Source organism: Streptomyces sp. NPDC047061 (assembly GCF_040643955.1).
GTDB lineage: Bacteria > Actinomycetota > Actinomycetes > Streptomycetales > Streptomycetaceae > Streptomyces.
In genome coordinates, this window is record NZ_JBEYVI010000007.1 from 169973 (window position 1) to 226799 (window position 56827).

General features: G+C 72.1%; 50 protein-coding genes, 2 pseudogenes and 1 riboswitch (2 of these 53 cut by a window edge). Of the genes and pseudogenes, 10 read left to right on the forward strand and 42 right to left on the reverse strand.

The window, feature by feature from the left end; genetic code table 11:
• Both ABZ887_RS14180 and ABZ887_RS14185 read left to right on the forward strand, forming a co-directional pair.
• Positions 1-33 carry the 3' portion of a transglycosylase domain-containing protein gene (locus tag ABZ887_RS14180; protein ID WP_361287793.1) on the forward strand. The gene continues 2448 nt to the left of window position 1, outside the view, so only the last 33 of its 2481 coding nucleotides appear in the window; its start codon lies beyond the left edge, outside the window; its stop codon occupies positions 31-33.
• Positions 34-240: 207 nt separating this feature from the next.
• Positions 241-1098, forward strand: coding sequence for a hypothetical protein (locus ABZ887_RS14185; protein WP_361287796.1), 858 nt, complete (start codon positions 241-243; stop codon positions 1096-1098).
• A 17-nt stretch (positions 1099-1115) separates the two neighbouring features.
• Here the strand turns inward: ABZ887_RS14185 and ABZ887_RS14190 are convergent, their stop codons facing one another.
• The 5 genes from ABZ887_RS14190 to ABZ887_RS14210 are packed head-to-tail and all read right to left on the reverse strand — an operon-like array spanning position 1116 to position 5058.
• On the reverse strand, positions 1116-1826 hold the full coding sequence (locus tag ABZ887_RS14190; RefSeq protein WP_361287799.1) for a hypothetical protein: 711 nt from the start codon (positions 1824-1826) through the stop codon (positions 1116-1118).
• A complete protein-coding gene (locus ABZ887_RS14195) occupies positions 1823-2701 on the reverse strand; it encodes a hypothetical protein (RefSeq protein WP_361287802.1) in 879 nt (292 codons plus the stop codon). The genes ABZ887_RS14190 and ABZ887_RS14195 overlap by 4 nt, the downstream gene beginning before the upstream one ends.
• Positions 2698-3582 carry a hypothetical protein gene (locus tag ABZ887_RS14200; RefSeq protein ID WP_361287805.1) on the reverse strand — a complete coding sequence of 295 codons (885 nt, stop codon included), beginning with the start codon at positions 3580-3582 and terminating at the stop codon, positions 2698-2700. Before ABZ887_RS14200 ends, ABZ887_RS14195 begins: the two co-directional genes overlap by 4 nt.
• The gene (locus tag ABZ887_RS14205; RefSeq protein ID WP_361287808.1) at positions 3569-4120 is read right to left on the reverse strand and encodes a hypothetical protein; all 552 of its coding nucleotides are present in this window, start codon (positions 4118-4120) and stop codon (positions 3569-3571) included. Before ABZ887_RS14205 ends, ABZ887_RS14200 begins: the two co-directional genes overlap by 14 nt.
• Positions 4117-5058 (reverse strand): LLM class flavin-dependent oxidoreductase, encoded by a 942-nt coding sequence (locus ABZ887_RS14210; protein WP_361287811.1) that lies wholly within the window; start codon positions 5056-5058, stop codon positions 4117-4119. Before ABZ887_RS14210 ends, ABZ887_RS14205 begins: the two co-directional genes overlap by 4 nt.
• Before the next feature lie 333 nt (positions 5059-5391).
• On the opposite strand from ABZ887_RS14210, the gene ABZ887_RS14215 reads away from it, so the two are divergent.
• On the forward strand, positions 5392-6102 hold the full coding sequence (locus ABZ887_RS14215; protein ID WP_361287814.1) for a hypothetical protein: 711 nt from the start codon (positions 5392-5394) through the stop codon (positions 6100-6102).
• Between the two features lie 245 nt (positions 6103-6347).
• Here ABZ887_RS14215 and ABZ887_RS14220 read toward each other — a convergent pair whose 3' ends face one another.
• Both ABZ887_RS14220 and ABZ887_RS14225 read right to left on the reverse strand, forming a co-directional pair.
• A complete protein-coding gene (locus tag ABZ887_RS14220) occupies positions 6348-7673 on the reverse strand; it encodes a lipase family protein (protein ID WP_361287817.1) in 1326 nt (441 codons plus the stop codon).
• 274 nt (positions 7674-7947) lie between these two features.
• On the reverse strand, positions 7948-8994 hold the full coding sequence (locus tag ABZ887_RS14225; RefSeq protein WP_361287820.1) for a LacI family DNA-binding transcriptional regulator: 1047 nt from the start codon (positions 8992-8994) through the stop codon (positions 7948-7950).
• A gap of 108 nt (positions 8995-9102) precedes the next feature.
• Between ABZ887_RS14225 and ABZ887_RS14230 the strand changes: the two genes are divergently transcribed.
• Positions 9103-10281, forward strand: a complete 1179-nt coding sequence (locus ABZ887_RS14230) for a phytanoyl-CoA dioxygenase family protein (RefSeq protein ID WP_361287823.1) — start codon at positions 9103-9105, stop codon at positions 10279-10281.
• Positions 10282-10298: 17 nt separating this feature from the next.
• Positions 10299-11060 (forward strand): SDR family oxidoreductase, encoded by a 762-nt coding sequence (locus ABZ887_RS14235; RefSeq protein WP_361287826.1) that lies wholly within the window; start codon positions 10299-10301, stop codon positions 11058-11060.
• A gap of 39 nt (positions 11061-11099) precedes the next feature.
• Here the strand turns inward: ABZ887_RS14235 and ABZ887_RS14240 are convergent, their stop codons facing one another.
• Together ABZ887_RS14240 and ABZ887_RS14245 are read right to left on the reverse strand one after the other, a co-directional pair.
• Positions 11100-12197: a MerR family transcriptional regulator gene (locus ABZ887_RS14240; protein WP_361288045.1), complete on the reverse strand. Its 1098-nt coding sequence runs from the start codon at positions 12195-12197 to the stop codon at positions 11100-11102.
• A gap of 303 nt (positions 12198-12500) precedes the next feature.
• Entirely contained in the window at positions 12501-12938 is a 438-nt protein-coding gene (locus tag ABZ887_RS14245) for a hypothetical protein (protein WP_361287829.1), read from the reverse strand.
• Here ABZ887_RS14245 and ABZ887_RS14250 point away from each other — a divergent pair.
• Positions 12930-13088, forward strand: a complete 159-nt coding sequence (locus tag ABZ887_RS14250; protein WP_361287832.1) for a hypothetical protein — start codon at positions 12930-12932, stop codon at positions 13086-13088. The genes ABZ887_RS14245 and ABZ887_RS14250 overlap by 9 nt on opposite strands.
• Before the next feature lie 282 nt (positions 13089-13370).
• On the opposite strand, the gene ABZ887_RS14255 is transcribed toward ABZ887_RS14250, so the two are convergent.
• The 3 genes from ABZ887_RS14255 to ABZ887_RS14265 form a co-directional block, all read right to left on the reverse strand.
• Complete coding sequence (locus ABZ887_RS14255) at positions 13371-13883, reverse strand: dihydrofolate reductase family protein (protein ID WP_361287835.1); 513 nt, start codon at positions 13881-13883, stop codon at positions 13371-13373.
• Between the two features lie 175 nt (positions 13884-14058).
• The gene (locus ABZ887_RS14260) at positions 14059-14568 is read right to left on the reverse strand and encodes an SRPBCC family protein (RefSeq protein WP_361287838.1); all 510 of its coding nucleotides are present in this window, start codon (positions 14566-14568) and stop codon (positions 14059-14061) included.
• A 3-nt stretch (positions 14569-14571) separates the two neighbouring features.
• Complete coding sequence (locus ABZ887_RS14265; RefSeq protein WP_361287841.1) at positions 14572-14913, reverse strand: metalloregulator ArsR/SmtB family transcription factor; 342 nt, start codon at positions 14911-14913, stop codon at positions 14572-14574.
• 248 nt (positions 14914-15161) lie between these two features.
• On the opposite strand from ABZ887_RS14265, the gene ABZ887_RS14270 reads away from it, so the two are divergent.
• A complete protein-coding gene (locus ABZ887_RS14270) occupies positions 15162-15860 on the forward strand; it encodes a helix-turn-helix domain-containing protein (protein ID WP_361287844.1) in 699 nt (232 codons plus the stop codon).
• Between the two features lie 110 nt (positions 15861-15970).
• Here the strand turns inward: ABZ887_RS14270 and ABZ887_RS14275 are convergent, their stop codons facing one another.
• From ABZ887_RS14275 to ABZ887_RS14285, 3 genes are all read right to left on the reverse strand, one after another.
• Positions 15971-16393: an SsgA family sporulation/cell division regulator gene (locus ABZ887_RS14275; RefSeq protein WP_361287847.1), complete on the reverse strand. Its 423-nt coding sequence runs from the start codon at positions 16391-16393 to the stop codon at positions 15971-15973.
• Between the two features lie 169 nt (positions 16394-16562).
• On the reverse strand, positions 16563-16940 hold the full coding sequence (locus tag ABZ887_RS14280; protein WP_361287850.1) for a hypothetical protein: 378 nt from the start codon (positions 16938-16940) through the stop codon (positions 16563-16565).
• A gap of 329 nt (positions 16941-17269) precedes the next feature.
• The gene (locus tag ABZ887_RS14285; protein ID WP_361287853.1) at positions 17270-17713 is read right to left on the reverse strand and encodes a nuclear transport factor 2 family protein; all 444 of its coding nucleotides are present in this window, start codon (positions 17711-17713) and stop codon (positions 17270-17272) included.
• A gap of 168 nt (positions 17714-17881) precedes the next feature.
• On the opposite strand from ABZ887_RS14285, the gene ABZ887_RS14290 reads away from it, so the two are divergent.
• On the forward strand, positions 17882-18550 hold the full coding sequence (locus tag ABZ887_RS14290; RefSeq protein WP_361288048.1) for an FCD domain-containing protein: 669 nt from the start codon (positions 17882-17884) through the stop codon (positions 18548-18550).
• Between the two features lie 55 nt (positions 18551-18605).
• On the opposite strand, the gene ABZ887_RS14295 is transcribed toward ABZ887_RS14290, so the two are convergent.
• From ABZ887_RS14295 to ABZ887_RS14420, 26 genes and pseudogenes are all read right to left on the reverse strand, one after another.
• On the reverse strand, positions 18606-25133 hold the full coding sequence (locus ABZ887_RS14295; protein ID WP_361287855.1) for a type I polyketide synthase: 6528 nt from the start codon (positions 25131-25133) through the stop codon (positions 18606-18608).
• Between the two features lie 89 nt (positions 25134-25222).
• Entirely contained in the window at positions 25223-26266 is a 1044-nt protein-coding gene (locus tag ABZ887_RS14300; RefSeq protein WP_361287858.1) for a ketoacyl-ACP synthase III family protein, read from the reverse strand.
• A 64-nt stretch (positions 26267-26330) separates the two neighbouring features.
• Positions 26331-26996, reverse strand: coding sequence for an HAD family phosphatase (locus tag ABZ887_RS14305; RefSeq protein ID WP_361287861.1), 666 nt, complete (start codon positions 26994-26996; stop codon positions 26331-26333).
• 14 nt (positions 26997-27010) lie between these two features.
• Complete coding sequence (locus ABZ887_RS14310) at positions 27011-28360, reverse strand: NAD(P)/FAD-dependent oxidoreductase (protein ID WP_361287865.1); 1350 nt, start codon at positions 28358-28360, stop codon at positions 27011-27013.
• Between the two features lie 11 nt (positions 28361-28371).
• Positions 28372-28650 (reverse strand): acyl carrier protein, encoded by a 279-nt coding sequence (locus ABZ887_RS14315; RefSeq protein ID WP_361287868.1) that lies wholly within the window; start codon positions 28648-28650, stop codon positions 28372-28374.
• Positions 28647-29420, reverse strand: a complete 774-nt coding sequence (locus ABZ887_RS14320) for a class I SAM-dependent methyltransferase (RefSeq protein ID WP_361287870.1) — start codon at positions 29418-29420, stop codon at positions 28647-28649. The genes ABZ887_RS14315 and ABZ887_RS14320 overlap by 4 nt, the downstream gene beginning before the upstream one ends.
• Positions 29417-30907 carry an AMP-binding protein gene (locus ABZ887_RS14325; RefSeq protein ID WP_361287873.1) on the reverse strand — a complete coding sequence of 497 codons (1491 nt, stop codon included), beginning with the start codon at positions 30905-30907 and terminating at the stop codon, positions 29417-29419. Before ABZ887_RS14325 ends, ABZ887_RS14320 begins: the two co-directional genes overlap by 4 nt.
• Positions 30904-32004, reverse strand: coding sequence for an acyl-CoA dehydrogenase family protein (locus tag ABZ887_RS14330; protein WP_361287876.1), 1101 nt, complete (start codon positions 32002-32004; stop codon positions 30904-30906). The genes ABZ887_RS14325 and ABZ887_RS14330 overlap by 4 nt, the downstream gene beginning before the upstream one ends.
• Before the next feature lie 55 nt (positions 32005-32059).
• Positions 32060-33115, reverse strand: coding sequence for a ketoacyl-ACP synthase III family protein (locus ABZ887_RS14335; protein WP_361287879.1), 1056 nt, complete (start codon positions 33113-33115; stop codon positions 32060-32062).
• A gap of 642 nt (positions 33116-33757) precedes the next feature.
• Positions 33758-34675: a TIGR03619 family F420-dependent LLM class oxidoreductase gene (locus tag ABZ887_RS14340; protein WP_361287882.1), complete on the reverse strand. Its 918-nt coding sequence runs from the start codon at positions 34673-34675 to the stop codon at positions 33758-33760.
• A 137-nt stretch (positions 34676-34812) separates the two neighbouring features.
• Positions 34813-35916 carry a hypothetical protein gene (locus ABZ887_RS14345; RefSeq protein ID WP_361287885.1) on the reverse strand — a complete coding sequence of 368 codons (1104 nt, stop codon included), beginning with the start codon at positions 35914-35916 and terminating at the stop codon, positions 34813-34815.
• Positions 35917-36109: 193 nt separating this feature from the next.
• A pseudogene (locus tag ABZ887_RS14350) lies at positions 36110-36796 on the reverse strand (BTAD domain-containing putative transcriptional regulator); the annotation flags it as partial.
• 62 nt (positions 36797-36858) lie between these two features.
• Entirely contained in the window at positions 36859-37938 is a 1080-nt protein-coding gene (locus tag ABZ887_RS14355) for an MSMEG_0565 family glycosyltransferase (RefSeq protein ID WP_361287888.1), read from the reverse strand.
• On the reverse strand, positions 37935-38771 hold the full coding sequence (locus tag ABZ887_RS14360; protein WP_361287891.1) for a carbon-nitrogen hydrolase family protein: 837 nt from the start codon (positions 38769-38771) through the stop codon (positions 37935-37937). Before ABZ887_RS14360 ends, ABZ887_RS14355 begins: the two co-directional genes overlap by 4 nt.
• Positions 38768-39619: a carbon-nitrogen hydrolase family protein gene (locus tag ABZ887_RS14365; protein WP_361287894.1), complete on the reverse strand. Its 852-nt coding sequence runs from the start codon at positions 39617-39619 to the stop codon at positions 38768-38770. The genes ABZ887_RS14360 and ABZ887_RS14365 overlap by 4 nt, the downstream gene beginning before the upstream one ends.
• Positions 39616-41124 (reverse strand): MSMEG_0567/sll0787 family protein, encoded by a 1509-nt coding sequence (locus ABZ887_RS14370; protein ID WP_361287897.1) that lies wholly within the window; start codon positions 41122-41124, stop codon positions 39616-39618. Before ABZ887_RS14370 ends, ABZ887_RS14365 begins: the two co-directional genes overlap by 4 nt.
• A gap of 1 nt (position 41125) precedes the next feature.
• Positions 41126-42211, reverse strand: a complete 1086-nt coding sequence (locus ABZ887_RS14375) for an MSMEG_0568 family radical SAM protein (RefSeq protein WP_361287900.1) — start codon at positions 42209-42211, stop codon at positions 41126-41128.
• Positions 42212-42221: 10 nt separating this feature from the next.
• Positions 42222-42743: an MSMEG_0572/Sll0783 family nitrogen starvation response protein gene (locus tag ABZ887_RS14380; protein WP_361287903.1), complete on the reverse strand. Its 522-nt coding sequence runs from the start codon at positions 42741-42743 to the stop codon at positions 42222-42224.
• A 41-nt stretch (positions 42744-42784) separates the two neighbouring features.
• Positions 42785-43600 (reverse strand): amidohydrolase family protein, encoded by an 816-nt coding sequence (locus tag ABZ887_RS14385; protein ID WP_361287906.1) that lies wholly within the window; start codon positions 43598-43600, stop codon positions 42785-42787.
• Between the two features lie 5 nt (positions 43601-43605).
• Positions 43606-44934, reverse strand: a complete 1329-nt coding sequence (locus ABZ887_RS14390) for an MSMEG_0569 family flavin-dependent oxidoreductase (RefSeq protein WP_361287909.1) — start codon at positions 44932-44934, stop codon at positions 43606-43608.
• Positions 44935-45159: 225 nt separating this feature from the next.
• Positions 45160-46248, reverse strand: coding sequence for an LLM class flavin-dependent oxidoreductase (locus tag ABZ887_RS14395; protein ID WP_361287912.1), 1089 nt, complete (start codon positions 46246-46248; stop codon positions 45160-45162).
• Positions 46245-48011, reverse strand: a complete 1767-nt coding sequence (locus ABZ887_RS14400) for an ABC transporter ATP-binding protein (protein ID WP_361287915.1) — start codon at positions 48009-48011, stop codon at positions 46245-46247. Before ABZ887_RS14400 ends, ABZ887_RS14395 begins: the two co-directional genes overlap by 4 nt.
• Positions 48008-48931 carry an ABC transporter permease gene (locus tag ABZ887_RS14405; protein ID WP_361287918.1) on the reverse strand — a complete coding sequence of 308 codons (924 nt, stop codon included), beginning with the start codon at positions 48929-48931 and terminating at the stop codon, positions 48008-48010. Before ABZ887_RS14405 ends, ABZ887_RS14400 begins: the two co-directional genes overlap by 4 nt.
• Positions 48928-49887: an ABC transporter permease gene (locus tag ABZ887_RS14410; RefSeq protein WP_361287921.1), complete on the reverse strand. Its 960-nt coding sequence runs from the start codon at positions 49885-49887 to the stop codon at positions 48928-48930. The genes ABZ887_RS14405 and ABZ887_RS14410 overlap by 4 nt, the downstream gene beginning before the upstream one ends.
• A gap of 3 nt (positions 49888-49890) precedes the next feature.
• Entirely contained in the window at positions 49891-51510 is a 1620-nt protein-coding gene (locus ABZ887_RS14415) for an ABC transporter substrate-binding protein (RefSeq protein ID WP_361287924.1), read from the reverse strand.
• 240 nt (positions 51511-51750) lie between these two features.
• Positions 51751-51867 (reverse strand): putative leader peptide, encoded by a 117-nt coding sequence (locus ABZ887_RS14420; RefSeq protein ID WP_361287927.1) that lies wholly within the window; start codon positions 51865-51867, stop codon positions 51751-51753.
• A 33-nt stretch (positions 51868-51900) separates the two neighbouring features.
• A riboswitch (SAM riboswitch) is annotated at positions 51901-52014 on the reverse strand.
• A gap of 350 nt (positions 52015-52364) precedes the next feature.
• Between ABZ887_RS14420 and egtA the strand changes: the two genes are divergently transcribed.
• Positions 52365-53657 carry an ergothioneine biosynthesis glutamate--cysteine ligase EgtA gene (egtA, locus tag ABZ887_RS14425; RefSeq protein ID WP_361287930.1) on the forward strand — a complete coding sequence of 431 codons (1293 nt, stop codon included), beginning with the start codon at positions 52365-52367 and terminating at the stop codon, positions 53655-53657.
• A 91-nt stretch (positions 53658-53748) separates the two neighbouring features.
• Here the strand turns inward: egtA and ABZ887_RS14430 are convergent.
• Positions 53749-55000, reverse strand: a pseudogene (locus tag ABZ887_RS14430) (NtaA/DmoA family FMN-dependent monooxygenase); the annotation flags it as partial.
• Between the two features lie 500 nt (positions 55001-55500).
• Between ABZ887_RS14430 and ABZ887_RS14435 the strand changes: the two are divergent.
• A protein-coding gene (locus ABZ887_RS14435; protein WP_361287933.1) for a beta-galactosidase crosses the window boundary here: on the forward strand, positions 55501-56827 show its beginning. It continues 2849 nt past the right edge of the window; the window shows 1327 of its 4176 coding nt (coding positions 1-1327); its start codon is at positions 55501-55503; its stop codon lies beyond the right edge, outside the window.

A 56827-nucleotide genomic window follows, 5' to 3' on the forward strand; every position in this document is an offset into this window, starting at 1 on the left:
CCGACCCCGGCCTTCACCCGCCGAGGAGCCTGAGCCGCCGCACGGTGGCCCTGACGCCTCGGCGGTCCGCACGCCACGCCGTCCGACCAGGCACGCGGCAGGCGTTCAGGCTCCGTTCAGGCACCCGCTGCCAAGGTCAGTGGTGGTGATCGCCCCGTCGCGGTCGCCCACCAGGCAGGGCGCTCGCCCCCAGTGCGGGGCGGGCGCCCTGCCGTACGACCACACAAGGAGCCCCCCACCTTGCAGCAGCCGAAAGTACTCACCGGCGTCGACGTCGCGAGCACGACGACATCGGTGATGAAGAAACTGCCCGAAGTCACCCTGGCCTTCTGGATCATGAAGATCGCCGCGACGACCCTGGGCGAGACCGCCGGAGACCTCTTCTCCCAGACCCTGAAGCTCGGCTACTTCCTCACCACGATCGCGCTCTTCCTGATCTTCGTGGTGACGCTCGTCGTCCAGCTCCGCTCCAGCCGCTACAACCCGTTCTTCTACTGGACGGTGATTCTCTCCACCAGCATGGCCGGCACCACCATGTCCGACTTCATGAACCGCGACGCCAGCGCCAAGTACCTCTCGAACGGAGCCACTTCACTGGGCTGGGGACCGCAGGGCCTGGGCCTCGGCTACCCGGCGGGCGCGGCGATCCTGCTCTCGATCCTGATGGTCATCTTCTCGGTCTGGCGGCTGAGCGGGATGACCTTCCAGATCCGTGACATCGTCACCTTCCGCGGCGAGGCCCTGTTCTGGTCGGCGATCCTCGTCTCCAACACCCTCGGCACCTCCATGGGCGACTTCCTCTCCGACAGCTCCGGCCTCGGCTACGCCGGCGGCGCCCTGCTGGTGACCGGGCTGCTCGCCGTCCTGGTCGCCCTGATGAAGGTGCCCGTCGTCCCGAACGTCCTGTTGTTCTGGATCGCGTTCGTCCTCACCCGTCCGCTCGGCGCCACCGCGGGGGACTTCCTGACCAAACCGGTCGCCAAGGGCGGTCTGAACCTCGGTACGCCCGGGTCCTCGGCCGTCCTGCTGGCCGTCCTGCTCGGCCTCATGGCCTACGCGCACGTCCGGGAGCGCAGGACCCGCGCCGAGCAGGGGTAACCGGCCGGCCCGCTCGGTCACCAGTACAGCAGCCATCGGCCGTCGCACCACACCCCGTGCCCCTGGAGGGTGAGCCGCTCGTCGTCGGGTTGCACCCGGCTGCTGGGGGCGACCTGGTGCAGTGTGTGCCCGGAGTGGAGCACCATCCGGCCCACGGTGTAGGGGACGTACTGCAGCGGGTGGAAACGCTTGAGGTCGGCGACGGACTCGACCCAGCCCTTCGCCAGTGCCCGCCGGAACTGCTCGTGGCTCACGTCCCAGACGTTCAGGCCGCCGCCCGCCGCGGGCAGCCGGATGGGCAGGGTGAAGGAGATGTGCCGGGTCAGGTCCGTCTCCGGGGGCCAGGAGATGGACTGGTACTGCAGGTCGAAGTGCAGGGGCGCGATCGGCTTGGTGAACACCGCGGCGGACAGCCAGACGTGGAAGCCGGGCAGACCAAGGTGCTCGGGATAGTCGACGTCGGCCGCCAGATGCCTGCCGAGGAGTTCGGCGAGGCGCGCGTAGAGCCAGCCGAAGGAGTCCTGGAGCAGCGGCCGCGAAACGTCCGTGTGCCGCTGGTAGTCGGCCGACCCCGGGTTCGGCGCGAGGTCGAGGTAGCTCGGTGCGCCCAGGGTGAAGAAGGCGGCGGGTTCCGGGCCGCGAGGCGTCCAGTGCCGGCGGAGTGCGTGCACGGCGTCGCGGAGTGCGGCGCCGTCCGCCGCGGTCAGTACGTCGAGCGAGTCGATCACGAGTGCGTCCCCCGGAGCAGTCCGAGGAGCGATGCGGTGATGGTGCCGCCGAGCCGCCGGTCGTACCAGTCGTACGCGGGCATGGGATTGACCTCCAGGCACCAGAAGGTGTCGTCGTCGGCCAGCTTGAAGTCCCAGCCCGCGAAGGACATGCCCAGCCCGGCGGTGTGCCGGACCACCTGCTCCGCGAGGCCCGCGGGGAGTTCGCAGGGGGTGAACCCGGCGTCCCCGTCGGTCCGGTAGTCCACCGCGGCGGACACGATCTCCTCCGCGTGCACCTGGTCCCCGACGACATGGACGCGGACGTCCCGGCCCGGAACGTAACGCTGGAGGTGCACCGGGCCCTGACCGGGTTCGAAGCCGGCCAGGTCGGCCGCGTCGACGAGCCTGCTGGTGGCCCGCACGCCGGAGAGCGCCTTGACGATGGTCGGCCCGGCCGCGGCGAAGGCCCGCAGGCGCTCCGGCGACGAGCCGGTGATGCTCGCGGGCACCCGGAATCCGGCCCGGGCCAGCGACAGTTCGTGGAGCGGTTTGGACCCGTTGTCGGAGCGGATCGAGGGCCGGTTGACCACCAGGCCGGGGATGTGGTCCAGCCAGGCGGTGAGCGCCGTGGTGAGCCAGCGCCAGCGCTGGGCCGACGCGCGGTCCTGCTGCAGGGCCGCCAGATCGGCGACACGGCAGTAGTAGGACCCCTCGGGGTCGAGGACCTGGCCGTCGAGCCTCGCCGACCGGTCCTTGCCCACGGTCAGCTGCCAGTCGCCCGACTCGACGACCTGCCGCAGGTCGACGGCCCGGACCGGTACGGCCTGGGCCTCGGCCTCGGCGACGAAGTGCGCGAACGTGCTCTCGGAGGTGAGGCCGACTGCGTAGATCATGGGAAGAGGACCTTCACGAGTTGAGGACCCAGGCCGAGCCAGACCATGCGCAGCTGTTCCACGTCGGGGAAGGGGTCCACCACGACCGGCCTGGCCCGGGTGAGGTCGGGTGACAGCCGCCAGACCACGGCCGCGAGGTCGAGCCCGAGCTTCGCGACGATCTCCGTGCTGCGCCCCTCCAGGCCGAGCCGGTCCAGATCGACCGGACTGCTGCGCCATCCGTGGTTGCCGAGGACCACCACGCTCTCGAAGAGGGGGTCGGGGTCCGACCACCTGGCCCGGTAGGGACCGTGGCCGTCGGCCGAGGGGTCGCGGCCGTCCGGTAGGTCGGGCCAGGGGCGGGTGTGCCAGGAGTCGAGGTCCTGCACCCACCACTGGGTTCCCTCCTCCTCGGAAGGCTCGGAAGGCTCGGAAGGCTCGGATCGCGCAGACCGCTCGGGAGGCTCGGGAGGCCGGGAGGAGAAGATCTCCGGCGAGCCGACGGGCAGACCCGCCCTGAGTTCTGTGAGCGCCGCGGACGGGGACACCCGGGTGCCCGGCCCGCCGGCCGCCGGGCGGTTGATCACCGGTGCGGGAGTCAGCGCGGCCACGGCCCACAGGTGGGCCAGGCACTCGTTGAACTGGAACTCCGCGTCGAAGCTGACCCGCAGCAGCGGCGGGGCGGGCAGCCGGACGAACATCGGCAGCGTGGGTTCGACCACCGCCGCGGAGCCGTCGACGGTGAGGGTGAACAGCTGCGCGGCGTCGAACACGTCGAGGATCGTCGCCGGGTGGCCGCTGTCCAGCACGAAGTCCCGTACCTCGACGGCCACCGCGTCCTCCGGGTCGGCGACGACGACCAGGCCGGAAGGAGCGCGGCCGGGCGCCTCAGATGACGACACCGCGCCTCCTCAGCAGGCGGTTGACACGGGAGCCGCGCAGCGCCTCGGCGGCTTCGCCCGGCCCGTCCGCGGGGGACCCGGCCGGGGTCTCGTCCGCCTGGACCATCCCGGCCGGGCCGGGGGCGGGCGGCTCCTGCGGTTGCGGTGCGAAGGCGGCCGGGCCGGGCGGGGCCATCGCCCCGTCGAAGCTGTCCTTGCCGTCCTTCGAGTCCTTCGAGTCTTTGGAGTCCTTGTAGTCCTTCGTGTCCTTCGTGTCTTTCGAGTCCTTGAAGTCCTTGGTGTCCTTGGTGTCCTTGAACTCCTTGACCTCTTTGCCCTCCTTCCCGTCCTTGCCGTCTTTGCCGTCCTTGAAGTCCTTGAAGTCCTTCGTCCTTTTCCTGGCAGCCGGCGGGACGCCCTCCGCGGGCACGCCCACGTCCTCCTGCTCGGAGAAGGTCCGACCGGGCTGCGGGGTGTTCCACAGCAGCGCCGTGACGTCGCGCCGCTCGGCGGCCGCGAGGAACGGCCGTATCCGTGACTCGTCAATGGTCCACGTCATGCGTTCACCTGTCCTGGCGACTGGCGGGATGCCGCGCGATACAGCCGCAGCGCCGCGGCCAGACGCCGCTGGGCATCCCTGTGGTGTGGGTTGAGGTTGAGAATCAAGTGGTTCACACCGAGTGACGCGTACGCCCGCAGGCCGTGCGCCACGTCCTGCGGCGAGCCGGTGAGGATGTCGGCGTCCGGCGGTGCCGCGGGACCGGGGCCGGCCGGAGTGCCGTCCTCCCGGTCCACAAGGACGTTGACGCCGAGGGTGATGCCCAGACCGGCCGGATCACGCTTCTCCCGTAGACAGGTCTCCCGCACCCGCTCCAGGGTCTCTACGCTGCCCGACGGAGATCCGAACCAGCAGGCGTTCCACAGGTCCGCGTACCGGGCGGCCAGCGCGGTCATCCGCGGTCCGCGTGCCCCCACCAGGACGGGCGGGCCACCGGGGCGCGCGCCGCGGGGGCGCAGTTCGCCGTCGCGGAGCCGGTGGTGGCGGCCCGCGAAGTCGGCGCGCCCGGTCCGCAGCAGCGCGACGATGATCTGCAGCGCCTCCTCGAAGCGGTCGACCCGGTGGTCGAAGGGGATTCCGAAGGCGTCGAACTCGGGGGCGTGCCACCCGCTGCCGAGGCCGAGGACGAGCCGGCCGCGGCTGACCTCGTCGAGGGTCACCGCCATCTTCGCCAGCACCGCGGGGTTGCGGAAGGCCGTGCACAGCACGAGCGTGCCGAGTTCGACCCGGTCGGTCGCCTCGGCGAGAGCCGACAGCACCGTCCACGACTCCCAGATGCCCTCGGTCGGTCCGCCGGCCTCGCGGAACAGCAGGTGGTCGAAGACCCAGACCGAGTCGAAGCCCGAGTCCTCGGCCTGGAGGGCGAGTGCCCTGATCTCGCCGTACGACGGCTGCCCCCACGGATACTCCGCGAGGGGCAGAACCAGGCCGACCTTCATCGCGTCCCCCCGTGGGCGAGCCCGGACCTCCTTCGGAAATTACAGCAAGCGACGAGGGGTCACAACGGGCGCAGGGGGCGGTATTTGGACGAACGGGAGCACGGATCCGGACTCCCTCGACACGCGGCGTGGCCGCGGCCATCCTGGTCCGGAGCGGACACAGCGGCGTGGCCCGGGGGGAGCGGAAGGGGCCCGACCATGTACGGACACCGTGACGGTACAGGCCCGTAGCGACGGGGCCGTCGTCGCGGGCGGGCACGACACCCACTGACTGCCCAGCCGACGCGTCTGTCGCCGTTCGCGCACCGAAGGAGTCGGATGAATCCTCAGCCGATGGAGTCGCCCCTAGTCGATGTCGACGTACTGGACGAGCCGGGGTGCGTCGACGTGAGCAGACGGCTGGAGTCGCTGCGACCCTGCTGGCTCACCCGGGGTGTCGGCTACTTCACCCTCGGCCTGGCGACCTACCTCGACGTAGCGGTCTCCGACCATCCGCAGGAGACGTACTTCGGGCGACTCGCCCGGCACAACCGGCTGCTGCGTGACCACTTCGGCGACCTTCTCGACCGGGTCGCCGACGTGCTGGCCGTACTGCTGGACATGCCCACGCGGTACGACGAACGAGTGGCGCTGCCCGGTTTCCACGTGTTCGAGGGCGAGGGCATCGCCGACGCACCGAGGCCGAGCCACCACTTCGACCTGCAACACCGGGCGATGCCCTGGCCGTTCGAGATCGCTAGGGTCGAACAGTCCATATCGTTCACGCTGCCGATCGCGCTGCCGCACCGCGGTGGCGCCCTGGACGTCTGGGACATCACCGAGGCGGACATGCTCCGGCTGGAACGCCTGGGCGGGACGTCCGGGACGATCGGCGAGACCACGGAACCGCGGCGCCACGCATACCGAGTCGGCCGCATGGCCGTGCAGCTCACGCCCGTCCTGCATCGCATCGCCGCGGTTCCCGCACGCCATCCCGGGGATCAGCGCATCACCCTTCAGGGACACGGAATCCGCGACGCCGACGGCTGGATCCTCTACTGGTGAACCCGGCAGGCGAGGGGAAAACCCGGGTGGCAGTGCGGAGACGGTGGCCTCCGCGGCGGCATCGCGCTCGCCACCCAGGGCGTGTTCAGTCCCGCCGGAATCGCGGGAATCGCCTGGCTCCTGGGTGACGAGCCGCACATCGAAGGTGCGGCGGGTTGATGGTGGCTGCTCGCCTCCCGCCGCGTCCTTGTCGCGGACGACGAGCTGTTCCTGCTCGCGATCCGGCTACTCGGAAGGCCCGGCCGTCAGGGCTGGACAGGCATGCTGGAGCAGTTGGAGGTGGTCGTCCTGCCGGCGAGCCGGTCGGTCAGCCAAGTGATCGCGTCGCTCTGGTCGGTGAGGAGCGGGGCGAAGTGGTTGAGGAGCGCGCTGAAGAGATTCGGCAGAGTGACGGCCTTGTAGGTGACATCGCCTCCCTTGTGGCACCAGTCGACGGCGAGTTGCCGCGCCTGGGCGTGCGGAACGAGGTTGTCGCTGACGCCGGTTGCGATGCGGACGGGCCCGGACGGTTCGAGGGTGCCGATGCGCTGGCTGTCCAGGAAGGACTGGAGCGCGGGAGTGCCGGCGATGATGTCGCTGATGGACCGTCCGTCGGTCGTCCACCTGGTGCTCTTCGCGTAGGCGTAGCCGAAGATCGCGTCTCCGACGCACATGGTCGACAGATCGGTGAGGGCGGCCTTGCCGGCGGCGTTGAGATGCGCCTCGGCGATCGGCTTCAGTGCGGGGTCGGACTGGAGGAAGCCGTTGAGCGACCAGCCCAGCGCGCCGGCCAGTTCGCTTCCGTCGATGGCCTTGGTCACCGAGGTCAGATCGGCGGGCGGAGCGCCCGCGTAGGTGCCGGCGAGGGTGACGTCGGGGGCGTACGACGCCCGGAGTTCGGCTGCCGCGGCGGTCGCCCCGCCGCCCTGGCTGTAGCCGAACAGCCCCACCCGGGACGCCTTGGTGACGGAGGCCCCGCCGACCGAGCGGGCGGCGCGGGCGGCGTCCAGCACCGCGTGTCCCTCGTCGACGCGGTTGACGTACGTGTGCAGCCGGTCGGTCGCACCGAGGCCGGCATAGTCGGTGACGACCACGGCGATGCCCTTCGCGAGCAGACGGTAGATCGCCAGGTCCTCGTAACCGACGGAAACCGTCTGGCCGTTGACCGTCAGCGGGTGTTCGAGACCCAGGGACGCGGCACACTGGTCGCCCTGTCCCATGGTGCCGGGCGCCACCACGACCAGGGGGCGTGCCCCGCCGCCCCGCCATGCGGCGGTCGGTTCGATGTAGGCGCCGGTCACGGCCACCGGCTGACCGGCCGAGTCCGTGGACTTGTACATCAGACGGGTCGCGCTGCCGGGGAGCGGCCCGTCGAGGCCGGGCAGGCTGAGGGCGAGCGTGAGCGGCTCGCTGCGGACCAGGGTGCCGTCGACGCCGGGCAGGTCGGTGGGCGGGTTGTAGAACGCGGGGATGGTGACTCCCCTGGAGACCACCTCGTCCGCCGCCGATGCGGGGGAGGACGACAGGGCCTGGACGCCCAGGCAGGCGGCAGCGGTGACTGCTGCGGCCAGAAGTCGTCTGCGTGCGGGCATGGCAAACCTCCTGTGAAGCGGCTGGCAGTGAGGTGCACAGGGGAAAGCGGCACCGGAACGCGGCCGTCCCATGGCGCGTTCATGCCGCTCGGTGGCGGTTCGCCAGAACCTTACGCGTGAGTAAGTTACTCGTGATAGCAGCCGGTAGGTTACGGTTCAGTAATTTGACGGCCTGTCTAGCTGGGAGGTGCGGCGGTCACCGACCGTCGGACAGGCGAGCCTCTGACGTGCGTGTTCTCGGGCGCCGGCGGCGCAGATCGCGCGTGCGGCGGGCTCAGCCGGCGACGGGTACGGCCCCGATCCCGGGCGGCATGTTCAACGGCGTGACGACCTGGATGGCCGAGGGCAGGGCGGGGCCGTCTTCCGGGAGCGCTTTGTGGGCCCGCATGATGATCTGGCAGGCGCGGCGCATGTCCTGGCGCAGGTCGTGGTGGAGGACCGCGGACAGGCGGCGTTCGGTCAGCAGGCGGGTGTTGTCGTGGTCGAGATCGTGGGCGACGAACACCGCGCAGGCGCGTCCGAGGGCTTCGAAGGCCTCCAGGGTGGCGCGGTTGCCTCCGCCCACGGAGTACACGGCGACGATGTCCTCGTCGTGCCTGAGCGCGTCGAGCACGAGGTCGTACTGGGTGGCGTCCAGGCCGTCGCTGTCGGTGACCTCCACCAGCATCCGCCGCGGCTGGTCGACGCGCATGGCGCTGCGGAAGCCCATCTCGCGCTCCTCCTCACCGCGGAAGGATCCACGGCTGATGGTGGTGAGCACGTTGCCCGGCCGGTCGCCGAGCCACTGTCCGAGGAGGTAGGCGGCGGTGGCGCCGGCCGCGCGGTTGTCGATGCCGACGTAGGCGAGTCGGGCGCTGTGCGGCAGGTCGGTCACCAGGGTGACGACGGGGATCCCGGCCGCGACCAGCCGCCCGACCGCGGCCGCGACCTCCGGTACGTCGGGGGCCTTGAGGATCACGCCCTGCGTACCGCGCTCGGCGATCTTCTCCAGGGTGGCGACCAGGTCCTCCGGCGGGCAGGTCTCGCGGAAGTGGAACCGGGAGCGCACGACGGCCGGGTGCAGGGCGGGCAGTTCGGCCTCCAGCGCCTCGCGAACGGCGGTGGAGAACCGGTCCGGTGCCTGCATCACGATGTCGATCATGAACGTACGGCCGCCGATGCGGACCTGGGTCTGCTGGCGGTCCAGATCCCTGATGGCCTGGTGGACCTCGCGGACGGTGCCCTCCCGGACATTGCCCCGCTGATGGAGGACACGGTCGACGGTGGCTGTGCTCAGCCCCGCCTGACGGGCGATTTCCCTGATCGTATAGGGATGGCGCATGAGGGACCCCGGTAGACGGTGATGGACTTTTGATGCACTGCTGAGGATTGAATGATGGGTTCGGGTTCTCAACACTGACAGAAGAACAGGCACGGCGAAAGGACCCGGATGCCCTCCCAGGCCACGGCACGACGGACTCGGCTGACCGAGGCCGACTGCGACCTCGACGCGTTCCGCTCGCTCGTCGAGCAGGAGACCGACGTCGCCGATCACCCCTCGGCGGAGTGTGTGGAACAGAACGTGCCGCTCTACCACAGCGACCGGCTCCGCACCCTCGCCGCCACCGCCGACGGACGCCTCGAGATCCAGGACGAGCTGGTCCGGGCGCTGCTCGACGGCCCCGGTGTCGTCGTGCTCAAGGGCGCGTTCGGCGACTTGGACGTCGTCGACCGGGCCACCGAGGCCTTCGCCGCGCTGATCGAGGAGGAGCGGGCGAGCGGTACCGCCCGCGGCGACCACTTCGCCAGGCCGGGCACGAACGACCGGGTCTGGAACGCGCTGGACAAGATGGCCCTGCGGGGACCGGAGGCGTTCGCCGACTACTACGCGAACGACATGCTGGCGCTGGTCGCCGAGGCCTGGCTGGGCCCGGCCTACCAGGTGACCTCACAGGTCAACGTCGTCAACCCGGGCGGTGCCGCGCAGAGCGTGCACCGGGACTACCATCTCGGCTTCCTCTCCCAGGCGCGGGCCGCCGCCTACCCGGCGCACGTCCACCGCCTGTCACCCGTCCTCACCCTCCAGGGCGCGGTGGCCCACTGCGACATGCCCGTGGAGTCCGGCCCCACGCTCTACCTGCCGCACTCGCAGAAGTACGAGCCGGGCTACCTCGCCTGGCGGCTCCCGGAGTTCGTCGAGTACTTCGACGCCCATCACGTCCAGCTCCCGCTGGAGAAGGGCGACGCGGTGTTCTTCAACCCGGCGCTCTTCCACGCCGCCGGGCACAACCGCTCCACCGGCATCCGCCGCATGGCCAACCTGCTGCAGGTCTCCTCCGCCTTCGGGCGGGCGATGGAGACGGTGGACCGGGAGGCGATGGCGAACGCGCTCTTCCCGGTGCTGCTGCGCCGCAAGGCCGAGGGGGCCTCGGAGGACTGGCTGCGCCGCGTGGTCGCCGCCACCGCCGAGGGTTACCCCTTCCCCACGAACCTGGACCTCGACCCGCCGGTCGACGGTCTCGCCCCGCCCTCCCAGGCGGACACCGTCTGGCAGGCCGTGGCCGAGGGCTGGACCCCCGACCGGCTCCGCAAGGAACTGCAGACCGGCGCCCAGCGCCGCCAGAGCTGAAGGGAACACCGCGAATCATGGGACTGCTGGAGGACAAGGTCGTCCTGGTCAACGGCGGCAGCCAGGGCGTCGGCGCCGGCATCGTGCGGGCGGCCGTCCGGGAGGGCGCGCAGGTCGTCTTCACCGGGCGCCGGGCCGAGGTCGGCGACAAGCTCGCCGCGGACACGGGCACGCGCTTCGTACGCGCGGACCTGGCCGACGCGGCCCAGGCGCGCGACAGCGTCGTACAGGCCGTGGATGCTCACGGGCGTATCGACTGCCTGGTCAACGCGGCGGGGCTGACCTCGCGCGGTTCGCTGCTCGACACCACGCCGGAGCTGTTCGACCAGCACATGGCGATCAACCTGCGGGCGCCGTTCTTCTCGATGCAGGCTGCGGTGACCGACATGCTGGCCCGCAAGGCGCCCGGCACCATCGTCAACATCATCTCCAACTGCGCCCACGGCGGGCCGCCGTTCCTGGCGCCGTACTCCGCCGCCAAGGCCGGCCTCGCCGGGCTGACCCGCAACGCCGCCTACGCCCATCGCTGGGACCGCATCCGGATCAACGGCCTCAACATCGGCTGGACGGACACCGAGGGCGAGGACGCCGTCCAGCGTGCCTTCCACGGCGCGGGCGACGACTGGCGGGAGAAGGCCGCCGCGGCGCAGCCCATGGGCAGGCTCGGCCAGGTCGACGAGATCGCCGACTTCGTGGTCTTCCTGCTGTCCGACCGCAGCGGGGTGGTGACCGGCTCGGTCATCGACTGGGACCAGAACGTCCTCGGCGGCCTGGACTGAGCCGCTCCGTCTGTCTGTCAGCACCAGGACGGCGCAGCCTCAAGCTATGAGCAGGCGGAGGCCGAGATCTGCCGTGTCGAGGTCGGCGAGGTCGCTGTTGCGCTCGGCCCATCGGCCGGAGCCGAGGTCGTCCCCGAGGCTTCGCACCGCCCGGTGCTCGGCCTCCGGCCCGACCCTCGTCCACACCGACATCGCGCGGCGCACGTGATCCTCCAGATACCCCCCGGGCCGGCGCCAGTACGCCTCGAACAGGCCGTCAGCGCAGTCCCACGGGACGGGTACCGGCTCAGCCCGGGCGCCGATCGTGCCGGCCATCCCGGCAAGCGAGGGAAACTCTGCGAGGACGGCGGCGAACTCGGGCAGGTAGTCGCGCGTAAGCCAGAACCGGTCCTGCCATCCGGGCTCGTCGGTGTCGAAGGTGAGCACCACCACGCGGCGGGCCACGCGCCGCATCTCGCGCAGCCCGGCCATCGGGTCCACCCAGTGGTGAACGGTGGACACGGCCATCGCCACGTCGAAGGAGCGGTCCTCGAACGGCAGGCTCTCCGCGGCGGCGGCCACGCACGGCGCCGAGCCGGCAGGCCGCTGCCCTCGCATGACCGCCGACGGCTCCACCCCGGTCACGTCGCGATCAGCAGGCTCGTAGGAGCCGCTGCCGGCCCCGACGTTCAGCACCGTCTGCGCGTCGCCGAACGCGTCCCAGATCTGCGCGGCGATCCGCGGCTCGGTACGCCGTGTCGCGGGGTAAGCTCCGCCGATCGCGTCGTACAGCCGTGCACCGACCATCTCCAGCTGCTCCACCGGTGTCACCCCCAGTTCCTTCGCCCGAACCTCGAGTTCTCTGTCGATGGCCGCCACCATGGCATCAGCGCGATCACGCCGATCCAGCAGCAGGCCGCGCAGTCGCCGTAGGCGCGCGATCGTGTCGGTGGACGGGTCGCCGACCAGTTCCGCAACCTCCCGCAGCCCGAAGCCCAACCGCCGATAGGCCAGCACCTCGCGCAGCCGCTCCACGTCGCCCGCCGAATAGGCCCGGTACCCGGCCGCGGTCCGCGCCGACGGCCGAACGAGCCCGATCTCGTCGTAGTGATGCAGCGTACGGACGCTCACTCCGGCCAGCTCGGCCACGTGTCCCACGGTCCAGTGATCCTCCACGGCACCGACTGTGCAGCCTGACGCCACGTGAGGGTCAACGGCCTCACTCACGCGCCGAGAGCCGAACGCGAAACAGCCCTGGAGCACGGTGCCCATCCCGGAACGGCTCCCGAAGTCGCTCCGAAATGACGCCGTGGGGTCCGTCACCCGGTCAGGGCCATGTTGTGCAGGCGGGCGCCGGGAGACCGGGCGGCCGTCACCCTCGACACGGGTACACGGGTGCGCCCCGCTCGCTCTGTCACTTGGAAAGACCGGAATTCGCGGCGTGCGGGCGCCTACGCGTCGTCAGTCACCGGTATCGGCGCTCCGGTCGGTCACATACTGCAGTGCGGCGTCGAGGATGCTCCGGGAGAGAACCGCGTCATCGCAGGCCCGGGCGAGCAGGAGGGCGCCCACGAGGGTGGACAGTTCGGCAAGCGCGGCTGTCCGGTCTGCCTCGCCGTCGTTGCTCGTCGTACTCAGTTGCTGAAAGGCCTCGACAAGGTCTTGAAGTCCTTCGGTGAAGGCGGCGCGTATCGGAGCACCGGGCTCGGCCCGTGCGGCATCGCCGACGAGAGCGGCTGCGGCGCAGCCGAAGGCGGGGGCGTCGCGGTGGAGCTCGGAGAGGTACGTCTCGATGTAGGTGGTCCTGGCCGAATGCGCGCCGGTCGACGGTGCCGTGTCGGCAAGTTCGCGCATCGCGCGGCGGCGTTCGCCGAATGCCGCGGCGAGGGCTTGGCCCATCAGGTCGTCCTTCGAGGCGACCTCGCCCGCACCGTCCTGGACGGCGTCGAGCGCGGCGAGAGCGAGGTCCTCGTCGACGACTTCACCCGCAAGATCAAGTCGGCCCTCTCCGGTCCGGTGGAAGGTCTGACCATCCCGCTCCCCGGCTGACTGCCCGGCCCGTCTCCCTCAGTCGGGCAGCCCCCAGAACGATCCGTGCAGGCCGACCTCGGCGAAGTAGGCGCCGGCGGCGGCCTCGGAGCACGGCCGGTGCGGGCGAAGCCGTTGTACACGGCCAGGCGGACCCGTTCCGTCGCCTGGAGAGCCGCCGTGCCCGCTGATACGTTCCCGGTCATTCCTGTGGTTCCTCCGCCGGTCGAGACGCTGGTGTCCACGGTGCACCTCGATGGCGTCCGAGGGCTTGAAACGCTCGTGCGACACAACGGGGCGCGGCTACCGCGGACGCACGGAGTAGGTCAGGTGCGTCACCCGCGGCGACGGCTCCGAGCGGACCGGCTCCAGCGCGATCCTGGACGCGTCCACGCCGTCGAACAGGCGGGTGCCGGCGCCGAAGAGCACCGGTGACAGGGTGATCGAGAACTCGTCGACCAGGCCGGCGTTGAGATACTCCACGATCGTCGCGCCGCCGCCGGCGATGCGGACGTCGCGGTCACCGGCGGCGGCGCGGGCCTGGTCGAGGGCGTGCTCGATGCCGTCGTCGACGAAGTGGAACGTGGTGCCGCCAGGCCGCTCCCACGGGTCACGCTCGGTGTGCGTCACGACGAAGACCGGGGTGTGGAAGGGCGCCTCCTCGGGCCATGACCGCTCGCCGAGGTCGAACATGCGCCTGCCCATCACACTCGCGCCGGAGCGCTCGAACGTCTCCCGCGCCATGTCGTTGTCGCGGCCCTCCTCGCCGCCCTCGCCCAGCTTCAGGTTCTCCCGGAAGAATCGTAGCGGGAACACCCACTGCTGCAGCTCCGTCCACTGCGCCAGCCAGCGCCAGCCAGCGCCAGCCAGCGCCGGACGTCCGGGTCGTCCTGCCTGCCGGGCGAGAAGAGCTCGTCCTGCGCGGGCACGGGCTCGGGCGCGATGAAGCCGTCCAGCGACATGGACACGCTGAAGAACACCTTCCCGGCCATCAGCCCGCCGCCCCCTTCCGCGCGAGATCGGTGACGTAGGCCGCCAGGCTGCTCAGGGTCTGCTCGCCGCCCTCGACCGCGTGGTACTTCTCGACCGCCTCGTCGCGCAGCTCCCTGGTGGGGAACAGCGTGCGCATCACGAGCCGGGTCGCCGCGCCCTCCGGCGTGAAGGTCAGGACCGACTCGAAGGCGTTCGGGTCGTCGCGAAACTCGCCGTGCAGCAGCTCGATCCGCTCCGGCGGGACGATCCGCGTCCAGCGGATCCACTCGGAGTAGTCGGTCCCGTCCGGCCCGTGCAGCACGAAGACCCACTCCCCGCCCTCGCGGAACTCGAAGGACCGCGTGGTGGTCGTGAACCCCTGCGGACCCCACCACCGCGACAGGTGCCGGACCTCGGTGAACGCCTCGAACACCAGCTCTCGCGGGGCGTCGACGACCCGGGAGATCACGATCTCCCGGTCGGCCGTCGCCGGCTCCGCCCGCGTCGTCTCCTGCCTTGCTCCTGCCATCGGTCAGTCCTCCTGCCGTGTCTGTTTGAGGTCCTGCACATAGGTGTCCAGACGGTCGAAACTCTCGGTCCAGAACCGCTCGAACCCGCCGACCCACTCGTGGATCGGCCGCAGTCCGCGGGCGTCCAGGCCGTAGAGGCGCTGCTTGCCCACCTCGCGGACCCGCACCAGCCCCACCTCGCGGAGCACCCGCAGGTGCTTGGATGCCCGCGGCTGGCTCATCCCCAGCTCCTGGGCCAGATCGGTCACCGGCCACTCACCCGCCCGCAGCAGCGCCAGGATGTCCCGGCGCTGCGGCTCGGCGATCGCGTTGAACGCGTCCGACGTCGTCGCTGCTCGTGCCATGGCAGCCATCGTATTCCCATATCGGAATGCGTCAAGCCGGTGGGGGAGGGGGTGCGAGGTGCGGGAGCCTTCGGGGTGTCGGGGGGGCGCGAGACTGCTCGGTCGTATCGGCGCGAGCGCGAGGCTGCTCGGTGGCATCGGATCGCCTCCGCAGCCCGAGGCCGTATCGTGGCCTGCTCCGGTCGTGTCCGCGCCGTGAGCTGGGTCATACCCTGAATTCGAGGGGTCCCTCATGTTAGCGTGGAGGCATGAGCCAGCAGCACGTCCTGTCCGCGCCCCCGGCCAAGCCGTTGCGCCGTGACGCGCAGCGCAACAGGGACGCGATCGTGGCCGCTGCCCGCAAGGCCTTCGCCGAACAGGGGCTGGACGCGTCCCTGGAGGGTGTCGCCCGTGAGGCCGGCGTCGCGATCGGGACGCTCTACCGGCACTTCCCCCGCAGGCTTGACCTGGTCGAAGAGCTTTTCACCGCGAAGTTCACGGAACTGCTGGCCGCGGCTGAAGAGGCCGCGGCCATGGACGACGCCTGGGAAGGGTTCTGCCACTACCTGGAAAGGCTCTGCGAACTCCAGGCCTGCGACCGTGCCTTCAACGATCTCGTCTCGGCGCGGCTGCCGCTCCACGCGCTCGGCAGGGGGATGTTCGAGCGCGCGGAAGAACGGGCCGCGCAGATCTTCCGCAGTGCCCAGGAGCAGGGCGTCCTCCGTGACGATGTCGCCCCGGAGGACCTGGCCTTCGTGATCTGGTCCCAGGCCGGGATCATCCAGGCCACCCGTGCCGTCGCCCCCAACGCCTGGCGCCGCCACCTTCACCTGCTGCTCGACGCCTTCCGGGCCCAGTGTGCCCACGAGCTGCCGGAGCCGCCGCTGACTCCCCAGCAGGTCGACCAGACCCTCACCACTCTCGAGTGCCCCGAAGAGGAATGCCGCGAGTGCCACGAGGAGGCATGAGCCGCGGCGGGTGACGTCGCCGGGCGGCAGGACACACGGCGAGCCCGGTGCCGCAGTCGGCACCGGGCTCCGTTCGGATCCGGACGGGTGTCGCCGTCCGGCCCGGTCGTTCAGTTCCCCGCCAGCAGCTGCGCCAGCTCGGCGTCCAGGTCGAGCCGGTCGGATTCGGCTCCCGTCGGCACCGCGGACCACGTCTCGCGCAGGAAGGAATCCACGCCCCGCGCGGGGAACCCGAGCAGGGCCGATCCCGCTGGCGTCTGGAGGGCGATGAACACCACGTCGTGTCCTGCGTCGACGGCCGGCCACATGTGCACGTCTCCCTGCCCGGTGCGCTCGGTCAGAGCCAGGGCCAGCATGTCGCGGCCGAAGAACCACTCGACCGTCCGCGCCTGGCCCGGAGGGTGGAAGACGGCACGGACGGCATAGGGGTCATCCGTCTCGTACCGCAGCGTCGCACGCATCGGCACCGACAGGTCGTCGGACAGCACAAGCCGCGCGGGCAGCTCGTACGCCACGGTTCTGACCGATCTCACTGTCCCTCACTCCTGCATCCCGCCCGCCCGGCACCGCGATCGCTGCCCGGGTGCTTCGAGGCAGGGGATGCGGTGGACTCGCCGGCGTCCGAGGGCGAGAGAAGGGCACGCGGTTCCTGTGTGTCGCCCTCGTTCGGCCGGGAGGCGATTTCGTCGGGCCGGGCCGGCATCAGGGCTGCTGGTACCAGGCGAGCTGGTCCAGGTACCAGCGGTCGCGGTCGACGCCGTACCACGTGGTCGCCTCCGCCCGGTGGTGCGCCGCGTCCTGGGCGTACGGGTGGCGATCGTTCGAACGTTCTTCCTGCGTGCGGTGGTCGTTCCGGTCGTACCGTTCGTCTCGGTACGACTGGTCGTCGCGGTGGCCGTCGCGGCTGTCGTGACCGTCGCGGTCGTTGCCGGTGGTGAAGGCGGTGATGGCGGGCCGCGGGTGCTCCGCCGGTCCCGAGGACGTTGCCGCCGACGCCGAGCTGCCGGTTCCGAGAAGGGCTCCGCCTGCCAGTGCCGTCGAAGCAACAGCGATCGAGACGCGCCTGATCCACCTGTTCATGGTCATTTCCTTGTGGTGTGCCGCGATTCCGCCGAGGTGGCGGCCGCTGTGATGTCCGTGTTGTGCGATCCGGATCCTCCGGGTGCCGACCCGTGGGGGCATCCGGAGGGGGCCCTCATGTTCGGCGCTGCCAGCGTAGTCGAGGGGGGCCTCATGTTCACGGTGAAGCCCATCACAGCACGTCGGAGGGGGGAGGGACGCAGACGAGCGGTACGAACACATGCGAGACGGCGGGCCCTGGGCCTGACCGCTTCGACGGACATCCGGGAGCACACCCGAGGCCAACGCGCGGGGCGGTCGCCGGGCCGCCGCCTCGTGAAGGCGCGAGGTCAGGAATCGCCCTTACGCAACGACGCGATGAGGCGGTCGAGGTCCCCACGCGCCGTGTAGGTGCGGATCGGGTCGATGTAGTCGCGTGACTCGACGATCCGACCGTCCCGGACACGCATGACGAAGACGCAGGGCACCTTGGCCGTGGAGCCGTCCGGCTGTGTGAACTCGTAGGCGAACTCGGCGACGATCACTTCGGGATCGGCGGTCTCGTGGACGACGACATCGGCGACCCGTCTCTTCGGCAAGGACTCCCGAACTTCGGGCGGCACCGTGAAGTGCTCCCGGAGCGCCTGCCGGCTCGTCAACGGCTCGGACTCCGGTGTCGCCATCGGGTGCCGGACATCGGTGACGTCGCTGTAAAGGTCGTGCAGCTCCTGGGCGTTCCCGTCGGCGACTCCATGAACAAGCCGGAGAAACACCTCGCGCGGACTCGGGCTCATGTGACCTCCTCAAGTGATGCGCACAACCGTCCAGCGATCATTGTGGCGTGATGGGGGCCTGTCTGGCGGACCGTTTCGACCAGTGCGCCCCTGCCGGGCGAGCCCCCGGCACTGCCAGGCGGGCAGCGGCGCCCTGCCGCACGGCAGCGGGCTGTCGGCCGAGGGGACCTGGCCGCCGAGTTCGGCGTCAGCGGACAGACGGTGCGCGAGTCGATCCGGGCCCCCACGGCCATGGGGCTCGTGACCTCCAAGCAGGAGAGCGGCACCTTCGTCACGGCACAGGGCGACAGTCTGACCGCGATGTCGCTCGCCTCCGTCATCCAACTGGAGAAACTGGGGCCGACGGACGTGCTGGGGGTCCTGGGCGCGCTGCTGTCGCACGCCGCCTCGCTCGCCGTCACGCGTGCCTCTGACGCGGACCTGGCCGAGTTCCGGGAAGCGGCGGAGCAGGTGCCCGCGGCGGAACTCCGGGAGACCGCCGTGAATCTGAAGCACTTTCTGCAGACCCTGGCCACGATCAGCCACAACCCGCTGTTGGCGGTGCTGTGTCGCTTCCTGATCGACATCCAGGTGGGTCTCGCCCTTGAGATGGGCACCGAGCGGCCCAGCGCATGGATGAAGGCGACGGCTCCGCTCCAGGACGACAGGATGGCCGCCGTCGCGGCACTGGAGGCACGCGACGTGACGCGGGCGGTCCTGTGCACGCAGGCCTGCCACGACCACATGGTCGACCTGATCGGCAAGGCCGCCCGATCGAGGTCGGTCCAGCCCGCCGACACCGGGTTCGCCCGACTCCTCTCGCAGCTGTCCGCGGCTCAGAAGCAGCTGCTGAGCTGATCTCCCTCCCGGAACGCCCGTGTTCCGTCGAAGTCCCGCAACACGACGCCCCCGGTCATTCGCCGGCGTTCAGCTGGTCCGTCAGTTCGCTGAGCGTCGCCCGGCTGAGGATCTTGCCGATCGGCAGCAGGACCCCGTGCGACCGCTGTACCTCCTGCCGGAGCTGGGCCGCCATCAGCGAGTCGAGTCCCTGGCTGGTCAGGTCCCGGTCCGGGTCCAGGTGCGCGGAGTCGACGCGCAGGATGCCGGCGACCTCGGCCAGGAACAGTCCTGCCCGGTCCACGGTGGGTGCTGTCTCCTGCTGTGCTGTCCCGTTCGAGGCCGTCGCGCCCGGCGCAGGTCCGGACGCGGATGATGCCTGCGGGCGTGGCGCCAGGATTTCCGGGCGCCGGACGGGAGACGCGGGCGGCACCGGCCGGGCGACACGCGGGACGTCGTCCACGTCGTCCACGTCGGCCACGATGTCCACGTCGGCCACGACGTCCCGTAGGAACGGGGAAGCGGCCGCGACCGGGTAGGCGGCCCGCCACCGCGCCCAGTCCACCGGCATGACCACGGTGTCCCCGGCGCCCGTGGCCAGGAGGTGGTCCAGCACCGCGAACCCCGCCGCCGAGGTGAAGCCCGTCATGCCCCGCGGGATCAGGTTCCGGCCGAGTTCCGTGCCCGCCCTCGCGGCCATGCCCCGGTCGGTCCAGAAACCCCAGTTCACCGCGAGCGCCCGCAGGCCCCGGCTGCGCCGGCCGCGGGCGATCGCGTCGAGGCCCGCGTTCGCGGCGGCCCCGGCCGCGACCTGGGGCGACGCCAGCAGGGCGTTCCCGGAGGAGAACAGCACGAAGTGGTCGAGGTCGTCGTCCCCGAAGACGCGGTCCAGGACCCGGCCGCCGTCCAGCTTCGGCCGCAGCACGGCTTCCAGGTCCCGCAGCGTGGTGTCGCCGATCGGCTGGTACACGAAGACACCGGCCGTGTGGAACACGCCCCGCACCGGCGGCCGGCCGGCGGCGCGGCGGTTCTCCACCAGTCGCCGCACCGACCGTTCGTCCGCCGCGTCCACCGGGGCGTACTGCACCTCGACGTCCTGGCCGCGCAACTCCTCCAGCAGGGCCGCGATGTCACCTCCGGACGGCGACGCCGGGCCGGGTACCGAGCGGCCGGTGAGCAGCAGGTGCCGGGCGCCGCGCGCGACGAGCCAGCGGGCCAGTCCGGAACCGATGCCGCCGGCTCCCCCGGTCACGAGGTACGTGGCGTCCGGCCGCATCCGGGTGGGCGCGGGCGCCGGCGGCTCCGCCGGGGCGGTACGCAGGTCGATGAGCACCTTTCCCACGTGCCGGGCCCCGGTCATGTCGTCGAACGCCGAGCCGACGGCGTCCAGCGGGTAGACCTCGGCGGGCAGCGGCGCGAGTTCGCCGGCCGCGACCAGGCGCAGCACGCGGCCGAGCAGTGCGCCGGCCCGCCCGGGGTGCTCGCGGCAGAGGGCGGCGATGTCGAGGACCCGGAAGGATCCGTTGTGGAGCAGGCCGCCGAGACCGGCCGTCCGGCCGTTCGTCAGGTCCCGCCCGGCCAGTTCCACATAGCGCCCGTACGGGGCGAGCATGCCGAGGTTCTGGTCGACGGCCGCCCCCGTCAGCGAGTTGAGGATGACGTCCATCCCCTCCCCCCGGGTCGCGTCCAGCAGCGGACCGGCGAAGTCGGCCCGGGAGTCCGCGACATGGGCGACGCCCATCGTCCGCAGCAGGGCCCGCCGCTTCTCGCTGCCGGCGGTGGCGTGGATCTCGGCCCCCCGCCACCTGGCCACCTGGATCGCGGCGAGCCCCACGCCGCCGGTGGCCGAGTGGATGAGGACCCTCTCGCCCTCGCGGAGCGCAGCCAGTTCGACCAGGCCGTACCAGGCGGTCAGGTAGGAGACCGGCACGGTGGCGGCCTCCGCGAGACCGAGACCGTCGGGGACGCGGTGCGTCAGGCGCCGGTCGGCGAGGACCCGCGTGGCCAGTCCGGGCCGGACGACGGCGACCACGCGGTCGCCCACGTCCAGCCCCCGTACGCCGGCACCGGTCGCCGTCACCACGCCGGCCGTCTCCCGGCCCAGCCGGCCGTCGTCGTCCCGGTCCGGGGCGGCCCCGGCGGCCTGGAGCACGTCGCGGAAGCCGACCCCGCCGTAGGCCGCGGCGATCTGCACCTCGCCGGCGGCCGGGGGCCGCGCCTCGACCGTCGCGCGCACCGGGCCCGCGCGGCGGTCGTCGGCCGGCACGATCTCGGTGACGTCGTCGGCCCCGGGCGCCGCTGCCGCCGCTGACGCGCGACGCAGCCGCAGGACGTGACGGGCGCCCGCGCGCAGTGCGATCTGGTCCTCGGCCGCGTCGGCGGCCGCGATCTCCCGGGCCAACGCCTGCGCCTGGGCCGTACCGTCCGCGTCGTGGGCCGGGCCGAGGTCGACGAGGGTGTGCCGGATCGCGGACAGCTCACTCGCCGCCGTGCGTCCGAAGCCCCACACGGCGGACTGCTCCGGGTCCGGCGCCCCGTCGGTGTCCGTGACCGTCTCGGCGCCGCGGGTGACGAGCACGAGCCGGGGGAGCGGGCCGTCCCACCGGGCGGTGGACAGCGCCCGGTCCAGCAGCAGCGCGCTGCCGAGCCCGAGCGGCACCCCCGCCACCGGCCGAGGCGCCCGCATGCTCCACAGGTGCACCACCGCGGCGACCCCCTCGGGGCGGTCGCGTCCGACCTCGTACAGCAGCCGGGCGTAGTCGTCGAGGCGGGACGGGTCGATGCGGTACGTCCCGTCGCCGGTGCGCTCGTACCCGTCCCCGGGCAGTACGGTGATCCGCGCGCCGTCCGCGACGAACGGGGCGAGCCGAGGTCCGAGGTCCTCGTCCTCGAACACCAGCCAGGCTCCGGCGGCAGCCACGGGCACGGGCACCGACTTACGCAGGGGCATGGGCATGAGCGCGGCGGCCGGCGTCCACCGCGGCCGGTAGAGCCAGTCGGTGGGCGGGCCGTCCTGTTCCCGGCGCAGCAGCCAGCGGATCCGCAGGCCGCGGAACTCGGCCAGCAGCGCGCCCCGTTCGTCGCGGACGGCGACATCGCCGCTGAACCACTCGGCCGTCAGGTCGCGTCGCACCACATGGCTGTAAAGGGTCCCGGTCAGCGGCCCGTACCGGCGGAACGCGTCGACGGAGCCCAGGATGAAGGCGTGCTCCTCGCCGGGGACCGCAGTGTCGGGCAGGGTGGCCGCGAGCACCTGTCCGCAGGCGTCGAGGACCGCCGGATGGACGTGGTGCCGTTCGTACTCGGCGAGACCGGGCGGGACGACGACCTCGGCCAGCGCCTCGTCGTCGCCGCGCCACACCTGCCCGATGCCCTGGAAGACGCCGTGCCAGTCGTTCCCGCGGGCCGCGAACCGGCGGTAGAACTCGGCGCCGGTGAGGTGGTCGGGGACGCGCGCGGCGATCTGGGCGGGCGTGCCCTCGGGGACACCGGCGGTGGGTGTACCGGAGGGCGCACGGTCGACCTGCCCGTGTGCGTGCCGGGTCCAGCCGGTGCCGTCGGAGGTGGCGACCTCGAAGTCCCACCGCGGCCCGGCCCGCCGCAGCGTCACCCGCAGCAGCGGCGGGGTCTCGGCGGTGAAGAAGAGCGCCTTGTCGTAGCGGACGTCCTCGACGACGGCGTCGGCGCCGACGGTCCTGGTGGCGGCGGCCACCGCCAGCTCCAGGTACGCGGTGCCGGGCAGGATGACCAGGCCCTGCACCTGGTGGTCCAGGAGGTAGGCGTTGCGCTCCAGGTCGACGGGGCCCTCCCACCGGTGCGAGCCGTCGTCAAGGACGGTGTGCGCGCCGAGCAGCGGGTGCCCGCCCCGGAGGCCCGTAGCAGCCGGAGCCGGAGCCGGAGCCGCAGTCGCAGCCGTGGCGGGCGTGTGCGGGGTGGCCGCGCCCGTGTCGGCGGTCGGCTCGACCCAGTACTCGGCGCGCTGCCAGGGATAGGCGGGCAGTCCCACGTAAGCGGCCGGCCCGTCGAACAGCGCGCGGTGCAGCACCGGGTATCCGGCCTGGTGAAGCTGTCCGACGGAGGTCAGCAGCGCGGTGAGGTCGTCGGTGTCGCGCAGCAGCGACGGCACCACCTGGTCGTCGGTGCGCTCCTCGGACAGGCACTCCTTCACCGCCGCGCTGAGGACGGGGTGCGGGCTGATCTCGACGACTGCCGCCGCCTCGGGCCCCGCGGTCTCGGCGTCGACGGCCGCGCGGAAGCGGACCTCGTCGCGAAGGTTGCGGACCCAGTAGTCGGCGTCCAGCTCCTCGCCGGTCAGCAGCTCCCCGGTCACCGTCGAGCGCAGCGGCACGTGACCCTTGCGGGGCCGGACCGGCTCCAGGGCGGTGCGCAACGCGTCCAGCAGGGGGTCGACCTGGCTGCTGTGCGAGGCGACGTCCACCTTCACGATCCTGGCGAGGACGTCCCGCTCGGCCAGTTCGGCCAGGACCTTCTCCACCGCCGGGGTGCGGCCCGAGATGATGGTGCGCCGCGGGCCGTTGCTCACCGCGACGTCGACGTCCGGTACGTCGGCGAGTTCCCGACGCACCTCGTCGGCGGGCAGGTCGACCGCGGCCATCGACCCGGCGCCGGCGATCTCCCGGAGCAGGGCGCTGCGCCGGCAGATCACCGCCGCGCCGTCGGCCAGGGTGAGGGCGCCGGCGGCGCAGGCGGCCGCGACCTCGCCCATGCTGTGCCCGATCACGACGTCGGGCTCGACGCCCCACGACCGCCAGAGCGCGGCCAGCGCGACCTCCATCGCCCACAGCAGCGGCTGCACCACGTCGATCGGCCGGTCGGCCTCGTCGTCACCGCTCAGCCTCTCGATCACCGACCAGCCGCGCTCGGCGCGGACATGCCGGTCGCACTCTTCGATCGTCTCCCGGAAGACCGTGGAGGTACGCAGGAGCCGACGCCCCATGCCGGCCCACTGGGAGCCCTGGCCAGGGAAGACGAAGACGGTCTTCCACCGCGCGCCCGACTTGGCGGCGACGATCGGCCGGCCTTTGCGCAACTGCCGGACGACCTGGTCGTGTTCCTCGGCGAGCACGGTCATGCGGTGCCGGTGATGGGTGCTGCGGGTCAGCGCGCTGAAACTGACGTCGCGCAGATCATGCCCGCGCCCCTCCCCGTCGGGTCCGAGGAACTCGGCGTAGGCGTCGGCGAGTTCGCGCAGCGCGGCGGGTGTCTGCGCGGACAGGGCCAGAAGATACGGCCGCGGTTCGGCGGGCGGCGGCGGAACGGGCGCGGGGCGGTGCTCGCCGAGGACGACGTGGGCGTTGGTGCCCGAGATGCCGAACGAGCTGACGGCGGCGTACCGGGGGGTGCCGTCCCGGCCCCAGTCGCGGGCGGTCTGCGGTATCTCCAGCGCCATGCGGTCCCAGTCCACCGCGTCCGTCGGCCGGGCGCTGTGCAGACTCGGCGGGACGACGCCACGGGCGACGCACAGCGCCGCCTTGATGACGGCCGCGATCCCGGCGGCCGCCTCGGTGTGGCCGATGTTCGTCTTCACGGACCCGACCAGCAGCGGGTCCGCCGCCGACCGGCCCGCGCCGCTGCCGTACACCGCGTCCAGGCCGCGCAGTTCGATCGGGTCGCCGGTGGGCGTGCCGGTGCCGTGCGCCTCCACGAAGCCGACGGCGCGCGGGTCGACGCCGCCGCGCGCGCAGGCCTGCCGCATGGTGCCGATCTGGGCGGTCTCCGACGGAGTCATCAGGTATCCGCTGCTGCGGCCCTCGTTCTCGACCGCCGAGCCGTGGATGACGGCGTGGACGCGGTCGCCGTCCGCCTCGGCCCGCGCCAGCGGTTTGAGGACGACGACGCCGACGCCGTCGCTGCGGACGAAGCCGTCGGCGTCGGCCGCACCGAACTTGCACCGGCCGTCGGCGGACAGCATGTCCGCCTGGGAGAAGGAGATGCTCTCCTCCGGCGTCAGCACCAGGTTGACCCCGGCGGCCAGGGCGAGGGTCGCCTCCCCGGCGCGCAGCGCGGCGCACGCCTGGTGCACGGCCACCAGCGACGACGAGCAGGCGGTGTCCACGGAGGTGCTCGGGCCGCGCAGGTCGAAGAAGAACGACAGCCGGCCGGACAGGACACTGCGCGACGTGCCGGTGTTGGCGTAGATGTCCAGTGCCCCGGCGGCGCGCAGCAGGTCCCAGTACTCGGCGGTCCGCTGCCCGACGACGACCGCGGTCCGGCTCCCCGCGAGCTGTTCCAGGGTCAGGCCGGCGTCCCGCACGGCCGCCGCGGCGGTCTGCAGCAGCAGCCGCTGCTGCGGGTCCATGTGGCTCGCCTCGCGGCCGGACACCCCGAAGTAGTGGGCGTCGAAGCCCCGGATGTCGGGCAGGAAGCCGCCCCGGCGGCTGACGATCCGCCCGGGCGTCCGCGGCCGGGGGTCGTGGAACACGTCGACGGGGAACCGGTCGGCCGGTACGTCCGCGGTGGCGTCGACCCCGTCGAGCTGCATCCGCCAGAACGCCGGCACTCCGTCCGCGCCGGGGAACTCGCAGGCCATGCCCACGATGGCGATCGGCTGCCCGCCGACCGGATCCTGCTGCTGCGCCGTCACGCGACTTCCTCCTGTCGGCGTCGGTCTCGTCGGCATCGGTCCAGCCCGTATCGGTCCGGTCGGCATCGTCCGGTCGGCATTGGCAACCCCTAGATCCAGGACGGCGGTTCGGTGATGGTGAGGATCACGGCCACGGCCGACCAGCCCGGAGCGCCGCCGAACAGCAGGACGTGGTCGCCCGCGTCGAGCCGTCCGGTACGCAGCAGATGGTCGAGGGCGATGAACTGGTCGCTGGACGAGGCGTGTCCGATCCCGCGGCCGAACTCCCACTGGGACCGGGAGACGTCCAGGCCGAGGGGGTCCATCATGCAGTTCCGGGTGGTCGCCTCGTCGCCGTTGGGCACGAGGACCCAGCGCAGGTCGCCGACGTCGACGCCGGCCTCGTCCACGGCGGCGAGCGCCGTCTCGGAGCAGGCCTTCGCAATGCCGTCGGCGACGCTCATCCCGCCGACCTCCCGCACCAGCTCGTTGAACTGCTGGGCGCGCCCGACGGTGTCGATCCGGCGGCCCGCGGACCCGGTGGGCGGGAACAGCGGCTCGTCGCCGCGCGCCATCGCCTCGAACTCCGGATAGACCCGGGAGACGACCGCGTCGACCCGGGCGAACCCGGCTGTCGGGCTGATCACCACGGAGCTGGCCGCGTCGGCCGCGATCACACCCATCGGACCGCTGTCCCACCGGTTGAACAACGGCGAGTTGAAGTTGTCCGCCGTGGTCAGCAGGATGTCCGGCCGCTCGGCCGACTGGTACGACAGCAGGCCGGCGGCCAGCTCGACACCGGTGAGCATGCTGTTGCAGCCGTTGCGGATCTCGGTGCTGCCCGCCCCCGAGATGCCCAGCTCCCGCATGATGTACGCCGACGGCGACCACATCTCGGGCCCCTGGTAGAACGTCGAGCCGTGCAGCACCGTGCCGATCGCGGCGACGCCGCCGGGAGAGCGGTCCAGTGCCGTCCGCGCGGCCCGCACGGCCATCTCGGGCGGTGACTCCGCCCCGGCCACCAGGACACCGCGCAGACCGCTCTCGGCGAAGACCGTGGCGTCGTACAAGCCGGCGGCGACCGCCTCGGACGCGGCGTAGGCGGATGGCAGCCAGCAACCCAGGCCGCTGAGGAACACGTTCGGCGGCTTCATGCCGGTTCCTGACCGGGACTCAGAGGGGTCCTGCCCTGTTCGATGTGCGCAAGCCGGGGCTCGTTCATGTCGATGCGTCACTTCCTGTGGTGGGTCGGAGGGGAGCGGCGGTGTCCACCAGGTGGGCGAGCCGTTCGGCGGTCAGCTCGGACAGGCTCCGTACGCCGAGGTCCACCGGTTCCGGTGTCGGCGCGACCGAGACCGTCACACACCCCGCGGCCTGTCCCGAACGGAGTCCGGCGGACGAGTCCTCGACGACCACGCAGCGCCCCGGCGCGATGCCGAGCCGGTCCGCGGCGGTGCGGTACGACTCGGGGTCCGGCTTCGGGCGCCGTACCTCGTCACCGGCCAGGGTCACGGCGAACCGGGCCCGGCCGAGCGAGGGCAGCACGGCGTCCACCAGCGCCCGGTACGAGGACGACACCAGCGCGCACGGAACGCCCGCCCGCCGCAGCGCCCCGAGCAGGCCGACGGCTCCGGGCAGCGGAACGACGCCGAGGCGCAACCGCTCCAGCAGGCGGCCGCTGACGCGCGCGTACAGCTCCTCCGTGTTCATCGGGGGCCGCGCGAGGCCGCCGAGCCGGGTCAGGTTCTCGGCGACGCCGCGCCCGCGCAGTTCCTCGGGCCGGATCGCGGCGGCCGGCACGCCCGCCGCGCCGAGCACCGCCAGCAGGGCGTCGCGCAGGAGCGGTTCCGTGTCGACGAGGGTGCCGTCCATGTCGAAGAGCACCGCCCACGGCGCGGTCAGAACAGCGCCCGGGAACTGAGGGACACCTTCATCTTGCCGAGCAGCGGGTGCCAGAGGTGGCCCGGGTCCGCCTCGACGGCGGCGATGAACTCGCGCATCGCCGTCAGCGCGGCCGGCTCCTGCTCGTCGTAGACGTCCCCCTGGAGCAGCTTCAGGACGTCGATGCGGTAGCGGGGGTCCTGGACGAAGGCGGTGAACAGGATGTTCAGGCGGTAGTAGATGGAGATGAACTCGTACCAGCTGGACACACCCCGCCGCAGCTTCGTCACGTAGTTCTCGAACCGGCCGGCACTGAAGTCCCCGGCCTCCGCGGCGGCGATGATGTCGGCGCACGCCAGCCGGGCGCTGTTCATGGCGACACTGACACCGCTGGAGAAGATCGGGTCGACGAACCGGGCCGCGTCGCCGATCATGACCATGCCGTCGTTGCACACCTTGGTCATGCCGTAGCTGTAGTCGCCCTCGGCCTTGAACGGGCGGACCCGCACGGTGTTCTTCAGCGCGTCGTGCAGCAGGGGCCTGCTGGCCACCGAGTCCCAGAAGAAGCCTTCGAGGTTGTCCTTGCCCTCCCTGAACCGCGCCTTCTGGGTGACCACCCCGACCGACGTGATCGTGTCGGTGATCGGGATCTGCCACACCCAGGTGTCGCTGAGCGGCAGGAAGTGGATGAAGATGTACTCGGCCTGGTTCTCGTCGTTCGCCAGGGCCTCCCGGTCGAGCCCCTCGAACCAGCTGTGCACGGCGTACTGGTTGAACACCGGGTCGGGCACCTTCACCTTGAGCTGCCGTCCCAGGAGGGTGCCGCGCCCGCTGGCGTCGACGACCATCCGCACCGCCACCTCCGCGGTCGTCCCGCCGAGTCCGACCCGCAGCACGGGACGGGCGGGGTCGGCGAAGTCCACGCCGCGCACCCGTACCCCGGAGAACACCTTCGCGCCCAGGCTCTCGGCGTGCTTGAGCAGGATGTGGTCGAACCGGCCGCGGTCCACATGGAAGGTGTAGTCCCGGTCGACACCCAGCTGGTCCCGTTCGTTGAAGAGCACGTCGGCGGCCCCCAGGCCGTGGTCGTGGACCTGGAAGCCGAGCGGATCCACCCCGTCCGCGTTGGCCGACGTCCACGCGGCGCCGTACTTGCGGGGGAACCCCGCCGCCTCGATCTTCTCCATGGCGCCGATCTCCAGCAGCACCGGCGTGGTCGCCGGTACCAGCGACTCGCCCACGTGCTCCCGCGGGAAGAACTCGCTCTCGAACACCGCGACCGACAGACCGGCCCTGGCCAGGTAGGACGCGGCGGTGGAACCGGCCGGGCCGCCGCCGATGACGCCGATGTCGTAGTCGTGAATCATCTGTTCTCCAGTCAGAGGGCGGCGGCCTGGGAGCGGAGCAGCAGGATCAGGTCCGTGATCGTCTCCGGCGTGCGGAAGTGCTCACCGGTCATGTGCACGGGCGGCACCCGGACGTCGTACGCGGTCCGGATGTGGGCCAGCAGCCGTGCGGTGCGGACCGAGTCCAGCACCCCCATCTCCAGCAGCGGGCTGTCCGGGGTGATCAGGTCGGAGGGCACGCCCGCTTCGAGCTCCTCGCGCACATAGCGGAGCAACTGGTCGAGCAGCACCGCGCGGTCAAGGTCCGTCATGTCTCCTCCGGGGGTGAGAGCCGTGCCGTCGCGCGCGCCACGAGGTACCTCGTCGGCAGTTCCAGCGGTCGTCCGTCGGACGTGCGCTCCGTGGTGTGCAGGGGCAGGTCGCCGTCGGCGACGACGTCGAATCCGGCTCCTTCGAACAGCAGCCGCAGCCGCCCGTCGTGGGCGGGTGCGATCCGGGCGCCGAAGTCGAAGCGGGCCGCGAGACCGGCCGTCTTCGGCAGGTGCGCACCGCCGGCGAGCAGCTCGGCGACGTACCAGCCGGTGCGCTCGGTCAGCTCCTGGGCGAACAGGACCCCGGACCCGCCGAGCAGGCACCTGATCGTCGCCAGCATCCTTCGGCGGTCGTCCGGGGCGAGCTGGTGCAGTACCCCGCGCAGGTAGACGTTGGCGTCGCCGAGCTCCGCGTGCAGCTCCGCCGCGGTGTCCCGGTCGAGCAGGTCGGCGCGGCGGTAGGCGACATTGGGCGCCGGGTGCGACGCGGCGGCCAGCTCCACCGCGGCCTCGGCGATGTCGACTCCGACGACCCGCCGGAAGTGCCGCGCCAGCCACTGCGTCTGGCGGCCGCTGCCGCACCCGATGTCGACCAGCGGGAGCGCGGGGTCGGCATGGTCACGGAAGAGCGGCAGATGCCGCTCCGCGGTGAGCCGGGGCGACGAGTCCCACAGGGCCGCTCCGGGCTCGGCCGGGAGCGTCGACCAGAAGGCGTCCCAGGCCGTGCCGCCGGTCATACCGCCGGCCGCGCCGCCGGTCATGCCGGTCATGCGTGGACTCCCCGTGCCACCAGGCCGCCGAGCGCGGCGCGGTCGACCTTCCCGTTCGGGGTGCGGGGAAAGCCGCCGACCACGTGTACGGCGTCGACGGTCATGTACGGCGGCAGGAGGACCGCGCAGTGCCGTCGCAGTTCCGCCAGCTCCGGCGTACGGCCGGGCTCGGGGACCACGAAGGCGTGTAATCGCGCGTCCAGGCCGGTGCCCACGACGAGCACCACCGCGTCGCGCACCGACTCGTGCGCAACAAGCGCGCCGGCCACCTCGGCCGGCTCGATCCGGTAGCCGCGGACCTTCGCCATGTCGTCGGCCCGACCCCGGTACTCCAGCAGACCGTCGGCGTCGTACCGGCCGAGATCACCGGTGCGGTACGGACCGGCCTGTGGCTCGCCGCCCCAGTAGCCGAGCATGACGGTCGGGCCGCTGACCAGGATCTCGCCGTCGTCGTCCAGCCAGACCGTGTCCCCGGCGACCGGCGCTCCGATCGGGACGGGCGTGGTGCGCGTCAGGTCGGCGGCCGTCACCTCGTACGAGGTGCACACGTTGGTCTCCGTCGGGCCGTACCAGTTGAGCATCCGGACGCCGGGCCACGCGCGGCGCAGGTCCTGCAGCCGCTTCGGCGGAAAGGGTTCGCCGGCGAAGACGCAGGCGCGCAGCACTCCCGGCCCCTGCTCCAGCAGCTCGCCGTACTCGGCCATGAGCACCAGAGCGGACGGCACCGAGTACCAGACCGTGATCCGGCGTTCCAGCAGGAAGTCGACCAGCGGTCCGGCGGCCTGGGCGAGGGTCTCGCCGACGAGGTGCACCGACGCGCCGGCCCGGAAGGCGCCGTAGAGGTCGAAGACCGACAGGTCGAAGCCGAACGCGGCGTGGTTCGCCAGCCGGTCGGACGCCCTGAGGTCCAGCTCCCGGCAGGCCCAGTCGACGAACGCGAGCGCGTTTCCGTGGCTCAGGCAGACGCCCTTCGGCGTCCCCGTCGATCCGGAGGTGTAGAGGATGTACGCCGGGTCGGACGGGCGGACCGGGTGGTGCGCGGTGGCCCGGCCGTACGCCGCCTCCGGCAGGAGGTCCGCCTCTCGCAGGAGATCCGCTTCCCGGAGAAGATCCTCGCAGGGTACGCAGGCGGTGCCGGGGACGCGACCGTCGTGGTCCGTGACGACGAGCGCCGGGCGGGCGTCGGCGGCGATCCGGGCGACCCGATCCGGGGGATTGCCGCGCGGGACGGGAACGTGGATCGCGCCGCACCGTAACACCGCCTGGGCGACGGCCACCGCCTCGGTCGTCTTGTCCGTCCACACCAGGACACGGTCGCCCGGGCGGATCCCGCGTCCGCGCAGCGCGGCCAGGTAGGTGTCCGCGCGTGCGTCGAGCGCGCCGTAGCCGAGGCCGGTGACGAGGTCGTGGACCGCGAGCGCGTCCGGCGTCCGGGCGGCGGCGTCGACCACCAGGCCGTAGAGGCTCGGACTTCCCTTGCGGCTCACAGTCCCATCTCCCGGGCTATCAGCCGACGCTGGATGTCGGACGTGCCGGAGAACGTCGTGGCGGGAAGGGCGTCGCGCACCTGCTCCGCGATCCCGTACTCCGCCAGGAAGGCGCGGCCCCCGAAGATCCGGCCGGCGTCCAGCGCGGTGGCGACCGCGGCCTCGGACACGGCCAGTTTCGCCAGGGCGACCCACAGGGAGGGGTCCTGGCCGCCGTCGATCTCGGCGCAGGCCCGGTAGAGCAGGAGCCGTCCGCTCTCCAGCCGCAGCTTCATGTCCGCCAGCCGGTCCGCGACCGGCTGGAGGTCGGCGAGCCGCTTCCCGAACTGCCGCCGCTCCCGCACGTGGTGCACGCAGCGCCGGACGAGCCGTTCCTGCTGGCCCAGGTAGATCGCGAACAGGCAGGACCGTTCCCACTGCATCGACGTCTGGAACACCAGCTGCCCCTGACCGGGACTGCCCAGCACCCGCTCGTCCGGCACGAAACACCGGGTGAACACCACCTCGCCGGCCTGGCAGGCGGCCAGTCCGGACTTCTCCAGCGGCCCTCCGGCGTCCAGACCGGGGGAGTCGCGGTCCACGGCGAAGGCGGTGGAACCGAAATAGCCGCCTTCCGGATCGGTGGTCGCATAGGTGACGTAGAGGTCGGCGACCGGGCCGTTGCTGACGAAGCTCTTGACCCCGTCGAGGAGATATCCGCCGTCGACCCTGGTGGCCCGGGTCGTCAACCGGGAGACGTCCGATCCCGATTCCGGTTCCGTCATGGCATTTCCCGCGACCAGTTCTCCCGCGCACAGGGCGGGCAGCAACGCCTTCCGGGTCTCCGGGAGCGCGAACTCCAGCACCGGGCGGACACAGGCGAAGAGATGGGCCGCGGCGGCGAAGAGCAGTCCGGTGTCCGCACCGCCCTCGCCCGCGGCCTCGTACAGGAGGGCCGTGTCCAGCGCACCGAGGCCCGAACCGCCGTGCTCCTCGGGGACGGCCGCGCCGAGCAGTCCGAGGCCGGCCAGTTTCTTCCAGACCAGTTTCTTCCAGCGATCCCGGGGGAATCCGGTGGCGGCGGAATCCGAGGGAAGTTCCCGCGCGGCTGCTTTCATCCGCGCGTACCGCTCCTTCTGACGAGCGCTCAGGCTGAAATCCACGAGATGCCTCTCACGCAGCGGTGGCCGGACGAGCGGAGGACCAGTGCGGAGTCTCGATGATCTCGATCACGGCGCACGCGATGTTCAGGCCGGGCCCCACACCGAGCATCAGGAAATGGTCCCCGCGCCGCAGCTCTCCGGAGAGCAGCAGCTGTTCGAGCGCCACCACCTGGTCACTGGCCCCGATATGGCCGACGGTGCGCCCCTGTTCCCATGTCGAAAGGGACATCGGCAGACCGAGAGGCACCATCGCGCGTCCCTCGACGCGTTCCCGGGAGCCGTTGGCATAGGCGACGCGGGTGACGTCGTCCATCGTGATGCCGGCCTCGTCGAGGGTGCGGCCGACGAGTTCGTCCTGCGCCGCCACGAGTTTCAGCGGGCCGGCCGGATCCCGGTCCGGACCGCCCAGCCAGCGGTCCTTGGAGTCGCCGAAGTCGAGTTTCCCCGGCCGGCCGGCTCCCGGCGGGAACAGGGGCTCGGGCCCGCGGTGCATGGCCTCGTACTCGGGGAGCGTGACCGCGTTGACGGACTTGAGCCGGGCGAATCCCTCGCGCCGGCTGAGGACGACGGCGGAGCCCGCGTCGCCCATGACGAAGTGCGGGCTGAAACGCCAGCGTTCCAGCAGCTCCGAGGTGAAGTTGTCGCCGGAGGTGACCAGCGCCGCCTCGTGCTCGGCCGAAGCCATCAGATGGCCCGCCGCGAGTTCCAGGGCGGAGAACATTCCCATGCAGCCCTGTCTTACCTCGGCCGCGGTGGCCCGGCCCGCCCCAGTGTGCCGCTGCACGTAATACTGGGGACACCAGCCGTGGGGGCCTTGATACCACACGCTGACATAGAGTAATAAGCTCAAGGACGCCGGATTCTGGCCGGCACGTCCGAGTGCCTGCCGGCAGGCCCGCACCGCCAGCTCCGGCGCCGGAATGTCGCCCGCGACGGTGACACTTGTGATTCCGTATTCTTCCGCGGCGGCCGGGTCGATCAGTCCCCGCTCGACCGCCCAGTTCATCGGTACTCGGTCGGGCAGGAAGGCGCCCAGGCCGCTGATCAGGACATCGGACGCCTTCATGACCCGCTCCAGATCCTTTGACAACGTTTCCTCACCGGAAAAACGGCGCTATCAAGCACTGTGCCTGAGGGGAATGGGGAAACGAGCACGTGGCGGAGGACGCTGCGAAGAGGATGCCTGTTCCAGGACGTTCCGCTTGGTCAATTCCTCTGCTGTGAGTGCGCTGTGCCGTCTAAAGGAGAAAAGCCGTCTCTACTTTGGCACCGACACACTCAGGCGCTACTTGCGCAACTCCGGCATCCATCGCGATCAGCGTGCCCTCCGTTTCGGTGTGCGTCAAGACGGCGCGACTCACGCCCCGTACAGGCGGGCGGGCAGCGGAGCCTTGGCGAGCAGGGTGCCGTGTTCCTCGGGAGTTGCTACTGCCATCAACGCACTGAACTCGTGCCGCGAGCCGGGGCCTGAGGAACTCGTCCTCGCTGTCGTGGTGGGCTTCCAGACACATGAGCATGAACCGCACCGCGTCGACGACCAGTTCGGCCCGCGCGTTGTCGCCGGGCCGCAGTCCGCGCACCGGATGGCATCCCTTGATCCGTCTGTTCGGGAAAACGACGTGCGAGGGGGATCGCCGGGCAGCAAAGCCCGGTGATGGCGACTGTGAACGACTGGGCCGAGAACCGGTCGGCGGTGCCCTGGCGCTCGCTAGCCCTTGCGCAGGACTTCGTGGAAGCGGTGCGCCAGGTCCGTCAGCTCTTCCGCGCTCGGGGCGGTCTGCTGCAGGTCGACGAGCACCTCGTCGGCCCCCGCCGCATGGGCGGCGAGCAGGTAGTCGGAAACCTGCAGGACCGTTCCCCGGTGCGGAACGGCGTCGCCCGGCGCGGCCTCGGCCGTCACCACGGGGTTCACCCGGACGACGGTGCGCAGGGCGTCGGGGTCACGCCCGTTGGCCTCCGCGATCTGCCGGAGCCGGCTGATGACATGGGCCAGTTGGGGAATCGGCAGCGCGACCCCCGCCCAGCCGTCCGCGCGACGGCCGATACGTTCCAGGGTGGCCGCAGTGAAACCGCCGAGGAGCACCGGCGGCCGGGGCCGCTGCACGGGCAGTGTCTCGAGGTGCGCACCGGGGATCGTCCACAGCGCCCCCTTGTACTCGGCCGACGAACCGGACCACACGTGTTCCAGGACGTCCAGGATCTCCTCCAGCCGTGCCCCGCGCCCCCGCCACGGCACACCGATGGCCTCGTACTCGTCGGACGACCAGCCGAGCCCGAACCCGATGTCGAGCCGCCCCTCGCTGAGGATGTCGACGGACGTGAGGGAACGGGCCAGCAGGAGCGGGGAGTAGAAGGGAGCGTTGAGCGTGCTGGTGCCGAGGCGCACCCGCCGGGTGGCGTGGGCCAGGAAGGAGAGGGTGGCGACGGGATCCAGGAAGGTGCGGAACCCCTCCGGTACGGGACCGCCGCCGGGATAAGGGTCACGCGGCTGCGTCGGCACCAGGGCCCGGTCGCCCACCCAGAGGCTGTCGAAGCCGATCGCTTCGACCGAGGCGGCGAACCCGGAGATCGCGGCGGGGCCGGTGAACAATCCGTACTGGGGAGCGCCCAGACCGATCTTGAGCATGTCTGTCACCTGTTCGAGGGGGTGCTGCGGTTCGTTCTCGGATCACCGTGCCGCACACCGGTCGACATCCGGTCGACGGCGCGTGAAAACGGGGCCGACCCCACGAACAACGACTCAGCCGGGGCGAACGAGGACGCTCAGCGCCTCGCCGCCTCCTTCCGCAGGCGATCGCTGACCTCGGACACATGCTGGGCCGCGGAGATGTTCACCTCGGCCCGGTCCGAGCTCAGTGCGGTGAACAGACGGCCCACCTCCTGGCCGAAGCAGGCCGGGCTGTTCGGATCGTCCTCGGAGCCGGCGACGGCCTCCGACTCGGCGAAGAACTCGAGGGCCTCCGCGGTCCGCCCCTGGTCCGCCAGTACGACGGACAGGAGCTGGGCCGACATGTAGAACGTCACCGGGTCGTCGACGCCGCGCTCCCGCCGGATCGCCTCGCGCAGGTCGGTCTCCGCCGCCGTCAGATCACCGCGGATGAAGGCGAGCCAGGCCCGGATGTGCCGGGTCTGCGCCTGCCATGCCGGGTCGTCGGTCAGTTCGGCCGTCGCGACCGCCTGGTCCGTGACGCGCTCCAGCTCCCGCTGATGCGCTGGCCCGGCGAAGAGCCCGCTCGCCGCGACGACCGAGAGCGCGGCGACGACGATCCGCGCGGCGTCCGGGATGTCGCGCAGCACCCGGGTGAACACCGAGACCAGCAGCGTGTGCTCGGCCAGCAGCCAGGTACGCGCCTCCGCGGCGTCGGCGAACCGCAGTCCGGACAGCGGCACGGAGAAGAGATGGGTGGTGAGCGAGCCGGCCCGCTCGGTCGCGCTCATGGCCTGGAGCAGGGTGGCATGGAGGAACATCGCCAGCCGCACCAACGCCGCCTCGCGGTCCGCGACGGGATCCTCGCGGTGGGCACGACGGGCCGCGAACGCCCGTACCAGATCGTGGAAGCGGTAGCGGTCGGCCGAATGCGGTTCCAGGAGACCGGCCTCCACCAGGTGCTCGAGCTGCTCCTCGGTCTCCTGCTCGGGCCGGTCGAGCAGGACCGCCGCGACCGCGACCGGGAAGTCCGCGGCGTCGAGCAGCGCACACAGGCGCATCGCCCGGGCCTGGGCGGGGGCGAGGGCCCGGTACCGGGACGGAGCCGAGCGGCGCCGGTGCGGGTGCCGAAGCGGGTGGCGGTGCAGAACGGCCGGCCGCGTCGGCGGCGCCTGGTTCGACGGGCTGCTCCCGGCCTTGCGACCGTGCCGCGGTGACACCGGAAGCTCCGCCGGACGCCGTGGCACCGGTCGAGGCTGCGGCTGCTGTCGAGTCCGGTGCACCGGCCGACGGCGCGGCATCGGCACGGCTTCCCCCGGCACGCGACTCGGCAGAGACGGGTTCGGCGCCACTGAGGATGCGGCTCTGCAACTCGCGCAGCTCGGGCCCCGGATCCATGCCGAGTTCGGCCACCATGGTCTCGCGGGCCGCGGCGTAGACCGCCAGGGCCTCCGCCGTCCGACCGGCCTGGTACAGCGCGCGCATGCGCAGTGCGTACAGGTCCTCGCGCAGTGGATGGTCGGCGATCAGCGAGACCAGTTCGGTCGCCACGCGGGCGTGCTCGCCCAGCTCGTCGGCGCACTCCAACTGGGCCACCCGGGCGTTCAGCCGCAGCTCGGCGAAGCGTCCGCGGTGCCGCCGGGCGTAGGGGCCGGGCACCCCGGAGAGCGGTTCCCCCGACCACAGCGCCAGCGCGGCCTCGAACGCGCGCAGGGCGGGGCCGGTCTGCCGTGCGGCGCGCAGTTCCTCGCCCTCGCGGACGAGGCGCTCGAAACGCAGGGCGTCGACGGCCTGCTCCGGGATGCCGAGCTGGTATCCGCCCTGCGTGGTCTCCAGCCGGGAGCGTTCCTCGCCCAACGAGAGGCGGATGCGGTAGACGTACGTCTGCACGGAGCGCACCGCGTTGCCGGCGGGTTCCTCCCACAGCGCGTCGACGAGGTGGTCGAGGCCGCACTGGCGTCCTTCGCCGAGCAGGAGCCGCACCAGGACCGCACGCTGGAAGGGACTGCCCAGATCCAGCTCACGCCCGTCATGGCGGCCGTTCAGTGGCCCCAGCAGCCCGAACTCGTACCCCTCGTCCCCTTCATCCGCCGTCGCCACTTGACAGAGTCTAGCGGGCCGAACGTGCTCGTCAGACGGCTGCCGGGCGGCGCGGCGGACCGTCAGCCGAGGGACCCGTAGAACGCCAGGTGGTGCCGGGCGGCGGCGGCCCAGGTGTGGCGGGCGGCCAGTTCCCGGCCCGCCGCCCGGTGCGCGGGGGCGTCCTGCGTGAGCGCGGTGCCGAGTTCGGCGGCCAGATCCCCGGGCGTGTCGGCGAACCGGGCGGTGCCGCCGAACACCTCGCGCAGCACGGGGAGTTCGCGTACGACCAGCGGTACACCGGCCGCGAGCGCCTCCATGGCGGCGAGGCCGAAGCCCTCCTTGACGGAAGGGAAGGCGAAGGCCGCGGCCGCGGCCACCAGGGAGGGGAGTTCGGCGTCCGGCACCTGTCCCAACACCACCGGCCGCACGTCGAGTTCGGCTGCCCGTGCCTCCCAGCGGGCGCGGTAGTCGCGATAGTCGAAGAGGGTCTCGCCGCCCGCGATCACCAGGCGTACGTCGGGGTGTGCGGTGCGCAGCAGGGCGTAGGCCTCCAGCAGGTCGAGGGAGCCCTTGCGGGGTTCGATGCCGCCGACCGTGAGGACGTAACGGCCCAGCAGCGAGCGCCAGTTGGCACGGGCCGCCGGATCCGTGGCGGCGAAGCGTTCGTATGCCACGCCGTTGGGGATGACCTGTGCCGTCAGGCCCCAGCCCGTGGCGAGTTCGTCCGCGACCGCCCGCGAGACACAGATGTGGGCCCGCGGCTCGACGAGGGCCCGCTCGTGGCAGGCGGCCAGTTCGGGGGTGGTGAAGCGGTCGATGTGGTGGACCGTGCGGACGCAGCGGCCGTCGACCGCGTTGGCGCTGATGCAGTCCTGGGCGTGCACGACGTCGTACGGCGTCGGGTCGAAGGCGTCGCGGAGCACGGCGATGGAGCGCAGGATGCGGGCGCCGACGCTCTCCTCGGGCGGCCCGTCCGGGAACGGCACGATCCGCAGCCGTACGGCGGGCGCGACCGGGCGGAAGAAGCCGGCGTCGCCGCCGCGGCCCAGGGTCCACACCGTGACGTCCTCGCCGAGCGCGGTCAGGGCCTCGGCGAGGGCGAGGGTGTGGACGACACCGCCGCGGGGCTTGGTGGAGTAGCTGAGCAGCGCGATTTTCACGACGGGGTCTCCCGGTAGGCGCCCGGCCGGCGCTCGTCGAGGTGGCGCAGGACCCGGCGGGCCCGGTCGGTCTCGGCGGCGACGTCGATCTCGGCGACGGCCAGGCCGGCCTTGGACCAGGTGCGGGCGAGGATGTCACCGCCGGGTCCGACGACCTTGGCCTGGCCGAGGAAGCGCATGCCGCCCATGGCGCCGGTCTGGTTGGAGGAGGCGAGGACGATCTGGTTCTCCGCGGCGCGGGCCTGGTCGTACAGGTCGAAGAGCCGGGCTTGGCGGTCCTGGGCCATGCGCGGGGCGCGGTTGGTGATGGAGGTGGGCCAGGCGGACAGGCACGCCAGGACCTCGGCGCCGTCCAGGGCGAGGGAACGGGCGGACTCGGGGAAGGTCTTGTCGTAGTCGATGAGCATGCCGATCCGGCCCACCGGGGTGTCGAAGGCGTCGAACCGGTCGCCGGGGGAGTAGGCGGCGACCTCTCCGGCGGGCAGGTGCACCTTGCGGTGCCGGCCCAGGATCCCGTCGCCGTGGACGCAGACGGCCGCGTTGTAGCGCTCGTCGCCGGCGTCCTCGCAGTAGCCCAGGCAGACCACCATCTCGGCGGCCAGGCGGGCCACTTGGAGGATCAGCGGGTCGTCGGGCTTCAGCGCGGGCGGCAGGGCCTCGGGGTCGGGGTGACGCAGGTCGGCGAGATAGCCGCCGAGGGCGGCGTCGGGCAGCACGAGCAGTCCGGCGCCGGAGGCGCGCGCGTCGTCGATCAGCTTGGCGATGCGGGCCAGGTCGAACTCCAGGTCGCGGCCGAAGTGGGCGGCCGCGGCCGCGATCCGGATCGTGCTCATGCGGTGACTGCTCCCGGTGACAGGTCGTAGGTCTCGGGCCGCCGGTCGCGCAGGTGCCCCATCGACCGGCGGGCGGTGAGCAGGGCCCCTGCGACGTCGAGTTCGGCGACGGCGATGCCGGCCGTGACGCCCGTGTCGGCGAGGATCTCGCCGCCGGGGTCGACGACCTTGGCACTGCCGACGAAGCGTAGCGACCCGAAGGTGCCGGCCTGGTTGGCGGAGAGCCAGACGATCTGGTTCTCCAGGGCGCGCGCCCGGTCGAACAGGTCGAAGCGCCGCTTCCAGCGGTCCTGTTCCAGGTCGGCCGACGCGTTGGTGCGCGCCCCCGGCCAGGCCGACACGCACACCCCGATCTCGGCGCCGTCCAGCGCCAGTGCCCGCGCGGACTCCGGGAACGCCTTGTCGTAGCAGATCATCATGCCGATCCGGCCGACCGGGGTGTCGAAGGCGTGGAACCGGTCCCCGGAGGCGTAGGACGCGTCCTCGCCCAGCGGCTGGTGCACCTTGCGGTGGTTGCCGAGGACGCCGTCGCCGGTGACGCAGACGACGCTGTTGTACCGGGTGCCCCCGGCGGCCTCGCAGTAGCCGGCGACGACCGTCATCTCCCCGGCCAGGGCCGTCAGTCGGCGGATCTCGGGGCCGTCCAGGGCGAGGGCGGGCGGCCCCTCGTCGAGCTCCGCGGCGTCGTCGAGGCTCAGCAGGTACCCGCCCAGGCACGCCTCGGGCAGCGCGAGCAGCCGTACCCCCTGTTCCCGGGCCTCCTCGATCAGACGTTCGGCGATCCGGAAGTCCTCCTCCAGGTCGCGGCCGAACCCGGCGGCCACCGCGGCCATGCGCAGGGCGCTCATGCGGCTCCCATCCCGGTCACCGTGGACGTGACCGCTTCGGTGATCTCTCCGTCGGGCCAGCGCAGCCCGACGCCTTCTCCTCTGGTCAGTTCGCCGCACACGGCACCGGTGGCGGGACCCGCCGGGAGCGGCGGGGCGTCCGGGCGGTCGGCGGTGACCATCGCGAAGCCCGGGAAGCAGGTCAGCCAGTCGCCCGCGGTCGCGGTGTGCGGCCGGGGCACGGCGGCCACGTCCAGGACCGCGCGGCAGCCGCCGGCCTCCGCGAGCATGCCGAGGGTGCCGGCGATCCCCGCCATCGACACGTCCTTGGCGGCGGCCGGCCGGGCGGCGGCCACCGCGCCCGCCATGGCGCGCAGTTCGTCCGTACGACGGTGGGTCGTCGAGTCCCACTGGCGGCCCCGGTAGCCCGGCCGCCAGCCGCCGCCCAGGTCGGCCGTGAGCCGGACGGCGTGTCCGGGCCGGCCACCGCCGCCCGGCACCGGGTGCCGGGTGCGGCCCAGCGCGGTGACCGACAGGGCGGCGGGGACGCCGAGCTGGGTGTGCCCGCCCAGCACCGGAACGCCGTACGCCCCGGCCGCGCGCGCCAGTCCGGCGAGGACCCGGGCGGCATGCGAGGCGTCCCGCGCACCCAGCGCGTCGAGCAGCCCGACCGGTGCGGCGCCCATCGCCGCCAGGTCGTTGACATTGACCAGCACCGAGCACCAGCCCGCCCAGTCGGGATCGCGCTCGACCATGGAGGGCACGATCGCGTCGCAGGCGGCGATCACGTCGGTGCCGGGGACCGGCGCGCCGTCGTCACCGACGAAGCCGGTGCCGCCGAGGACGGCACGGGCGCCGGCGGCCGGGGCTCCGCCGTCCGGGCGCGCGTCGCAGGCCCGGAGCGCGTGCTCGCGGAGGGGTGCGAGGAGCGGCCCCAGCGCGGCCTTCGTGCCTGCCGCCAGCGCCGCGACGCGGCTGATCGGCCGGCGCATCAGGACATGCGGGGTGTCCGCGACCGTGACGGCCCGGACCCGTTGCCAGCCGAGCCGCCGGAACAGCGGCTCGTTGCGGGTCTGCACCGTCGCGTCGAAGCGCAGCGCACCCTCGCTCTCGGCCCGTGCGCACGCCGCCCGCACCAGCGCCCCGCCGATGCCCTGCGGCCCCCGCGCCCCGGGCGCGACGACCAGCCGGCCGCCCGCCCACCATCCGATGTCCGGGCCGTCGGCGACCGGACCGAGCCGCACTCCTCCGACGACCGTGCCGTCCCGGTCCCTGGCGACCAGGACCACCGTCCGGGGGTCGGCATCACGGTCGTCGACGTCGTGACCGGCGAAGAGCCGCTGCTCGTACACGAAGACCTCCCGGCGCAGCCGCCGGTAGGCCGTCGTGTCGGCCCGGGAGCCGGCCTCCTCGATCCGGAAGGCGGGCGCCCGGCGCTCCAGCGTGCTGCGGTCGCCGAGCAGGGCCAGGATGTCGGGGACCGTCTCCGCCGCCACCGAGCCGGGCGTGGAACCGTCGAGATACATCTCAGCCGCCCGCCGTCGGCAGCACACTGCACGCCCCGCAGGCCGCGCAGCCCGCCCGCTGGTCGGCGCCGCGCATCCCGGCGGCGCGCAGCTTCGCGGCGACGCCCTCGGTGACGTACCGCAGCACCTCCGCACTCGGGGCGCCGATCCCGTCGCGGGCGGCGAGGGTGCCCGCCATCGGCCGGAAGGGCACGACGAAGGGATACACCCCGCGGTCGATCAACCCGCCCGCCCCGGCAACGAGTTCCTCGGGATCCTCGCCGAGCCCGACGAGGAGGTAGGTGGAGACCCGGTTGGGGCCGAAGACCCGCACCGCCTCGTCCCAGGCGGCCTCGTACTCGGCGAGCGGGACGGTGGACTTGCCGGGCATCCAGCGCCGGCGCACCTCGTCGTCGAGGGACTCGACGTGGATGCCGATCGCGGTCGCTCCGGCGTCGTGCAGGGCACGGATCCAGGCGAGGTCGCCGGGCGGTTCGCACTGCACCTGGATCGGCAGTCCGGGGACGGCTTTGAGGACGGCCCGCACGGAGCGGACCAGATTGCGGGCACCCCGGTCGGGGCCGGTGGTGGTGCCGGTCGTCATCACCATCTGCTGCACGCCGTCGAGTCGTACGGCCGCCTCGGCGACTTCGGCGAGCTGCGCCGGGGTCTTGGCGGCCACCGTGGCGCCGGAGCGCAGGGACTCCTCGATGGTGCAGAAGCGGCAGCGGTCGGACGCGGCGTAGCGGATACAGGTCTGGACGACGGTCGTGGCGAGGACGTCGGCGCCGTGCAGGCGGGCGATGTGCTCGTACGGAACGCCGTCGGCGGTCGTGAGGTCGTAGAACCTCGGACGCCGAACGGCGGTCAGGGTGAGGCCGGTGTCCTCCTCGCCGAGCCAGACCCGGCCGTCGCGCACGCGGAAGGGGCTCTCGGGGTTGGTGGGCAGGGCCGCGTTGGCACCGCCCACGAGGACGTGACCGTCGTCGCTGGGTCCCGCGCCGTCGGGCCGCCGCACGGGGGCGTCCAACGCGACCCCGCGCAGGGCGAGTTCGGCACGGGTCAGGATGCGGACGTCCACGGCTGCCGATTCGGTGCCAACGCTCATGGCAGGCCCCTTACAGCTGGTAGGTGGAGTTGATGATGGCGCCCTTGCGCGCGTAGTGGATCAACGCGTCCTGGACGTCGAGGGGGTGGGTGGGAATGACACCCTCGATGAGGTCCTCCTCGCGGGCACCGTGCAAGGACAGACCGAAACGGCAGCAGTAGACCTTGCCGCCCTCGGCGATGAACGTCTTGAGCTGGTTGTTGATGTTGTGCTCGCCCGGGAAGGCGGAGTTGCCGACCGTCGGGAAGCCGCGCGTGGCAAGGCAGTTGAGGGAGCCGGGGCCGTAGAAGTAGATGGCGGTCTCGAAGCCCTTGCGCAGCGCGCGGGTGGCCTGGAGGACGGCCACGAAGGACACCGAGGACTCGTGGGCGATGCCGTGCACGAGGGTGAAGTAGGTCTCGCCGTTCTCGGCCTGGTAGTCGGGGAAGACCTTGGTGGAGCCGTAGATGCTGGTGCCCTCGGAGAGGGAGGGGTGCGGGATCTCGTCGAGGGACTTCTGCTCGACGTCGCTGAGCTGGGCGGTTTCGGACATGGCTGTCTCCTTGTGCGAGGCGGGGGTTGGGCAGGGATCGGTCAGTCGTAGAGCGCGGCGAAGGTGTCCCGGAAGACCAGGCCGCCCAGTTCGCCCCCGCCGACGGCGGTGGTCATCCGCGCGTACTCGCCGGTGAAGTCGCCCCAGGGCTGATCGCTGGCGAAGAGCACCCGGTCGTGGCCGAGGCCGCGGTGCTCGATCTCCCGGGCCAGCCAGTACGGCAGGAAACCGATGGCCCAGGAGAGATCGGTGTAGACCCGCTTGCCGGCGGCGATCCAGTCGAAGAACCGGGAGCCGGCGAGCTTGATGTGGCCGCTCATCCCGCCACCGAAGTGCACCAGGTGGAGGGGCACCTGGCCGGCGTACCAGTCGACGAGGTGGCCGACCTCGTCGATGTCGGAGGCGGCACCGGGCGAGGTGTGGACATGGACGACGAGGTCGTGCCGGGCCGCCGTGGCGAAGATGCGGTCCAGCTGGGGGCGGCACGCGGGGTCGGTGGCGCGGCCGCCGAGCAGGAAGCTCAGCTTGAGTGCCTTCACGCCCCGCTCACCGGCCAACGCCAGTGCCTGCTCGGTGCGTTGCGCGTCCTCAGGGCGGGGCGAGACCCAGAGCCCCGCGCGGATCCGGTCGTCGGTCTGCGCGGCCTCGATCGCCAACGCGTTGAAGGAGAAGGCCACCGCGGGATCCGGGACCCCGTAGTTCGGGATGACCAGGGCGCGTTCGGTGCCCTCGGCGTCCAGGTCGGCGAGCAGCTGCTTGACCGTGGCGCGCGCGGTGGTGTCGGGACGGACCGGCGGGCCGCCGTAGAAGGGGTACGCGGGGAGGACGCCGATGTGGCGGTGTGCGTCGAAGACCATGGGCGTCAGCCGATCGGGAGGGCGGCGGCGAGTTCGGCGGGCGCGCCGGTGAGCGTGCCGCACACGTCGGCCAGCCGGCGGGAGGCGTCGATGTGGCCCGCGAGGAACTCGGCGTCCCTGCCCACCGCCTCGAAGCGGCCCGAGCCCCAGGAGTACTGCCAGGGCAGCCCCAGGAAGTACAGGCCGGGGACGCTGCTGGCGCCCCGCCAGTGCATGGGATAGCCGCGGCCGTCGAAGGCGGGCACCTCGATCCAGCGGTGGTCGCGGCGGAAACCGGTCGACCAGACGACGGACGTGATGCCGGCGGCCGCCAGGTCCAGGGCGGACGGCTGCTCGGACGGCTCCCAGACCGGCACGTACCGGGGCTCCTCGGGGGCGGTGATGCCGTGCGCGGCGATGTGCGCGTCGATGGCGTCCTTGATGCCCTCGGCCACCGCGTCCGCGTGGTCCAGGTTCGCCCTCAGGTCGTCGGCGAACTCCAGCCTGCCGCCGTCGATCCCGGTCAGCCGCCCGTACAGGCGCATGCCGTCCCGGGCGAAGGCGCGCAGGTCGATGTCGCGGCCGCCGTCACGGCCGGTGACGTAGTGGTTGACGCGCATCCGGACGGCGCCGGCGTCGTCGAAGGCGTCGATCGGCTTTGCGTAGTGCCCCATGTCGTCCAGCCAGGCCACACAGTCCCGGTCCCGGTAGAAACGCGCCACCCGCGGGGCACTGCCGACCGCGAGGTGCACCTGACGGCCGGCCAGGTGCAGGTCCTCGGCGATCTGGCAGCCGGACTGGCCGGACCCCACCACCAGCACCGCGCCCGGCGGGAGCCGGTCCGGGCGTCCGTAGCCGGAGGAGTGCACCTGCACCACCGGCGCGGGCAGCCGCTCGGCCATCCGCGGGACCGCCGGGGTGTGGTACGGGCCAGTGGCCACCACCACCTGGTCGGCAGTGAACTCGCCGTGGTCGGTGGTCAGTTCGAAGATCCCGCGCGACGCACGGCGCAGACCGGTGACGGTGACGCCCTCCACCAGCGGGGGCCGGGAGAAGGCGACGTACTCCTCCAGGTAGCGCACGATCTCGTCCCGGACCATGAACCCGTCCGGGTCGTCCCCCTGGTAGGGGTAACCGGGGAGCCTGCACTGCCAGTTCGGGGTGACGAGGCAGAACGAGTCCCAGCGGCGCGCCCGCCATTCGTGGCCGACCCGGTGTGCCTCGACCACCACGTGCTCGATGCCGCGCTCGCGCAGGCAGTGGCTGACGGAGAGGCCCGCCTGCCCGCCGCCGATCACGGCCACCGGGAAGTGCGCTCCGGCCAGCCGCGCGGTCAGCCGCGCGGCCGGACTCATCGCGGACTCCGCGGGGAAGGATGGAAATACAGCTCAGGCACGAAGTCCTCCATGCGAGGGACCGAGGTGTGGCACCTCGCCGCTGCTTGTGGACTCCACTTCAGCCAGGTGGCGTTTCCGGTCGAAGTCATCCGGAATAAACGGGAGTTACGCAGATCTCACTATGTGTGATTGTCCCCTTGCGCCGGGTTGCCTGTGAGGCAAGTCGAACCGGGAACGCCGTGGTCAACCTGCCCGGCTTGTACGCCCTTCCGGCCGACGGGGCGTGACACCCGGGGCCGGCCCCGCTCCGGCCCCGGCACCGTCGCGGCCCCAGCCCAGCTCGGGTGCGACGAGGTGCCGTACGTCGTACAGGATCTGCTCGTACTCCTCCCGGTGGAACTCGTAGGGCAACTCCAGGCGCAGCTCGCTCACTTCGGCGAGCACCGGGTCGGCCGTCAGCTGTTCCAGGATCTGCTCGGCGGTCCCGACGACGTCCGGGGCGAACAGGATGCGCTTCGGGCCCTGCGGCGCGAGGGTGCGCTCGTGGCGGCTCGCCGCGTAGGCCCGGTAGCGGGCGCGGGTGGCCGCGTCGGCGCTGTCGAGGGGCACGATCACCCGGCCCAGGGCCACCCGCGGCCTGCGGTCGTCCGGCAGCGCGCGGCGGAACTCCGAGAGCAGGTTCAGCTGGGCCGTGGTGAAGTCGTCGGTGTCCTCGCCGGTGACGATGTTCCCGGACAGCAGGCCGAGGCCCTGCCCGGCGGCCCAGCGGACCGAGCGCAGACTTCCGCCGCCGTACCAGATCCGTTGCGCCAGCCCGGGGTTGTGCGGTTGCAGGCGGGGGCGCTGGACGTTGCCCGGCGAGTGGATGACCGTGTCCGGGCCGCCCAGGTAGTCGCCGCGCAGGTTCTCCACGACCCGGGCGATCCTGCCGTACGACAGGTCGAAGCCGCGCCAGTCGCCGTCGTACACGAGGTCGCCGAGCAGGTCGGCGTGCGGCATGCCGGTGCTGAAACCGATCTGGAGCCGCCCGCGGGAGAGCACGTCGGCCAGCGCCAGGTCCTCGGCGAGCCGGAACGGGCTCTCGTAACCGATCGGGATGACCGCGGTACCGAGCTCGATCCGCTCGGTCCGCTGTCCGGCGGCGGCGAGGAACACGGCCGCCGAGCCGACGCCGTGTTCGAGGTGGCGCTGCCGGATCCAGGCGCCGTCGTAGCCGAGCCGCTCGCCGTACTCGAACAGCCGGAGGGTCTCCTCCAGGCCCGGGTAGGGGTCGTCGTCCGCGAAGTTGCCGGGCGTGAGAAAGGCCAGAGAGGTGAGGGCGGGAGTGCTCATGCTGGTCCTTGACCGGTTGTGGTTGCCGTGGCGGGAGAGGGGACACGCCCGCCGGGGATCGCCGCCAGCAGCTCGCGGGTGTACGCGTGGCGGGGCTCGGAGAAGAGGTCCTCGGGCGGGCCCGACTCGACGACGCGTCCGGCCTTCATGACGGCGACCTGGTGCGCGATCTGCCGTACGACGGCCAGGTCGTGGGAGATGAACAGGTACGCCACGCCGGTGTCCGCCTGCAACTCGGCGAGCAGGTCCAGGACTTGGGCCTGTACGGACACGTCGAGCGCGGAGACGGGCTCGTCGCACACCACGAGGTCGGGGGAGAGGGCGAGGGCCCGCGCGACGGCCACCCGCTGGCGCTGTCCGCCGGACAGTTCCGCGGGGCGGCGTTCCAGGGTCGCTGCGGGCAGGGCCACCCGGTCGAGGAGTTCGCGGGCGCGGTCCAGCCGGGCGGCGCGGTCGCCGACCTTGAACGCCCGCAGCGGCTCGGTGATCACCTCGCCGATGGAGAGCCGCGGGTCGAGCGAGGCGTACGGGTTCTGGTAGACGAGCTGGGCACGTCGGCGCAGCTGCCTGACCTCGGCGCCCTTGGCGGTGGTGACGTCGGTGCCGTCGAACAGCACCTGTCCGGAGGACGCCTCGGCCAGCCGCAGCACCAGGCGCGCGGTGGTGGACTTGCCCGAACCGGACTCCCCGACGAGGGCGAGGGTCTGACCCCGCCGCAGGGTGAGGCTCACGTCGTCGACCGCGCGCAGCGTCCGGGCCTTGCCGCCGGCCCGCGGCAGCCTGAACTCCTTGACCAGGTTGCGTACTTCGACCAGGGGAGGCGCCGGATCCGCCGGGGCGGCGGAGACCTGGGCGGCGGAGATCGCGGCGGTCGGGAGCAGAGCGGCCGAGACCGGGGTGCGGGGGCGGACGGTGGTCAGGCTCGGGGCGCTGGCCAGCAGCCGCCGGGTGTACTCGTGCCGCGGGTCGGCGAGGACGGTACGGGGCTCGCCCGCCTCCACCACCCTGCCCTGGTCCATGACCACCAGCTGCTGGGCCCGGTCGGCGGCCACCCCGAGGTCGTGGGTGACGAGCAGGATCGCGGTGCCCGACTCCTCGGTGAGGTGCTGGAGATGGTCGAGGATCACCCGCTGCACGGTGACGTCGAGCGCGCTGGTCGGCTCGTCGGCGATGATGAGCTGGGGCTTGGCGGCGATCGCGACGGCGATCAGGGCGCGCTGCCGCATGCCGCCGGACAGCTCGTGCGGGTACTGCCGGGCCCGTACGGCCGCGTCGGGCAGCCCGGCCCGGTCGAGGACGGCGACCGCCTCGGCCGCCGCCGCCCGGCGGGTCGCCAGGCCGTGGATGAGCAGCACCTCGGCGACCTGTTCGCCGATCCGCCTGACCGGATTGAGCGAGACCGTCGGATCCTGCGGGACCAGCCCGATCCGCGCGCCGCGCACGGTCCGCAGCTCCGCCTCGGAGAGGGCGGCCAGATCGCGCCGGCCGAAGCGGACCGTGCCCGCGTCGACGGTGCCGTTCGCCGCCAGGAGCCGGATGACGGCGTGGGCGGTGGTGCTCTTGCCGGAACCGGACTCGCCGACCACGGCGGTCACCTGGCCGGGCCATACGTCGAGGTCCACGCCCCGTACGGCCGACACCGTGCCGCCCCGGGTGCGGTACGACACGGACAGGCCGCGGATCTCCAGGAGTGGTGTGGTCACGTTCTCACCGTTCTCACCGTCTTCGCGTGTGTCACCGTTCTCATGCGTGTCGTGGGTCATCGCTGCCGCGCCCATTCGCCGTCCAGCGCCCGCGCGACGCGGTTGGTGGCCAGTACGGTCGCGGCGATCGCCAGCCCGGGCAGCGCGGTCAGCCACCAGGCGTTGGCCAGGTAGTTGCGGCCGTCGGAGATCAACGTCCCCCACTCCGGGGCGGGCGGCGGCGCGCCGTAGCCGAGGAAGCTCAGCGCCGACACGGCCAGGATCGAGGAGCCGAAGTCCAGGGTGGCCAGGACGATCACGGGCCCTGCGGCGTTGGGCAGGACGTGCCGGCCGAGCACCGAGTACCAGCGGGCCCCGCAGGAGCGGGACGCCTCGACGAACACCGCCTGCCGCACCCGCAGTACCTCGGCCCGCGCCACCCGGGCGAAGGAGGCGACGCTGGCGATGCCGACCGCGACGGCCACCTTCACCGTCCCGTACCCGAGCGCGGTGACCAGGGCCAGCGACAGGAACAGCGCGGGGACGGAGAGGAGGACGTCCACGAAGCGCATCAGCACGTCGTCGACCCAGCGGCCCACGAAACCGGCGACCACGCCGAGCATTCCGCCGACCACGAACGCGACCAGGACGGCGATCAGCGTGGCCTTGAGGGAGAGCTGGGCGCCGTGGACCACGCGGGAGAAGACGTCGCGGCCCAGTTCGTCCGTGCCGAACCAGTGACTGCCGCTCGGACCGCGGAAGTTCTCGGACGGCACCCCCTTCAGCGGGTCCTGCGAGGTGAACAGGTCCGGCCAGAAGGCGGCCAGCACCACCAGCACGATGACCACGGCGGACAGCACCAGACCGGGGCGGCGCAGCAGGAAACGGAACACCCGGCGGACCCCGGCGTGCGGGGTGGGATCCGGCGGGGATCCGTCCCCGACCGGCCGGGCGAGGCCGAGGGCCGACTCGGCCTCGCCGTCGACAAGGCTCTGACTCACGCCAAGCCCGCCTTTCTCTCCGAGGCCACCACGATCCGCGGGTCCAGCAGCGGATAGACGAGGTCGACGAGCAGGTTCGCCACCACGAAGACCAGCGCACCGAACACCACCACCCCCTGGACCAGGGGGATGTCCTGCACGGTGACCGCCGCCGCGGTCACCCGGCCCAGACCGTCGCGGGAGAACACCGTCTCCACGACCACCGAACCGGCGATCAGCTGCCCGACCAGCAGGCCCACGACCGTCAGTGCCGGCAGCGAGGCATTGCGCAGCGCATGCCGCAGATGCACCCGCCACCGGCCGGCCCCCTTGGCCCGCGCGGTCTCCACATAGGCCTGGTCCAGCGCGGTCAGCAGGCTCTTCGCCAGCACCTGGGCGACCTGCGCGCCGGTCGGTATCGCCAGCGTCAGGGCGGGCAGCACCAGGCCGCGCAGCCCGTCGTTGCCGAACGCCGGGAACCAGCGCAGCTTGAACGAGAACGCCTCGACGAGCAGCAGCCCCACCCAGAACGTCGGGACCGACACCCCCAACGGGGGCAGCGACAGCAGCAGTTGACGCAGCCACCGGAGCGAGGTGTAGGTCGCCACCACCGCGAGCCCGCCGCCGAGGACCACGGCGAGGAGCAGCGCGGCACCGGTCAGCTGGAGGGTCTGCGGCAGCGCGTCGGCCAGCGTGGCGGTGACCGGGCGGCCCGTGGAGACGGCGTCGCCGAAGTCCCCGCGCACCGCCCGGCCCAGGTACTCGGCGTACTGCACCAGCACCGGTTTGTCGAAGCCGTACTCGTGCCGCAGCTTCGCGAGCTGGGCCGGGTCGACCTGTCCCGTGTCCACCCCGGCACCGGCCATCGCGGCGACCGGGTCGCCGGGCAGGAAGTCCAGCACCAGGAACGACACCGTGTACGCCGCCCACAGCACCCCGACCGCCTGCGCCAGCCTTTTGATCACGTAGCGGCGCATCCGCTAGCCGATCCAGGTGTCGTGCAGCTGGACACGGCTGCCGGAGTCGAAGGTCAGGTCGTGCACCTTGTTCGAGACGCCCAGCTGGGTCTGGAGCTCCACCACCGGCACGTCGTACGCGTTCCGCACGATCAACTGCTGTGCCTCGGTGACGAGTTGCCTGCGCTTCGCGGTGTCCGTGGTGGCGGCCTGCGCCGACAACGCCGCGTCCAGTGAACTCGCGGGCAGGTGATAGAAGTTGGCCAACCGGGTGGAGAACGAGCTGCGCAGGATGTCCGGGTCGGCGCGGGTCGTGTTTCCCCACACCACGTCGAAGTCACCGGACTGGAGCGTGGTGGCGAACTGGGTGACCGGGAGTTGCTTGAGCACCACGTCGATCCCGACGGCCTTGAGCTGCTGCTGGACCAGCTCCAGCGCGGGCTGGTTGGTGGCCGCGTTCGGGAACCAGCTGATGGTCAGGCTCAGCTTCTTGCCGTCCTTGGTGCGGACGCCGTCACTGCCGGCCTTCCAACCGGCTTCGTCCAGCAGGGACTTGGCCTTGGCCGCGTCGGAGGCGAGGTCGGTGGACAGGTCGGTGTAGTCGGGCGTGGTGTGCGCGAGGATGCTGGTCGCCGGCTGGGTGCCGGTGGGGAAGACGGTGTCGGCGATCTGCTTCCGGTCGACGGCGGCCAGGATCGCCTGGCGCACCTTCACGTCCTTCAGCAGGGGCCGCGCGTTGTTGAGCCCCAGACCGAACACCACACCGGGGTTGGCCCGGCTCCGGAGGGTGACCTGGCCGCCCTTGAGCGCCGCCTCGTTGGCCTTGCCGACGCTGCTGATGGCGTCCACCTGCCCGGACTGGAGACTGCCGGCCCGCACCCCCGCCTCGGGGACGACCTTGAACACCAGCTTGTCCAGGTAGGCCGCGCCCTTCTTCGACCAGAGCGAGGAGCCCCAGTCGTACCCGGTCCGCCTGTCCAGCGTGATCGACTGGTTCTGCACGTACTGCCTGAGCACGAACGGCCCGGACCCCACCACTCCGTCGCTGCACTTCTGCTGCGGGCTCTTCCTGACGCTCGCCGAGGACTCGATGCCCAGCGAGTGGGTCGAAGTCGCCTGCAGGAACTGGGCGTTGGGCAGCTTGAAGGCCACCTTGACGGTGAGCGGGTCGACCACGGTGGTGCTCTTGACGCCGCTCAGGTAGCCCTCGGCGAGGGTGCCCAGGGCGCCGAGCTCCGGCACCGCGTCGAAGTTGTCCTTGACCACCTGCGCGGTGAGCTTCGAGCCGTCGCTGAAGGTGACCCCGGACCGCAGGTGGAACGTGAACGTCGTCGCGTCGGCGCTGATGTCCCAGCTCTCGGCGAGCCACGGCACGATCTTGCCGGTCTTCGGGTCCTGGTCGGTCAGGGAGTCCACGATCTGCCGCACCGAGTAGATGGTGTCGTTGCTGCCGACCTGCTGCGGATCCACGCAGCCGGCGTCGGAGCCCACCGCGAAGGTCAGGGTGCCGCCGGACTTCGCCGGGCCGCTTCCGCCGCCGGAGGCGCCGCCGCCAGAACCGCACGCGGTCAGCAGGACGCTGCTGGTCAGGAGGGCGGCCAGGGGCGCCCATCGGGAGGGTCTGAAAGCCGGAAGTGCTGTCACGGAGGGAGTTCTCCTACTCGTGTCACCAAGGCACGGGGTGCCGGGCTACGGGCGCGGGGCACAGCCGTGCAGGGCGTGCAGGGGCGTGCGACCCTGGCCGGGTCCGCCCCGGCCGGGGAAGCGCTGCGCAGGGACAAAGGGGGTGGCAGACGGACGACACCGAGAACCGGTGGCCCGGGGCAGGACGGCGCGAAGGAGCCGTGGCCGGTGACGGAGGTCAGCCGGCGGCAGGCGGGCCGGTCAGACCCGACAGAGGCAGCTGGTCGAGCGCTTCAGGTCGATGTGGCGCCGGCGCGAGAGCCTGGAGTACGCCGTGGCGTCGGTGAGGGAGACCGCAAGGTCATCGCTGTACCGCATGCCACTCCTCCCCGTCTCCGGCCCCGTCACGGGGCCACGCGCTTGCGGGAGTCGTCGGTGATCCCGCCGGGCTTTCACCTGGAGCACCCCACCGCGCGGGAGGGTTGCCGGTCAGCGAGCCAGGGCTTGACGCTGACACTCAATGCCGTTGGCGATCGTACGGATCGGTTTTGTCGTACGTCAATGCCCCGGCCCGGCGCCCCATTTGAGAACACGGAGCCGTCTCACGTGCCGGGACGCCCGGTGGACGCACCCAGCGGCGTGTCCTTTGACATCGCCCGTCGGCTCCGCCGAACCCTGTCGAGCGGCGGCCGGAGGGCCGGGTGTGGCCGGGGACGTTCCGAGTTGTCCGTTGCGGGTTGCCGAATGCCCAGTCGTCTGGAAAGTGCGCCCTTGTCATGACAGGGCGGGACGGCGGACTCTGGCAACAGGCACGGCGGTACGCGTACCGGACGTCGGATCCCCGACGGCCCTGAGGCGGCTCGGGAGGCCCGCGGATGTCGGTTTCACCGGAGTGCGGCGTTGATGGTGCCGCTGTCACCGAGCACGAGGCGGAGGCGCTGGTCGAGGGAATCTGTTTCAAGACCGGCCCGCCCCGCACCGTCGGGGTCGAAGTGGAGTGGCTCGTCCACCGGGAACGTGCGCCGCACGATTCCGTGGACCGGGCGGACCTGGAAGCGGCCCACGCCGACCTGCGCACCCTGTCGCTGACGTCCGGGCTGAGCGTCGAGCCCGGCGGCCAGGTGGAGCTGAGTTCCCGGCCGGCCCCGTCGCTGGCCCGGTGCGTGTCGGAGGTCTCGGCCGATCTGGCGGCCGTGCGCACCGCACTCGGCGGACACGGCCTGGCCCTGGCCGGCATGGGCGTCGATCCCTGGCAACCGCCTCGCCGCTTCCTGCGCGAGCGGCGCTACGACGCCATGGAGGCCTGCCTCGACCGTACGGGACCGGCGGGGCGGACCCTGATGTGCACGTCGGCCTCCGTCCAGGTGTGCCTCGACGCCGGCCGGGAGGAACCCGGCGTCATGGGGTTCGCGCGGCGCTGGTGGCTGGCACACCACCTGGGCGCGGTCCTGGTCGCGGCATTCGCCAACTCGCCCATGGCCGTGGGGCGTGCCACGGGCTGGCGGTCCACCCGGCAGCTGATGTGGGCGGAACTCGATCCGGGACGGGCCGGCGGACCCTCCCTGGCCCACGACCCGCGCCGCGCCTGGGTCCGGCGGGTCCTCGACGCACCGGTGATGTGCGTACGGCGGGACGGCCCCTGGGAGGTGCCGGACGGCGTGAGCTTCCGCGACTGGACCCGCTCGCGCACCATGCGCCGGCCCACCCGTGCGGACCTCGACTACCACATCAGCACCCTGTTCCCGCCCGTCAGGCCGCGCGGCCACCTGGAACTCCGCATGATCGACGCCCAGCCCGGCGACGACGGCTGGCTCGTGCCGCTCGCGGTGGTCACGGCCCTGTTCGACGACCCGGGCGCCGCCGAGATCGCGCACCGGGCGGTGCAGCCCCTGGTGGAGCGGGCCGCGGGAGCCCCGGCACCGCACAATCCGCTGTGGACCGACGCCGCCCGCCACGGGCTTGCCGACCCGCAACTGAGGCGCGTGGCCGTGACCTGTTTCGCCGCGGCGCAGGACGCCCTGCCCCGGCTGGGCGCGAGCACCAGGGTCCTGGACACCGTCGCGGCCCACGCCGACCGCTACGTCCGCCGCGGCCGCTGCCCGGCCGACGACGTGCTCGACCGGCAGCGCGACCGTGACACGTCCGCACGGAGCCGCGCCCGGCGCTGACCCGGAGCGGAGCGGAACGGAGCGGAACGGCACGGCGCCGCGGCGCAGGGCCGGCCGTTTCAGCCGGTCCTGCACCCCGCCGTCGTGCCGGTCAGACCGCCTCCCGCCGCTCCGGAGCGGCGGAGCGATGGGTGAGGGGCGCCCGCAGGCCGAGGTGTTCGCGCAGCGTGCTGCCGGTGTACTCGGTGCGGTAGACCCCGCGCTCCTGCAGTTCCGGGACGAGTAGGTCCACGATGTCGTCGAGGCCGCCGGGGATGAGGTACGGCGTGACGTTGAAGCCGTCGACCGCGCCGTGCCGGACGAAGCGGGCGAACTTGTCGGCCAGGCCGGACGGGGTGCCGACAGGGCCGCGCTGCGGACCGAGCGCGATGACCGTCTCGCGCAGCGACCAGCCGTGTGCCTCCGCCTTCGCCCGCCATTCGGCGACGACCGTGCGCGGGTCGGCGGTCCGCCGCGCCCCGAAGGAGCCGTCGTTCTCGGCGACGACCGGGTCCTCCGCGGGCAGCGGACCGTCGGCGTCGCGGCCGGACAGGTCGATGCCCCACAGCAGCCCGGCGATCCCCGGAGCCGTCGCGGGAGTGACCTGCTGGAGCCGGATCCAGCGCTTCTTCTCCTCCGCCTCCTCCTCGGTGGCGCCGATGATGATCTCGGTGCCGGGCAGGATCCGCAGGTCGTCGTCGGGCCGCCCGACCGCCCGCAGCCGGCGCCGGATGTCCTCGGCGAAGGCCAGCGCGTCGTCGAAGTCGTTGCCGTGCGCGGAGAAGATGACGTCGGCGTTGCGGGCCGCGAAGTCGCGCCCCTCACCGGAGTCACCCGCCTGGAAGATCACCGGGTGGCCCTGGGCGCTGCGCGGCAGGGTGGGGGCGAGGCCGACGTCGAACTGCGTCCCCCGGTGGCGGACTTGGCGTACGGCACCGGGCACCGACCAGGCGGGCGCGGTCATGGACGCGGCGACCGCCTGGTCGTCCCAGGCGTCCCACAGGGCGCGGGCCACGGTGAGGAACTCCTCGGCGCGCCGGATGGGGGTCCCCCGGTTCGAGCGAAGTCGAGAACTGGGGGAGGTCGGCGTGGTCTAGATAGCCGCCCCGGCGGAAGTTGGCGCCGGTCCAGGCGTTGTCCGTGGTCACCACGTTCCAGCCGGCCCGGCCCTCGGAGAGGAGATCGAGGCCGGAGAGGCGGCGGGCGAGGTCCGCGGGTTCGTTGAAGGTGGAGTTGGAGGTGGAGACCAGGCCGATCCGGCGGGTGACCGCGGCCAGCGCCGCGAGCTGGGTGATGGCGTCCGGCCGTCCGGCGACGTCGAGCATCCTGCCGTCAACCTCGCGCAGTTGGAACCCCTCGCCGAGGGGGACCCGGACTTGACCACCGCGTGCGGGACCCGGACGTGGTGGTCGCGGCGAACCGGACCCGCTGGACGGGCCGCCAGGGGTCAGAGGCGGTGGCCGGAAGGACAGACGGCGGAGCAGGTGCGGCAGTAGTCGACATGCCGGCGCGTGATCAGCCGCACGCCACAGCGCCCACCCCGGGGTGTCGCGCCGGATACGTGCATCAAGGGCCTCCACCCGTCAGAAACCGATCGGTTCACCGTACGTCGCCCGCCCCGCCGGGTGTCAAGAACAAGCGACGCGGACCACACCGGGGCCGGGGCCCACGTCCAGACGTCTGTCTCGCCCACGTCCATTCTCTGATGCTCTGTCAGGATCCGTTTGCCCGACGGAGGTCGGGCGCTCCTCCGGCGCCTCGGCCGTCTTCTCCCGCCCCATTGTGTTGAGCTGTGCACACCCTTACTGTTCGACTTTGCCCGAGTCTGTTTGGTGTTGATTGCTCAGTCGGTCTGGAGGCCGCGGTGCGGAGTGATCGGATCGGTTCAGAGGCTGCGAGACCCGGTGGCCGTCGATGGTGGCGGCCCGTCCTCGCGGTGGCGGCGACCATCGCCCTGGCGGCGGGCGTGATCACGCCCGCCGCGGCGCAGGACGCAGGAGAGCGGGCGCCCGCCGCGGCGCCCACCGCCGCGCCACAGGCGCACACGGTGACTCTCGACGGCTACTCGTTCCTCGTCGACGGCCGACGCACCTATCTCTGGTCCGGGGAGTTCCACTACTTCCGGCTCCCGAGCCAGGATCTGTGGCGCGACATCTTCCAGAAGATGAAGGCCGCCGGCTTCAACTCCACCTCGCTGTACTTCGACTGGGGCTACCACTCGCCCAAGCCGGGTGTGTACGACTTCACCGGGGTCCGTGACGTCGACAAGCTCCTCGAGATGGCCGAGGAGGCGGGCCTCTACGTCATCGCCCGCCCGGCGCCGTACATCAACGCTGAGGTCGACAGCGGCGGCCTGCCCGGGTGGCTGACCACCAAGGCCGGGAACAACCGCAGCGACGACCCGCGGTTCCTGAAGTACGCGGACGAGTGGCTGACCCAGATCGACCGGATCATCGCCCGCCACCAGCTGACCAACGGCACCGGGTCGGTCATCGCCTACCAGGTCGAGAACGAGTACTACAACGGCTCGGCCGCCGGCCGCTCCTACATGCAGCATCTGGAGGACAAGGCCCGCGCCGACGGCATCACGGTCCCGCTGACCGGCAACAACAACGGCACCTTCAACTCCGGTACCGGAGCGCTGGACGTCGACGGCCCGGACTCCTACCCGCAGGGCTTCGACTGCTCGAACCCCTCGAAGTGGAACGGCGTCCCCGACATCAGCTACGACCACCCGGCCGGAAAGCCGCTCTACTCGCCGGAGTTCCAGGGCGGCGCCTTCGACCCCTGGGGCGGACCGGGCTACGACAAGTGCGCCCAGCTGATCAACGACCAGTTCGCCGACGTCTTCTACAAGCAGAACATCGCCGTCGGCGCGACCGCCCAGAGCTTCTACATGACCTACGGCGGCACCAACTGGGGCTGGCTGGGCATGCCGGAGAACTACACGTCGTACGACTACGGGGCCGCGATCCGGGAGACCCGCCAGCTCGACCCGAAGTACTACGAGGACAAGCTGATCGGGTACTTCACCCAGTCGGTCGCCCCGCTGACCGAGACCGACGCGATCAGGGCCACCCCGCCGGACGACTCCGCGGTCGTCGACACCGCCCGGATGAACCCCGACACCAGGACGCAGTTCCACGTCCTGCGGCACGGCAACTCCACGTCCACCGCGGTCGACAAGACCC

What these genes read in the sequence shown, in the direction of transcription:
- ABZ887_RS14195 (WP_361287802.1), bottom strand. Translation starts at nt 2,701, where the DNA reads ATGATCTACGCAGTCGGCCTCACCTCCGAGAGCACGTTCGCGCACTTC.
- ABZ887_RS14205 (WP_361287808.1), bottom strand. Translation starts at nt 4,120, where the DNA reads ATGACGTGGACCATTGACGAGTCACGGATACGGCCGTTCCTCGCGGCC.
- ABZ887_RS14210 (WP_361287811.1), bottom strand. Translation starts at nt 5,058, where the DNA reads ATGAAGGTCGGCCTGGTTCTGCCCCTCGCGGAGTATCCGTGGGGGCAG.
- ABZ887_RS14215 (WP_361287814.1), top strand. Translation starts at nt 5,392, where the DNA reads ATGGAGTCGCCCCTAGTCGATGTCGACGTACTGGACGAGCCGGGGTGC.
- ABZ887_RS14220 (WP_361287817.1), bottom strand. Translation starts at nt 7,673, where the DNA reads ATGCCCGCACGCAGACGACTTCTGGCCGCAGCAGTCACCGCTGCCGCC.
- ABZ887_RS14225 (WP_361287820.1), bottom strand. Translation starts at nt 8,994, where the DNA reads ATGCGCCATCCCTATACGATCAGGGAAATCGCCCGTCAGGCGGGGCTG.
- ABZ887_RS14230 (WP_361287823.1), top strand. Translation starts at nt 9,103, where the DNA reads ATGCCCTCCCAGGCCACGGCACGACGGACTCGGCTGACCGAGGCCGAC.
- ABZ887_RS14235 (WP_361287826.1), top strand. Translation starts at nt 10,299, where the DNA reads ATGGGACTGCTGGAGGACAAGGTCGTCCTGGTCAACGGCGGCAGCCAG.
- ABZ887_RS14245 (WP_361287829.1), bottom strand. Translation starts at nt 12,938, where the DNA reads ATGGGCCAAGCCCTCGCCGCGGCATTCGGCGAACGCCGCCGCGCGATG.
- ABZ887_RS14260 (WP_361287838.1), bottom strand. Translation starts at nt 14,568, where the DNA reads ATGGCAGGAGCAAGGCAGGAGACGACGCGGGCGGAGCCGGCGACGGCC.
- ABZ887_RS14265 (WP_361287841.1), bottom strand. Translation starts at nt 14,913, where the DNA reads ATGGCACGAGCAGCGACGACGTCGGACGCGTTCAACGCGATCGCCGAG.
- ABZ887_RS14270 (WP_361287844.1), top strand. Translation starts at nt 15,162, where the DNA reads ATGAGCCAGCAGCACGTCCTGTCCGCGCCCCCGGCCAAGCCGTTGCGC.
- ABZ887_RS14280 (WP_361287850.1), bottom strand. Translation starts at nt 16,940, where the DNA reads ATGAACAGGTGGATCAGGCGCGTCTCGATCGCTGTTGCTTCGACGGCA.
- ABZ887_RS14285 (WP_361287853.1), bottom strand. Translation starts at nt 17,713, where the DNA reads ATGAGCCCGAGTCCGCGCGAGGTGTTTCTCCGGCTTGTTCATGGAGTC.
- ABZ887_RS14300 (WP_361287858.1), bottom strand. Translation starts at nt 26,266, where the DNA reads ATGAAGCCGCCGAACGTGTTCCTCAGCGGCCTGGGTTGCTGGCTGCCA.
- ABZ887_RS14310 (WP_361287865.1), bottom strand. Translation starts at nt 28,360, where the DNA reads ATGATTCACGACTACGACATCGGCGTCATCGGCGGCGGCCCGGCCGGT.
- ABZ887_RS14315 (WP_361287868.1), bottom strand. Translation starts at nt 28,650, where the DNA reads ATGACGGACCTTGACCGCGCGGTGCTGCTCGACCAGTTGCTCCGCTAT.
- ABZ887_RS14320 (WP_361287870.1), bottom strand. Translation starts at nt 29,420, where the DNA reads ATGACCGGCATGACCGGCGGCGCGGCCGGCGGTATGACCGGCGGCACG.
- ABZ887_RS14330 (WP_361287876.1), bottom strand. Translation starts at nt 32,004, where the DNA reads ATGAAAGCAGCCGCGCGGGAACTTCCCTCGGATTCCGCCGCCACCGGA.
- ABZ887_RS14335 (WP_361287879.1), bottom strand. Translation starts at nt 33,115, where the DNA reads ATGAAGGCGTCCGATGTCCTGATCAGCGGCCTGGGCGCCTTCCTGCCC.
- ABZ887_RS14340 (WP_361287882.1), bottom strand. Translation starts at nt 34,675, where the DNA reads ATGCTCAAGATCGGTCTGGGCGCTCCCCAGTACGGATTGTTCACCGGC.
- ABZ887_RS14360 (WP_361287891.1), bottom strand. Translation starts at nt 38,771, where the DNA reads ATGAGCACGATCCGGATCGCGGCCGCGGCCGCCCACTTCGGCCGCGAC.
- ABZ887_RS14365 (WP_361287894.1), bottom strand. Translation starts at nt 39,619, where the DNA reads ATGAGCGCCCTGCGCATGGCCGCGGTGGCCGCCGGGTTCGGCCGCGAC.
- ABZ887_RS14370 (WP_361287897.1), bottom strand. Translation starts at nt 41,124, where the DNA reads ATGTATCTCGACGGTTCCACGCCCGGCTCGGTGGCGGCGGAGACGGTC.
- ABZ887_RS14375 (WP_361287900.1), bottom strand. Translation starts at nt 42,211, where the DNA reads ATGAGCGTTGGCACCGAATCGGCAGCCGTGGACGTCCGCATCCTGACC.
- ABZ887_RS14380 (WP_361287903.1), bottom strand. Translation starts at nt 42,743, where the DNA reads ATGTCCGAAACCGCCCAGCTCAGCGACGTCGAGCAGAAGTCCCTCGAC.
- ABZ887_RS14385 (WP_361287906.1), bottom strand. Translation starts at nt 43,600, where the DNA reads ATGGTCTTCGACGCACACCGCCACATCGGCGTCCTCCCCGCGTACCCC.
- ABZ887_RS14390 (WP_361287909.1), bottom strand. Translation starts at nt 44,934, where the DNA reads ATGAGTCCGGCCGCGCGGCTGACCGCGCGGCTGGCCGGAGCGCACTTC.
- ABZ887_RS14395 (WP_361287912.1), bottom strand. Translation starts at nt 46,248, where the DNA reads ATGAGCACTCCCGCCCTCACCTCTCTGGCCTTTCTCACGCCCGGCAAC.
- ABZ887_RS14400 (WP_361287915.1), bottom strand. Translation starts at nt 48,011, where the DNA reads ATGACCCACGACACGCATGAGAACGGTGACACACGCGAAGACGGTGAG.
- ABZ887_RS14410 (WP_361287921.1), bottom strand. Translation starts at nt 49,887, where the DNA reads ATGCGCCGCTACGTGATCAAAAGGCTGGCGCAGGCGGTCGGGGTGCTG.
- ABZ887_RS14420 (WP_361287927.1), bottom strand. Translation starts at nt 51,867, where the DNA reads ATGCGGTACAGCGATGACCTTGCGGTCTCCCTCACCGACGCCACGGCG.
- egtA (WP_361287930.1), top strand. Translation starts at nt 52,365, where the DNA reads ATGTCGGTTTCACCGGAGTGCGGCGTTGATGGTGCCGCTGTCACCGAG.